Genomic DNA, 52,796 nt, shown 5'->3' with positions numbered 1-52,796 from the left:
GAGACAGAAAGGCGCGGGGCGGGCTGCCGCCGCGATCGGACTATTCGTGCCGGTGAAGGCCCCGCCCTGGGTGTGCTGGTCGCTGGCAAGCCTTGTCGTCATACACATCTCAAGCGCTTCCGCGATGGCCGCCGACAAGGACTACGCCGGCTGCATCGGTAAGAACATCGATCCGGACAAGCGCATCGTAGCCTGCACGCCGATCATCGAGGACAAGGCGGAGTTCTACCAAAACCGCAGGATCGCCTATTTCAAGCGCGGTATCGCATGGGATGACAAGCACGATTACGACCGCTCCATCGCGGACTACGACGAAGCGATCACCCTCGACCCGAAGCAGGCCTCGACCTATTACAATCGCGGCACGGCCTGGTTCAACAAGGGCGATGACGAGCACGCCATAGCCGACTTCAACAAGGCGATCAGCCTCGATCCGGGTTTCGCCGATGCCTTTTACAGGCGGGGTCTGTCCCTGTTCCGCAAAGGCAAGGATGACGCCGCCATTGTTGACTTTGACCAGGCGATAGCGGTCGATCCAAAATTCGCCAAGGCTTACACGGCCAGAGGCTATAGCTGGGCGCGCAAGGCCGACGATGTGCGTGCCATGGCCGACTTCAACCAGGCACTCAGCCTGGACCCGCAAAACAGCGAGGCCTATTTTGCCCGCGGTACTGTCTGGGCCGACAAGAACGACCATGACCAGGCAATCGCCGACTACGACCAGGCAATCAGCCTCGATCCGAAAAGCGGCGCTTACTACAATCGAGCCTTGGCCAAGACGATTGAAGGAGACCTCGCCGGTGCAGCCGCCGATTGCCGAAAAGCCATCGAGCTCGATCCGAAGAAGGCCGGTGCTTGCAGCACGAAAGTAACGGGAGCCGAGTCGCCGGTTGCACCCCAGGCGGCCAAACCGGCGATACAGTTCGTCGTCCCCAAGGAAGATAACTCCGAGCGCATTGCCTGGAACCTCAAACAGGGGTTGGAAGAACAGATTCGCGGAAACGTCGACAGCGCCATAGGCCGGTTCAGCTCTGCGATCGACCTCGATCCCTACAATGCCGAAGCGTTTTACGACCGGGCACTAGCTGAAGCATCCCAGGGAAACTACGACGTAGCCGCCGCCGACTGTCGGCGCGCGATCGAGCTCGATCCAAAGCGCGCCGGCACCTGCCGCGAGAACGCGCCTGGCCAAGACCTATCTGCCGCCAAGGATACGACGAGGGATCCCGCGGCCGCAAAGACCCTGATCGAGCGCGCTGGGATGCGGTTGTCGAAATATGGCGTCGACGGCGCCCTGCTCGATTTCGACAAGGCCATCAGCCTCGATCCGGACAATGCCGACGCCTATCTCGGCCGCAGCCGTGCCAAGACGCTCAAGGGAGACAGCGCCGGAGCAGGAGCGGATTGCCGGCGCGCCATAGCGCTCGATCCGACGCGGGCAGCAAGCTGCGGCGACCGGGTTTCCGGCGACGAGAGCAAACCGGCACCGTTGCCAGACACACAACAACCGGAGCCGCGAGCCGTCGTTCCGAATGTGACGGCCACGCAAGACACGCTGGCCGCGAAGGCCTTGGAGGCGACCGACCCACAGGCCCTGGAGGCGATCCTTGGCGGCGACGCCTTCCTGGACATGGGCAAGTACGATCAGGCGATCGGCGCCTACAACCAGGCGATCTCGCTCGATCCCAACAACCGGTTCGCCTATTTCGGCCGCGGCAAGGCCTGGGCCGCCAAACGCGCCTACGGGCAGGCGATCGCCGACTACGACAAGGCCATCGAACTCGCCCCCAATTTTGCCGCGGCTCATTTTCGCCGGGGCCTCGCCAAGGTCACGTCAGGTGATGCAGAGGGCGCGCTTGCTGATTGCAGCCGGGCTGCAGCACTCGATCCAAAGGCGCGCGACGCCTATTTCTGCAAGGGCATGGCCTGGCATGCAAAGGGCGACCCGGGAAGCGCGATCGCCGCCTATTCGGTGGCGATCGAAATCGATCCGAAGGACGACGCCAGCTACTATGGGCGCGGCATGGCGCGTGCCGATGGGAAAGACTACGACGGTGCCATCGCCGACTTCGACCAGGCGATCAAGCTCGATCCGGACAATGCGGACTACCTCGTCAGCCGAAAGGCGACGGTGGCGGCGAAAGGACAGAGCGACACGGCGGCGGCCCCGGTCGGCACCGAACCTGCGGCCCGGCAGGAGGCCAGCAATAATACCCGGTCTAACGGCGGGCTTTCCACCGCCAAAATCGCGGAGCTCATTCAGGCGACCGACCCGCGTGTCCTGGCCATGGTTCAGAACGGTGACAGCCTGTCGGACGCGGGCCAATACGATCAGGCAATCGGCGCGTACGACAAGGCGATCGCGCTCGACCCCGACAGTCCCCTCGCCTATTTTGGTCGGGCCAATGCCTGGACCGCCAAGCGAGCCTATGATCGGGCGATCGCCGACTATGATCGGGTGATCCGGATCCTACCGGATCTGGTCTCGGTCCATATTCGCCGAGGCATGGCCAAGGCCACGTCTGGTGATGCCGAAGGTGCCCTCGTCGATTGCGGCCAGGCCGCCGAGTTCGATCAGAAGGTGGTGGATGCATATTTCTGCATGGGCATGGCCTGGCACGTGAAGGGCGATGCCGGGCGAGCGATCACAGCCTATTCGGCGGCAATCGAAATCGATCCGAAGGATGCCCCCAGCTACTACGGGCGAGGCATAGAGCGGGCTGACAGCAAAGACTACGACGCTGCCATTGCCGACTTCGACCAGGCGATCAAGCTGCATCCGGGCAATCCGGACTACGCGGTGGCCCGCAAGGCGGCGGTGGCTGCGTCAAAGAAAGGCGGTGTTGCACCTGAGGCCGTCGGTTCGGATCCCAAGAACCTCAAGGCCTTCATGGATCGCGGCGATGCGTTCTACAGGAAGCGCAAATACGGTCGCGCGATTGCCGAGTATAGCCGCGCGATCGCGCTTGATCCAAGGAAGGCCGCCGCCTATGTCGGGCGAGGAATGTCGCGCGCCGAGAAGGGTGATTATGATGGAGCCATCGACGACTACAGCAAGGTGATCGAACTCTATCCGGCCTATTTCGACGCTTACCTCGGCCGCGGCATTGCCTGGAGCAAGAAGGACCAATTGGATCGCGCCATCGCCGACTACAATCGCGCGGCCGAAATCGAGCCAGGCTACGCACCTGTCTATTTCGGGCGCGGCAGCGCCTGGTTCGCCAAGGGCGACTACGATCGGGCCATTGCCGACTACGACCAGGCGCTCAAGCTCGATCCAAAGCTGGCCATCGCTCGTAAGGGTCGCAAGCAGGCAGTGGCGGCGAAAGCGAACGCCTCAAAAACATCAAACGAAGCTGCTGGCCAGGCTAGTGACGAGGCGATCAAGCCAAGTAGCATTTCGCCAGCCGCGCAAGCGCTCAGCAAGGGCTGGACGCTGCACGAGAGGGATGACTATGACGGCGCCATAGCGCTTTACGACAAGGCGATTGCGCTCTTTCCGGCGTACCACGACGCCTATCTGGCCCGGGCGATGGCCTGGGAATCCAAGGGCGAATACGCTCATGCCGTCAACGATTACAGCCAGGCAATCACGCTCAATCCGAATTTTGCCGACACCTACTATGACCGTGGTCAGAACCGCAGTTTCCAAAAAGATTACGACGGGGCGCTTGCTGACTACGGAAAAGCCATCAGTCTCAATACCAAGGACGCAAGGGTCTTTGCCGATCGGGGCCTCATATTGATGGGCAGGCATGAGGACGTTGCAGCGTTACGTGATTTCGAAGAGGCCCTCAGCCTCGATCGCAAGAACCCCCTTGCCTATTTGGGTCGAGGCGTGGTTCGGATCAGCAAGGCGGATTATGACGGAGCCATCGCCGATTTGAGCCAAACGATAAGGCTCAAACCGGATTTCGCCACCGCCTACAAAGTGCGGAGCAGGGCGTGGGACGCCAAGGGCAACCACAAGCGCGCAGAGGCCGACCGCAAGAAAGCGATGAGCCTCGGGGCGAAATAGAGACAAGGCTCGGGAGCGCTGCCAAATGACGCGTTGGAAAGGTTTGGGCGTGGCGGCGGTCGCCGCTTTGTCTTTCGTTGCGGTAAAGGTGTTGCCCTGGGCGCTCGGCTTTGCCGGCGGCAAATATCTCTACCAGACGGTGGCGGGCTCGCCCGATCCGCAGACACTGACTGCTGCTCAGGTGAACGAACAGATTCAGAGCCAGGGAAGCCAGATATTCCTCACGATCAAGCAGGAGTTTCCAGACGACTATGACACCGTCGTGGAAAAGATCACGGCCGTGGCCAGACTTGGAAACGTGGAGCAAGTGCGAAACGCGAGCAGGATGGCGGTTACCGGCCTCAGGCAAAGATACGCGTCTCTGCTGTCGTCGGCTCCAGACAGCAAAGCCGCCGAGGCGCTGCGTGCACAATTGGCCATGCTCAACCATGTCATGTCGCGGGAAACCGCAGCCACCTGCAACAACTACCTTCGCCAGGGGCCGGGCGCGCTCAGCACGCCGGATCAGGATTTCCTGGCCGACATGGACAAGATCGGGGCCACCCTGTTTCGCGCCTTCGGCGCAGCGAAGAATGGGGGGCTGCCGGCCGCTGCCGCCAGCGACGAAGATTGGTCGCTGCTGGCCGACGCTTTCATCAACGCCGGCGGCACCCCCGCCGAGATGAATGCCATTGCCAATGTCAACCCGGTATTCGAAGGTCTCTGCCCGGCCGTGGTGAAACTCTACACAGCCGCTCTGTCGCTGCAGGGTGAACCCGGGCGGCACATCAAAACCACTCTGCTCTATGAGATCGCGAGGAATTAGCTGGAATCTGCCAATGTGTGCGCGTTTGACGGGAAGCTGCCACGCCACGCGAGTCCTTCGAAGTTTCGAGAGTCAGATAGCTCCTACCCCAGAGTTGAGTTGCTGAAATACTCCGCGAAATCAGGGCGTTGCGTCAGAACTTTGCCATCGGCATCGCGCAGAATGCCCGCAGCGAAGAGATAGTCGCCAATCGCGTGCATCTTGGCTGGATCCATCGTGCCGATGGCGCCATTGTCTCCGCGCAAATAGTGGCCATCGATCAGCGCCCTTAGCGAGGCTTCGATAAGCGCCGGATTTGTCAATGTGTCCTTGTTGGCGGCGATCAGAAGTGCGGCAGCCGCATCGGGATGGTCGACGGCGAACTGGCAGCCGCGCCGCGTCGCCTGCACGAAGGCGGCCGCAGGTTGGGGGTTTGCCTGGAGATAGGCCTCGCTCGAGGAGATCAGGGTCGTGTGCTCATCAGGCACGCCATAGTCGGCGTAGACGAAGCTGCGCTGCTTGATGCCTTTCAACCCGGCTTCGACACCTTCCCAGGTCGAGACCTCCAGCGTGAAATCGACCGAACCGTTGGCCAGCGCTTCATAGGCTGAAGTGCCGAGTGTCACCGTCTCGAAATTGCCCTTGCCGCCATCGTGGCGGATGATGGTGCCAATCAGGGCGTTTTCCCAGGCGCTGCCGAAGCCGCCATAGGTCAGGCCGTCAAGGTTCCTCGGGCTTTTGATCTCGCTGCGTGCCGCGTTGAACACCAGCCGGCCGGTTTCGGATTGCACGACGGCATAGACGCCCTTCAGGTCGGCGCCGGCGGTTTTTTGGGTGAACAGGCTGATGGTGCCGTTGATGCCGAAATCGGCGACGCGGTTGGCGACCAGCGTGCCGGCGCCGGTATCGCTGTAGGGCAGGATGTCGACCTCGAGCCCGGCTTCGGAATAGAACCCTTTGTCGCGGGCGACGAACAGCCCGATGTGGTTGGTGTTGACCGTCCAGTCGAGGGCGACGGTGACCTTTTGCGCCGCCGATTGTGCCTGGGCACGGCCCGCTCCGGCCACCAGCGGAAGACCGGAGGCAAGGGTGAGCAACAAGGCCTGCCGGCGCGTCAAGTCAGTCATGGTCGTGTCCTTTGGATGAGTGCGGGTTGGGCTCGGGGTTGAGCAGTATGTCGAGGATCTCGGCCTCGATTGCGCTTGTCTGCAACGCGTCAGTGCCGCCAAGGCTGCGCGGGCGTGACAGCGGCACCTTGATTTCACGGACGATGCAGGCCGGGCGCGCCGACAGCACATAGATGCGGTCGGACAGGAAGACGGCTTCGCGCACATCATGGGTGATCAACAGTGCCGTCCAGCGATGGTGCCGCCACATCTGCTCGAGCCAGCGCTGCATGGCGGTGCGGGTCAGTGCATCGAGCGCGCCGAACGGTTCGTCGAGCAAAAGCATGTCGTGCTCCTGCACCACGGTACGCAGCAGGGCCGCGCGCTGGCGCATGCCGCCCGAAAGCTGCGCCGGAAAATGCCGTTCGAAGCCGGCAAGCCCGAACTCGGCAAACAGCGGCGCAACGCGCGCCCGCGCCGCCTTGCGCCTGATGCCTTGCACTTCGAGCCCAAGCGTCGTGTTGTCGAGGATGCGTCGCCACGGCATCAGCGCGTCACGCTGCGGCATAAAGGCGAAATGCCTGCCGTGGTCGTCGAGCGGCGTGCCGTCGAAGAACATCTCGCCCTCGCCGTGCTGCGCGCCGGTCAGAAGCTGGAACAGCGTCGACTTGCCGGCGCCCGACGGCCCGAGGATGGAGACGAATTCACCGGCGCTGACGCTGAGCGAAATGTCGGCGAGCACGTCGAGCCGGCCAAATGCCTTGCGCACATGCCGCAGTTCGAGCCGGCTCATCGCCACGGCCCCGTCCCGGCGGGGTGCTGGCCGGCGGCCCGTTCCCAGGGCATGGCAAGGCGCTGCAGGAGCACCGTCAGCCCAAACAGAGTGAGCGTGAGCGCGGCGCTGACACCGACGGCGGCCAGCACCAGATCGGGGCGGAAGTTGTTCTTGGCGTTGAGCATGTAGATGCCCAGCCCCTTCGCGGCACCGGCATATTCAGCGAAGATGGCGCCGACCACGGCATAGGTAATGGAGATCCTCAGGCCCGCGAAGAAATAGGGCAGCGCCGAGGGCAGCCGCGCCAACACGAAGACGCGCCAGCGCCCTGCCCCCATGGCGCGCAGCATCTGCCCGATCTCGGGCTCCGTCGCCTCGTAACCCTGCACCAGCGCCACCAGCATCGGAAAGAAGGTGACCAGCGCCACCAGCATGATCTTGGGCATCAACCCGAAGCCGAACCACAGCACCACCAGCGGCGCGATCGCCACCAGTGGCAAGGTCTGGCTAACGATGAAGACGGGAAACAGCGCACGCCGCAGCGGCCGGAAGAAGTCGACCAGCATCGACAGCGCAAAGGCCGCGCTGAGCGAAAAGGCAAAGCCGATCAGCGTGGCGCGGATGGTGGGAATGGCGTTGTCGACCAGCGCCTCGCGATTGAGCATCGCCTGCTCGAACACGCGCGACGGCGCCGGCAGTGTCGTCGGCTTGATGCCGGAATAGGTGGCATAGAGCTCCCATGCCAGCAGCATCAACCCCACCGAAATCATGGCCGGTGCTGCCTTGACAAGAAGGCTCGCGATCGGACGCGAAGCGGCTGATGATGAGGCCACGGGCATAACCTTTGACGGGGTCGCGAACGCGGCCGCTCAGCCGGCCGACGGGCTGTTCGCCGAGACCGTGACGTCGAGGGTTACGTGGCCGGCGCCTGGCCCGAAGCGGCAGAAGGCTTCGTCCAGCGCCGAAAAGATCGCGCCGGCATCCCCGCGCAATTTCGTGCAGAAATGCTTCGAGCGCTCATAGACACCGGACTGCTTGAGAAAATCGATGCAGCCGTAAATCTCGTCCATGTGGTCGTCGGTGCCCATCACATAGAGCGAGAACTGCGCTGCCGCCGGCTGGCCGGTCAAAGCCGCGCCACGCACCGCGGCGATTGCCGCATCCTTGCGCGGGCCGAGGGGGCCGACAGGCCCACCAAGTGCATCGGAACGGCAGATCGGATCATCCGGCTCGCCAGGGCAGCCGCGCGAGATGGTGGCTGACAACACGCAATGTTTGCCGCTGCGTGCCGCCGCCACGAACAGGTCTCGCATCGCCGGAAATAGCACTTCGGGCGGCCCGACCAGCAAGGTCGAGATGTCGTCGGTCTCGATCCTGAGCCGATCGCGGTAGGGGTCGAGCCCATCCAGCGCGCCAAAGATGACGCCGACGAAATCGTCGGCCATGGGGTATAGGGAAATCTGTGCGCCTGAAAACATCGCCCGCCTCGCTCCGCTGGTATTACCCAGATCAGCTTCTAGGGTCTGTGGGCTTGCCGCCCCCGTCTCAGCCCCGACCGTACGGAGCACCCCTGTGGATGCGCGGGTTAAAGCACCATTCGAGCTGAAGCGAAAGTGGTTTTTTGGCGCGCTCTTCCAAAGCATTGCGCCAGGCCCGCGAAACCGGACCGTCGAGCGACAAACTCTCAACCATCAGGCGGCGTTTGGCGCCAGGTATGCGCATGGCGCAGGAAATCGACGAAGGTGCGTACCGCCGGTGATGTATGACGCTGCTTCTGGTAGCAGAGAAACCAGCCGGGAAAGGTCGCGCACCAATTATCCAGGAGCGACACCAACTTGCCGGCATCGATCAGCGGACGCACGAGGTCTTCCGCCCAAAAGGCGATGCCGACGCCCTGCACGGCGGCGGCAATCGCCATGTCGCGGCTGGAGACGACAAGCGGACCGCTGACCGCGACCGAGAACCATTGGCCATCCCGGGCGAATTCCCATGAGTAGGGCCCAGCACTCCCCGGCCGGCGCCAATTGATGCAGCGGTGCTGGAGCAGATCCGCAGGTGCCGACGGCGATCCGTAGCGGGCGAGGTAGTCCGGCGAGGCCACTGCGAGTTGGCGCTGCGTGCCGCCAAGCGCCACCGCGACCATGTCGGCTTCGAGAAATTCGCCAAGCCTGGCGCTGACATCATAGCCGGCCTCGACGATATCGACGGAGGCATCGTCGATCGTCACGTCGAGCACGATGTCCGGCCATGCCTCATGAAAACGGCCAAGCACCGGCTCCAGATAGGTGGCGGCGGCAACGCTGGGCATATGGACGCGCAAGACGCCGGCCGGCGTGTCTCGCAAGGCGGTCGCATCGCTGACCGCCGCCTCCATCTCGGCCATCGCCGGCGCAAAGCGCGCATGCAGGCGCGCTCCGGCTTCGGTCAAAGAAAGGCTGCGTGTCGTCCGGTTGAGCAAGCGCAGGCCAAGCCGCGTTTCGAGCTGACGGATCGTCTGGCTGAGCGTCGATGCTGAAATCCGCAGATCTTCAGCGGCACGGGCGAAGCTGCCATGCGCCACTACAGCGGCAAAGGCTTTCAGCTCTGCATATTCGCTACCTCGCATTACGCCATATTCTCCAATGAGTATGATGGCATTCTATCGCATTTTCGGTAGGAGTCTGCTGTCTAGCTTGAGGACATGCTTCGAACGGCTGTGATCATCGGCATCGAGCACACCTGAATCTCCCTCTGAGCAGGAGCAACGAACATGCAGAAACTCAACGGAAAAATCGCCTTGGTGACCGGCGCCTCCTCGGGCATTGGCGCGGCAACCGCGCTGGCGCTGGCGGAGCAAGGTGCTGTCGTCGCCATTGCGGCGCGACGTCGGCAGCGCCTCGATGACCTGGCCGCACGCATCCGCGACAACGGCGGCGAGGCCTTGGCAATCGAGGTCGACATCACCGATGAAGCGCAGGCCACAGCCATGGTCCGGCGCGTGCTGGAAAGCCATGGCCGGCTGGACATGCTGTTCAATGTTGCCGGTGTCGGCGTCGCCGCACCCTTCCAGAACACCACCACCCGCGAATACCGGGAGATGGTCGACATCAACATTCTGGGTCTGCTCTACACGATCAATGCGGCGCTGCCGACAATGAAACGGCAGGGATCAGGCCACATCGTCATCGTTTCGTCGGGCACCGGCCGCTACATCCATCCATCTGTGGTCTATTCCGGTACCAAACATGCGGCCAGCGCCATGGCGGAATCACTGCGCCGCGAAATCAGCAAGGACGGCATCCGCGTCACGGTGATCGAGCCGGGCGCGGTCAGGACCGAGTTCACCGCCAATATGCGCGACGATGTTCGGCTGGCTGTCGAGCAAAGGTTGGGCGACATGGAGCAACTGGAGAGCGAGGACATCGCCGCCGCCATGCTCTACGCGGTCTCGCAGCCACCAAGGGTAAACGTCAATATCCTGACCGTCTATCCGACACAGCAGGCTTGATAACCCGCCGCAGCCCGTTCCCCGCCGCAATAGATTGCTCCGTGGCGTATGAGCGTGGCGCCAGTCCGACAGTTATAAGATTTTCGCAATTGTCTTATAACTCGCTTGAAATCCGGAGCAAAAGCGCGCAGCTATAAGAGAACCGCAAATTTCTTATAACCTAGAGACAATGTCGAACGCACGATGAAATCGATCGACATCGCTTATCGCACCTTGTTCGCTGAACTCGTGCAACGAAGCCTGGACGCGTCGTTCCACACCGACTTCTCGACGGCGGGCAATTTCGTGCGAGTCCCCGTAAAAGGCCGCGACTACTGGTATTTTGAGGAGACTCGGCCGAAGACAACAAGACGATATGTCGGCCCGGCCGACGATCCCGAGATCGCAAAACGCGTTGCCGCCTTCAGGGAAATCAAAAGCGACCTGAAGAGCCGTCGCAAGCTTGTATCGACGCTTGTCCGCGAGGCTGGGTTAATGGAGCCGGAGAAATTCACCGGTGATATCGTTGAAGCCCTTGGCAAGGCCGGGTTTTTCCGCCTGCGAGGCGTACTGGTCGGCACCGTCGCGTTCCAGACCTACGCCGGATATCTGGGCGTAAGGCTGCCGGGGGTGGCGCTACAAACAGGCGATGCCGACTTTGCTCAATTTCACTCGGTTTCCGTCGAAGTGAACGACAGTCTGCCGCCGATCATGGATGTACTGCGCGATATCGATCCTTCGTTTCGCGAAATTCCGCACCGAACAGATGCCAGTCGCACGACGCAGTTCGAAAACGCTTCCCGGTATAAGGTCGAATTCCTGACCCCAAACCGAGGCAGCGACGACTACGCCGACCACGCGAGCGCGATGCCGTCTCTGGGCGGCGCATCGGCGCAGCCTTTGCGATTCCTGGATTTTCTGATCCGCGAACCCGTACGAACCGTCTTGCTGCATCGATCCGGAGTCCCGGTGCTGGTCCCCTCACCCGAGCGATATGCTGTCCACAAACTGATTGTTGCCTCCCTGCGCCAAAAGAATGCAAACGGTGCCGCAAAGCGGGAAAAGGACGTTCTTCAGGCAAGCTTGCTTGTCGAGGCGATGAAAACTGCCCGCAGGCAAGACGACCTCGCCGCGGTGTTTGCCGAAGCATGGAACCGTGGCACCAGCTGGCGTGATGCGATCCAACGGGGTCTTCGTATGCTCGATCCCGATCGGCAAGACATGGTCGAAACAATCGTTCGAAGGGCACTTTCGGACATTGGTGAAAAGCTGGACGGCTTCACCAACGCGGCAAGCTGACTGAAAAGGCGTTTGGAATGCAACGATGCCACTCGACGACCTCGTCGAGCGGCATGCCTGGCAGAACCGGAGCTGTAAACCTTACGAAACCGCCTTCTCGCGAACCGGCAGCTTCCAGCCCGGCCTAACGAAGTGGCAGGTGTAACCGTTGGGGTATTTTGCCAGGTAGTCCTGATGTTCAGGCTCGGCTTCCCAGAAGGGGCCAACCGGTGCGACCTCGGTGACGACCTTGCCCGGCCACAAGCCAGATGCGTCGACATCGGCGATGGTGTCTTCGGCGATGAGCTTCTGTTCATCGCTCGTGTAATAGATCGCCGAGCGATAGCTCATTCCGACATCGTTGCCCTGCCGGTTACGGGTCGTCGGATCGTGGATCTGGAAAAAGCGCTCCAGCAGCGTGCGATAGCTGATGATGGCCGGATCGAAATTGATCTCGATGGCCTCGGCATGGGTGCCATGGTTGCGGTAGGTGGCATTGGGCACATCGCCACCGCTGTAGCCGACACGGGTGGAGATGACTCCGGGATAGCGCCGTATCAAATCCTGCATGCCCCAGAAACAGCCGCCGGCAAGCACTGCGCGTTCGGTCGAAGTCGCCATATCACGTCTCCTCAAAAAGCAATTCCAGGAAAAATGCGTAGCGGTTTTCCGTCTGGAATTGCGCAAAAAGCAAGTTGGATCTCCCCATAAATGGGCGTTGTCTCTTGCTTCGTCCAGCGGACCGGCCGATCTGCTTCAGTTGCCGGGTTGGGCGAGGCTGTCGATCACACTCGGCAGCTGCGGCGCGCCGGGCGGAACGGCGGCAAAGCTGATCGCCATCGGCGGCGCCTTGAGCGACCAGTCGAAGAGAACGGTTTTGACCGGCAGTTTGCCTAGCCACGCCTGCAGATAGGGTGGCACGTCGCGCCCGGGCCAGACCAGGAGTATGCCGTGATCGCGCAGCCGCTGCTTGGTGATCCAGGGGGCGTACTGCATGTTCAGCTCGGTGAAGATCGACGGCTTGTCATAAGCATTGAGGCCCGCCAGCGGCGCAACAATGCTATGGCCGCCGACGATGTCGAGCCGACCGGGCGTCGCCGCGTGCCAGACGGCTTCTGCCTCATCCGAGATCTTCTGCGCCGGCCAGCAGACGGCGTCCATGCGCCCGCGCAAATTGCATTTCGTCCAGCGGATGCCCGCATAGGCACCAGATATGCTGACGATGCAGATGAGCGCGCAGATTACCAGCTTTCGCATCTCGACGGCGCCAAGACGGTGGCCCAGCAAGGCGAGCGCCACAACGCCCGCAAGATTGTACATCGGCGCGCCCCAGGCCTCGCCTGTGCCGGTGAACAGGGACGCCACCATGATGAGGATGGCCGGGCCAAGTCCCATCCACAAGAGATAGACGAGCGTACCGCGCCCGACCGGCTCTTGCGGCGGGGGCGAGCGCCGCAGCAGCCCTGATATCGCCAGCACCAGAAAAAAGCCGCCGAGTCCGGCCGTCTGGACGCCGACATAATAAAAGCGGGAGCGATGCGCCATCACCCACTGATCGCGCCAGGCGGCGTAGGTCAGCGGCAGGAAATCGACGCGGTAGAGCTCGACGGCCAGCGGCGCCGCGACAGCGACGAAAACCGCAAGCCCAAGCCACGGCCAAGGCGTGGCGAGCCGGCTGCGTGCCCGCGTATCGGACAGCAGCCAGATCGCGCCAAACAGCAACAGCAGGCCGGTCGAGAACTTGGCGTAGAGCCCGACGCCCGACACCAGTCCGAGCGCCAGCCACCAGACCGGCCCACCGCCGCGGCCCGCACGCCACAACAGCCAGCAGATAGCGGCCCAGAAGGGCATCTGCGCGAAGTCATGATTGAACTGCGGGGTCGGCCAGCCGAAGAAATAGAGCGACGGCATCAACAGCACGGCGGCCAGCGCACGCCTCTGCCCGAGCATGTCGCGGGCCAGCAGATAGACCAGGACGAACGTCGCCGAGATCGTCAACTGCGCCACGAGATATTGCGGCCAGCGGAACGATCCGGTCAGGAGATGGCTGGTCTCGAGCAGCCATGCCGGAAGTTGCGGATGCTTGTAGGTCAACAGCACCCATTCGCGTCCCCACATGAAGCCTTCGACGACATCGTTGGGCGGTGAGACGTTGATTAGCGCCGGTGCCACCGTCCAGCACAGGATCTGCATCAGGCACAAAAGCGCAAGCAAATGCCAGGGATGACGGATCAGACTGGACAAAACCGATGGGGAATCGACGCCGGCGGCGGGCAATCCCGCCGGCACCAAGTGATCCATGGATCCATCTATCCCCGCCATGCGGCGCTTAAATCACATAGTCCGGTTTGACGAACAGCCCCAAAAATCGAAGCTTACGAAAAAGTATAGCTGTGTGCCATTGCAGCACCAAGATCGGGCAGGAGCATCGGCGCTCCTCTCTCTAGGCAGGACAGCGTTGCACGTCTGACCCTGTCTGAAAAAATCCGGGTCCCGATGCGCCACCACCATGCCGTCATCCACTACCGTGCGCTCGACTTCTGGATGGCGCGTGCGGCCGTCCTCGTCATCATCTGCCTGCAGCTTCTGGTCATCAACAACCTCTCCTTCGGGCCGCGCTGGCTGGCGCCGGCGCTGGAAGCCGCCCTGCTGCTGCCCTTGTCGGTGGCCACGGCCTGGACACAGGTCGCCACAAGAAAGGCGGTCGAGGATCACGAATGGCATGCGATCGGCCAGTTTCGCATCATGATCCGCAGAACGGCCCTGACCATGACCGCCATCATCAGCGTCATGAACTGCGGCTCGCTGGCCTTGCTGGTGCGAGCCTTGCTGGAGGGCCATGCCGGCAACAGCGGCACGACGCTGTTGGTCGACGCGCTCAACATCTGGGTGACCAACGTCATCGTCTTTGCCCTGTGGTTCTGGAGCACCGACCGGGGCGGGCCGCCGACCTGCGGCCTGGTCAAGCTCGCGCAGGCTGATTTCCTGTTTGCGCAGATGACGCTGAACGACCGTGAGCTTCGCGACTGGCTGCCCGGCTTCGTCGACTATTTCTTCCTCGCCTTCACCAACGCGACAGCTTTTTCGCCCACCGATACCTTGCCGCTTTCACAACGCGCCAAGCTGTTGATGATGGCCGAGGCCATGATCTCGCTGCTGACCATAGCGTTGGTCGCGGCACGCGCCGTCAACATCCTGGCCTGATCGGGCCGGAACGCAAAAAAGCCCGCCACCTTGCGGCAGCGGGCAGGCTATGGAGAATTGGGACCAATCCGGCAGGGCGGTTGGTTGCGGCTGGCGAGTTCACTCGTCCGGCGCAGGCTTGAACCTGCGAACGACAAACTCGAACAGGATGTCCGATATCCACATGGCGCAGACGCCGATCAGGAACGCCGCTGCAAGCGTGGTGGTGTCGTCGGCGGGGTCGGGCATCGGCAGGCCGGCGATCCTGACATAGGACACCACCGGCAGCGTCAGATAGGCCGCGGCAAGCGCGCCGCAGATCGGTGAGGCCACCATTTCGCGCAGCTTGTAGCGATGCCGCGACAGCGCCCGCAGGACGCCACCGGCAAGGCCGGCGGCGACGACCGGTCCCTTGATGCCGAGCAGGTCGAAAAGATCGTGCATCACGGCCTCCATCCACAAAGCGCCTGGCCCCTTTCATTGTGCGCCAGGATCGCCGCCACCGACGCGCCGGAAAGGGTCGCTACCTCTGCCGTTGCCGGCCGGATGGGACGCTCGACCGCGCAGAATGACCCACCAGCGCTTGCGCAGCCGGTCAGCAGGAGCGAAAGCGCTATGATCTTGACCATTTCGCCAGCCTCCCCCTGTTGTCGTCCGGCGTCCGGCCGGCAACGGCGTCGTCGATCTTCTGGGCTTGGCTGCGCGCCGCGGCGTCGGTGGCATCCTGCCTGGCCTTCTGACTGGCCTTGCCCTTGGCGTAGGCCGTCCAGAGAGCGGCGAGCGCGGCACCCATTGCAAGCATACGGCCAGAACTGGCCAAGCAGGGCGAGCACTCCCATCTCATTTCTCCTCGACCGGCGGCGGCGCGACCATGCCGCGCGGCCCGTCACGCACCGCGTTGATGATGATCTTGGCAAGCGCAATGGCGCCGCTGATCTGAAGCGCGGTGAGATCGGTGACACCGAACATCGTCCAGTCGAAGCCGACCAGGGCGCCACCGCAGATGATCGCGATCAGCGTGTTGAGCAGATTGTGCAGCGCGTTGGTGTTGAGGAATTTCATCAAAAGAGGCTCCCGAAAAAATCGCCGACGTGCTGCCGGAAGGCCGCGAGCGTTCCGGCGATGAGGATGAGGATGCCGGCTGCGGCAGCTGTCTTGACGGCCGGCGGCACGGGCTGGGCCGCCGGCGCCCCGCCAGCGGGCTTTTCGACGCCGGGCGACGACGCGGCCGGCACAGGCGCCGGCGCGGTCACAGGTGCCGCCGACATCAGCAAGGCCTGAGCCCGCACCGACGTGACGCGATCGGACCAGCCGCGCCCGAATGTTGCCCATGTCGGCAGCCGCTTGAGAAACGCCAGCCGCGCGTCGCAAAGCCCGTCGATGGTGACGCCGACCGGCTTTGCCCTGGCCGCGGCAAGGGTGGCCGGCCCGATCCGGCCATCCTGGGCGACGCCCAGGGCCGCCTGCAGGGTTTTCGCCGCCCTGCCCGGCCCGCTGTTCACGGCGAAATCGAACACGGCATGGTCGACCCCGTCGGGCAATTCGGCGCCGAGCACCGCATCCCAGTAGTAGCGGCGAAAGACGGCGGCGACCTGCTGGTCGCTGATCTTGCGCAGGTCAGCCTTGGTGGCATTCGCCTTCACATATCGGCGAAAGTTGGCGAGCGTCACGCCCTTCATCGTGGCGCCCCCGGGGTCGGCCGGATTGTCCGACCACCCGCCTTCCGATTTCAAGACGAGCGCAAGCGCCCGCGCGAAGTTGCGGTCCATGGCAGTTCCTTTCCGCCCTCTCCGGGCAGGTTGCTGAGTCTGGGAATTTGGCTATAGTCGTCCTGCGACAGGGGATCTGACTTGCTGAACAACAATGCGCGAATATTCGCGCTCGACGGGCTGCGCGGCATCGCCGCGCTGTCAGTCTTCCTTCAGCATTTCGCGACCGATGCACCCTGGCATCCCATCACCTTTGCCTGGTGCGGCATCGTCGGCGTTCAACTGTTTTTCGTGCTGTCCGGGTTTCTGATGGGCAGGAAGTATTCGACTGCCCCGATTTCAGGCTCGGCGGTGATCGACTTCTGGGTCAAACGCGCGGCGCGCGTCCTTCCACTGTTTTTGATCTGCGTGACGGCAGCCTATGCCTGGCTTTTGCTGACAGGTCGCGACCAGCCTTTTTACGGGTTGAAGTGGGATGGATGGTGGCACCACTACGTCTTCTGGGCCGGCCAATCCGTGTTCTGGACGATCCCGAGAGAGATCCAGTTCTATCTCGTGTTCCCCCTGATCTGGTGGATGTGCCAGCGCATGGGCAATGCTGCCAACTTCCTGCTGCTCGTGGCAGCGGCGATGCTCCAGGGGGTCGTCATGAGCACGCCTGTTCTCATACAGGCCGCCCCTCTGTTTCTCGTCGGCGTCGTCGCAGGGCGCATCGAGCTCGAGCCGGACAAGTCGTACGATGCCCCGGTCGTTGCGCTTCTGGTCCTCTACGTCTTGTCGTGGTCAGGGATGATCGATGTCCTGGAATTGCCAAGATCCCTGTTCGGCAACACGCTGTACCTTGTCTATCTGCCTTCTCTCATCCTGCTTTCGACAGCCTCCCCGCTTGCCCAGCGCCTGTTGGGGCGCGGCGTGCTGAAGTGGTATGGCGACATCTCCTATTCCGTCTATCTGCTCCATCTGCCCATCTATGTCGCGCTCAAGATGTGGACGCCAATTTCGCTTTTGCCGAAACCCATCTGGTTCGGGCTGACATTGATCGTTGTGACGATCGCCAGCTACTATTCATTCCGCTATGTCGAGACGCCGCTGCGCAGACGCATATCGCGCCTGGCGCCCAAGCCACCGGCGCCTCAGCAACCGCTTGCCAATGGCGGTGTTCGATCAGGCCAGCCGGCACCGGAGGCACCCTTGGGGGCGCCGGCGCTCACATAGCGGCGGACGTTGGCGAACATCACACTGGATGGCACAGCTCGGAAATACCACTCTGAACCCGAAACGCTCGCTGAGTGGCCCCAGTCACTCGGCCGGCCAGATTGTCGAAACCCTGACGCGCTTTCCAATCAAGGCATTGCCGACCCTGTCCAGCAGCCACCGCCCGACACGACAAACCGGCCCCAGTCCATGGACTGGCTGCCGGCCCTTTCTCCAACGGCGTAGGTGATGACGCCCGAAATCACGAAGAAGATGTCGACGCCGCCAGGCCCGAAATTGGAGATGTAAGGCGTTGTCCAGTGCCCCCGCATCGTCACGAAGGGTGAAGCACATGACTGACCAGGACCATCAATGACGCCACGGCACGCAGGCCCTGGACGTTCCGATAGTGCATTGCCCCGACGTCTCCATCCTCTAACGGCGGTTGCCGGGCAAGTCCGGCATCGCACCGCCGCCCGATGCGATGACAGGCGGCGTCGGCTTCACGGGGCGGTACTCAACGCTCTGCGGAAGGCGAATTGGGCGCAAGTATTCCCGGTTTCTGACGAAAAACTTCAAACAGCTTGCTGGATTGCCTCAGTCCTGGCCGCTGTGACAGTTAACGGTGCAGCACTCGGCTTTTTTGGCTCCACGCCTGCCAGCCGCGCTACCCACGCGGATTTGTTGATGGGCCGCTCGATCAGATAGAAGCTGGCGAAGCCAACCGTCAGGGCTATTGGAACCGAGAAAACCCACAACAGCCTTTGATCATGCATCCCCGCATAGCCCGGACTTACGAACACGGCAACCATCACCGCGTACAGCAGTTGGTGCCACAAATAGAGCGAATAGGACGCATCCCCCAAACGAACCAAAGGCTTCGGGAACGTCCAAGCCTTCCTGATTTCCAAAGCAACGCAGCCGTAAACAATGAAGGCGCTGGGTAGGCCGATGCACGAGACGCGCCACATAGGCGGCAGACCCCATCCGCCATTATGTTTCAGAACAGTCGCACCAACAGCAAAGCCAACAACCCCAAGGACCAGAGAGGGCAACGCATAGCCGGCGATTTTCCTCTCAGCCATCAGGGCCACAGCGATGCCAAAGGAGAACTCCAAGACGATCGGTATCAGATACGTTGGAAACCCCTGAATATCGGCGACCCACACATAAAAAACGACCGCGAACCAAAGTGCCAAGACAACCAGAATGCGGCGCGGAAACACCAGGATCGCCAGCGCGCACACGCTGTAGAAAATCATCTCGTATTGCAGTGTCCAAGCCGCCAGGATTCGATTGTTAGGCGAATTGATGAGCAGCGCCAACTCCCACCATGGTTTCTGTGGCAGCGCGCGCGAGCCAAGATCAACCGTTGTCATCAGGAGCGAGGCAACGCCGAATGCGACCCAATAGACGGGGTAGATGCGAAACACGCGCTTGACTGCGAACTCTCGGAAAGAGCGCCACCGTCCGGCGATCTCCGCTTTCTTGCCCAGCCTGTCGGCGGCCAAAAAGACCACGAAGCCCGAAATCACAAAGAACAGATCGACGCCACCCGGCCCGACAGCGCCCGGAATTGGTTCCAGCCAATGGCCGTAGAAATGAACCCACACCACCATTAGAGCCGCGACGGCCCGAAGACCCTGGATGTTTTTATAGAGCATCGCGGATGGATACCAGCGAAGGGTTGACGCGGCAACAGCCGCGTCAGTTAACGCCCAACACCTTATAAAGCGTCGATCTCAACCGAACATTGGTGCGTGGAAACCGCGCCTGTAGCAGAATTCATCACTCGCACTGACAGACTGTCACCGGCCACGACTGGTATCAGGTTAAGTGTATCAGCGGACGTTATTGCTGCTGCGGTGGTTACGCATGTGAGTAGCGTAGCGACGCCGTTATTGAATAGCGTGTAAGTGTAGGTCTGCGAAGCACCCGGCACGGCAGATGCTATTGCCCGAAGATTGCGCACTACTCCGGCATACGGCACAGTGATTGCCGGGAAGATATGAGTGGCCGAAGAGTATGCGCCCAGATACATCGTCGCATTGGCGGCAACCGTAGCACCTGCCGAAGTGAGGGCCAGCATAGTTTTGACGGTTGGCGTACGCCTGCGCGTTGACAACCCGTAGGACGCCCTTGCGCAGGCATGAGCGATCTTGGTGCGGGCGCTGCGGCTTTCATGAATGTTGTCGAACACGTTGGGATCCACGCGGTTCTGATCACCGCTCCAGTTGAGATATCGAGCGATATTAGGCCCGCAAATCTTGCCGGCATCGACAAGCGCCACCGGCTTGCCAGCGTCCCGGTACGTCGCGACAACGCGGCGGATCGTCTCGCGATAGATGGGCACGTTGCTACCGCTGCCAGAGTTCTGGCCGAAACCGCCGTAGGTCTGTGCGGCCGATCTCTGGTAGAACTGCGGGGTAAGCAGAACAATAGCATTAGCTCCGGCTGCTAGCGCCCGATCGAGCAACAGGGCGAAGTCCGACGCAAACGCCGAAACGGTCGTTGAAGCCTGCGCATCGTTGGTGCCCAGGCCAATGAACACGTCAGTATAGCCTGACATGGGTTCGGCATTTATGCGCACGAGTTGCTGATTTAGGATTTCGCCAGCAACCGCAATGTTCTTGGAAAACTCCCATTGCGTGCCCATCGATCCCTGCATGATCCGCGCGATGTCGCGCGGCCAGCCGATCATGATATCGTCCATCTTGCTGTCGCCGACGAACAGCGCGCGGATTGGCCGAGGCGCAAGCCGCGTCGGGTTGCGGGTCTTGACCACGTTCTGAAAATTGGCGACCTCGGCGCCGGCCGCTGGCCGAAGAGCGCCAGGCCCTATGAGCAAGGCCGGTGAAGCCAACTCACCATCGGCGATGATGACGCCATTCAACCCGACCTGGTAGCGCGTGGGCGTGATCAAATCGACCGTGATCGACGCCTTTGTAAGCTGGTAGGCCGGTTCCACATCGGCCGGGCCGCCGTCGCCGAAATGCTGGACCGTGACTTCGGTAAACGTGTTCAGTGCTGTGAGCTTCTTGTGCGTCATCAAGCCGGCGACCGACGCGTAAATCGTGTGATAGCCGCCACGGTAATACAGAACGACATAGCCAACGTCGGTCGCGTTGTATCCGCAAGTCCACGAATACTGGCACCCCACTTCCGGCACAAAGCCGGCAAAGATCAGCGTGTTCGTCGGAGCGGTCGACCAGTCGATGTTGATCAGGTTTGCCGCTTTCGAGACGCCTGTCGACGAGGCGATCAACGTATTCCCATTTGGCCACGAAAAGCGGTTCATCGCGGCTGTAGTCATGTCAATGACCGTCGGTTCCTCGTGGGCCACGTTGCCATCCGTAAGCCAGTCGAACTTGTCGACCGGCTCGGCATGAAACCTGAAGGTGCTGTGAAGGGTGGCGCAGAGGAACGTAAGTGCCCCGGTCCCAACCACCGTTACGGCGGGGTCGCCGTTGGCTTTCTGCGTTTGCGTTCGGTCATTGTAAACGCCAGGTCCGGTGAAGGTAGGATTGCTGGATGCATCGATCAGCAAGCCGGTGAAATCGCTCGTCGTGGCGAAGTAGAAAACGCCCATAGCTTTGGTGAGCATGACCAGAGTGTCGACGCTACCCAGCGTTACCTTCGCCAATGCCCATGCGGCGTCATTGTCCGTTACGCCATCATCGATAAAGCCGAATTCCGTTGAATAGCGCTCCGTTCCAATATGCCCGAGCGACCACAGCGAAAAGGTGATGGCGCTGGTTCCTATCACCGGCTCGAATGCCAGGAATGAATAGACGAAATCGGCCTGCGAACCTTGTGGACCCGGACAGTGGTCCCCTTCTGCATAGTCCGCGACGTGCGCGCGTCAGCTGCGCGGTACCATACGCCTTCGCTGGCCGTGTAGATGCCATTGGTTGATTGGTCCGATTGGTGGGTCACCAGCACCCGGTCGCCGACCTCGGTCAGCACGCCGTCGATGGTCTTCAGACCCGACAAGATAATGTTGCCCGTGGTTGCCAGGCGCACGGGTTCGCGTTCGCCGGTCAACAGGCGAACGGCGGCAGTTGCAGGTCGGGCCATAGGGCTTTCTCCATGAAAAAAGCCCCGCGAAAGCGAGGCTGTGAACGTTTCGGATTGTGTGGCGGGTTTAAATGCGGCCTGGCCCTGCTTTGAAATGGCCTGGCCCGGAATTACGGTGACAGCGCACTTCTTGCCAAGTGCGTTCGGCCCGTCATTGTGTGCAGGTTAACCGGGAAGGCGAGGCAGCCGCCGAAAAGAAAATTGTCGGGCGCCGATGCAATTAGCATGCGCTTTATTAGTTCCGGAAAATTTTAACGAATCGTTGACCGCGCTGTCCCAGAATAGGACGGCGCGGTCAACCCCAACCGGACTGCGCCGGCGGCTCCGGCACACAGCGCCCCCCGCACTGTCGGAGCCGCTACTTACACTCCCTAATATACCAGCGATGGTTGAATCAACTGTTACCGCACGTGCTTTCCACGGCCCTTTCCCGATCGTTAAACTTTGATGGAACGCCGTGATTGGCTTCCACAACGATCCCAGATGCCCTTGAACCGGACTCGGAGGAATTACGGTGACACTGCGCGCTGCGCCGGTATATCGGCCGGCCGGTGGGCGGCGAGGCATGCCTGGATCGGATTGCCGGGCAAACCGGAAGCCCGCGAAATCCGGAAAACGAGTCAGGTGGCGAAAAGAAACCGTGCACAGTCACCGTATTTGCGCCAACGAATATGGTCTGGTCCCATCTCATCCAAAGAGGTAGCTTGCAACGCGGTGGCGGACCCGCAATCAGCTTTGGCAAGACGCCCGGCGGCACACGGCGGCAAGCACCGGCGCCGAAAGCCACAACCCGTACGGAATTAAACCTACCTAAAGCGCAAAAGCCGAGGACGTAGCGCAACGCAGTGCCCTTCTGCAGGCGCGAGCGGTGCGACTACGGTGACGGTGCACTTCCATGTTCGTCTGGCTGCCACAGCGGGTAGGTTGAACGTAGAGGGAGCGAGGAAGGCGGCGAAAAGTGGTGCAGTATCACCTGCAATTCTGCGCAATTGCCGGCTCAGCCCATCCCGCGATGTTCGCACAACTGTCTCTGTCTCTGTCGCTTGCGCGAGGCCGGACCCTGACGCACCTGCCGACGAGCCACCACACATCACTCTTGAAGCAGCGGCAGAACCTTTTCGTCCAGGAATTTGAGACGCCTACCCAACATTTCCGCGTTGGCGGGATTCGCCGGAACATTGACAGGAATCAGCTTCGCAACGGACTTCCCCTTCCGGGCGGCTTCAACCCATTCTTCCATGGCGCCAATGTATCCATCCAGCGCCTCATACGGAGTTCTGACGTCGTCGCCTGGCATGTAAGCTGGAGGCACATCACCCACGATCACCCATATCCATGCGGGTACATCTGGCCTTCCAGGCGAAATCTCGAAGAGAAAAATGTATACTATGCCCTCGGCACCATATCCAAAATACTCCGTCTTGATATTTTTTCCCCAGTCATAAAACTGAATATATTCACGGGCTTCGCCAAGGGCGGCGTCAAAATTATCGTCCGCGTCCGGATCGTCCGCCGCAAGCGGCAAACGACTGACCTTGCTGAGATCTGGGGCGATTGCATTCATACTCCGTCTCCACCAATTAAGTTCTTCTTGCGCCATCGCCTCTTAGCCCAGCGCGCAAAATCTCCAGCATCTTGATGATGCCTTATATGGTCGTCCCGGGAACGAGGCTTCACATTCAATACGTGATCTCCCCCTCCATCGGCCAGCGGTACCTCATGGGAAACGTCCATATTTCGACCGGTCTTAGGGTCTTTGGGCCAAGCCTGACCGTGTAGCTCCTCCCATTCTTTGCGAAGAGCTCTGTTCGTCGTGATGCGCTTGGTCGGGACGAGTTTTAGGTCGTCCTCGTCAGTGATTCTTACAGGCGGGATCTCAGCACTTTGCGATCGTCCCAACGCTTCGACGTCTACAGTTTCGGTTGCGTCTTCAGCAGGTCCGCCTCTTGCAAATTCAGATGGTGGCGAGCCGGTGAGCCGTGCCAGAACCTGCCTGCCGATCGCACCGAGCCCTTCGGCAAGGACAATGCCGCCAGCGCCCCAAAGCGCTCCGGTGCCCATTTCTCCTAGGATGTCCCGGCTATTGAGGGCGGCGTCGACGCCGCCAAACACCACGCCGTCGGCCGCTGCGGTGGCGCTTCGTGTGAATAGGCCGCGCAATCCCCTCAGACCTTCGGCTGCGAGTTTTCCGGTGAACGTAATGCCTGCCTTTTGCAGGCCGAGGCCGGAGGCGAAGGCGCCAAGCAGTTCCACTGGTATTGCCGCAGGACCGGCACGATCCGCAGCATCCTCGGTTTCAGCCTGCTCCGCGGCCAGCAGCTCGTCGTAGCTCTTGCTGGAGAAAAGCGAGTTCATGCCGGCGGAGAGCCTGTCCGCCTGACTGAATGTCGTGCTGTTCGCAAACAGCCTGGCATCGTCATTCAACGCGGCAAACGGCTTTTGCCACCGTGGCCCGGCGTTGAACCGCACACGGGCTGGATGATACGCCATCACTGTCAGATCGGCCTCGAGAGCTCTTTCCTGGGCTTCCTGCTCTGCGAGCGTGATCTTCGGATTGTTGGCTGTATTCTCGCGCAATTGAGCCAAACTGGACGCAAACACCTGTCCGGCCAGCGCGAAGCGCGCTTTCGGGTCGCGCACGGCTTTAAGAATGTCGCTGAGCTCAATGATCCGTTGCCGCACCGGCACACTGTCATCGACAAATCTCCCGCCGAGATTGTCCGCAAGGGCCCGCGGAACGGCCAGGATCCTGTCGAAGCCCAATTGCTGCTGCGCAGCGAGGGCCCAAGTCACGGCAGCCTGGAAATCCTCAGGCGTCGAGACCTTGCTCCAGTCCGGGGCCAGCCCCGGGAACATCTGGCTGACATAGTCGACAGGGTCGTCGCGCCTGGCGCCCAGCACCAATTGCGCCGCGCCAGCCTTAATCTCATATTGCTCGCGCTGCTCCGGCGAGCCATCAGGGCCTGGCTCAAAATCCCGAAGCTCAGCGTGGATCGCCTGGTTTGGCGCACGGCGCATTTTGAAGAATGCATCGGCGACGCCGGTCGTTAGATTGAAGATTTGGAAACGGGCCGCGCCCTCGCCTGCGCCGTAGATGTTGACGAAATCCTGTGCGGTTGGTTTCTCCTCGGGATATTGACCCGTGCTGGCGATGACCGCCGGCGCATTCTGCTCTGCGAGTTGCACCTTGGCGCGGGCATCGACCAACTGCGCGGCGGTCGCCGTGTTGGCCTGATCGAGTAGCGCGGCAACATCGCCTGGCGCCAAATAGGTAATGGCGTCGAGCGATACGACGGCTGTCTGGCCATCCGGCGGTGTCGAGTTGGTTGCGCCAACGGCCTCGGCGCTGTCGTCCTTGGTCCGGCCTCCAGCCTGCGCCGTGCCTAGCATCTCGGCAGCGCGTTTCGGATCCTGCGAGATCATCGCTTGGACCAACGCCTTGGCCGTGTTGCTGCGCCAGACCACTTCCGCCGCTTGCCGGGCGAGCGGGTTGCCGATCTTGGCGATCAGGTCAAGCCCGCTCTGCCGGATCGCTTCGAAACTTCCGATGTCGTTCGGATTGCCTTTTGCGATCGCGCTGGTCGAGATGTTGTCGACCTCGGTCAACTCGGCCAGCTCATAATCATCACGCCGCGCTCGCTGCCTTGCGGCCATGCGCAGCGAGCCGGGCGTGCGCATCGCCTCCTTCTGGCTGGCGAAAGCGGCGCGCTGGCTTTCGGGCATGGTCTGCAAGGCCTCGTCGAACAGCGTGTCGAACAGGCCGGTTTTGGCCACCCGGCCGGTGCGCGGATCGACCTGGCCGTACATGGCGTCATGCAGGCCTGCGCCGTCGGCCGGCGCATTCGCCGTCACCTCGTCTTCCGCCTGCGCGATGCGGCCGTTGAAGCGGCGGCGCGCGATCTCGGCGTCGAACGCGTCCTGCCGCTCTTTCATTTGCCGGTAGCGCTCGGCGACAGCGGAAAGCTCGTCGCCAAAACCCTGCATCGCCCGGCCGGCCGGCGAGCCGTTCGGGTATTGCACCGCATTGCCGGTCTCGAGCCGGCGCTGGGCTATTTGGAGAGGAATGGTCGCCATTTAGATGTTCCCTGCCCACGGAGCCCTGAGGGTCGAACCGCCGAGGATCACCGACCGCGTCGGCACCGCGCTCGTTGCCGTGCCTGAGGTCGGGCTCTTCGTCGGGTCGTAGATTTTGGAAAGGCCGCCAACGAGGGCATTGCCGGCGTTGAAGATCGACGCCGCCACCGCCTGCCGGCCGGAAAAGCGCGAGATGGCCGCCTGCGTGCCGAGATTGTTCTGGCGCAGCTGCGAGCTGTACTGGATCGCCTTGAGGTCGAGCTGGCCCTGCCCGGCGTTGGCCGCCAGCACCTCGGCCGGCGAGCCGGCAATGCCGACGCCGGAAGCGCCGGCCTCGGCGCGCGCCTGCGCCTGCAGGAGATCCTGCTTGTGGCGCTCCCGGCCCTGTTCGAAGGCGGCACTTTGCGCGTCGGCCCGCGCCTGTTGCTCGTAGGCCCTGGCTTGGGCGTCGGCCATCTGCTTCGACTGCCGGCCCTCGGCCAGCGCGCCGCCGACCGAAAGAGCGGTGCCGAGAAGAGCGAGTGTGCACATGGTTCAGCCTCGTTCGCCGAAGGGTTTGGTTGCGGGAAGGAATTGGCTTTTGGCGCCCCCGGGACGCCTCACTTCGGGGGACTTGCCTTCGACGCGCTTGACTGGCGCGCCGAGCGCCGGGCGCGGGTCGAGCGCGCCGCCGGGGCTGAGGAAGGACAGCAAGAGCCGGTCGGCCTGCAGCGCCGGCCGGCTGAGCCGAGCGGGCACGGCGGCACGCGGCCCGGCCATCGCAGCGCGGCGGGTGGTGGTCAGGTTCACCTTCAAATCGGCGACGCCGGCGGCGTCGAACAGGCCGTTGGCGGTGGCGATCGCGCGAGCCAGCGCATCGGCCTCGAACAGTTGCTGGCGCAGCTCTTCGACCAGCCGGCGGACGCAGCGCCAGCGCTCGCCGAGCAGAGCCGCCCTCGCCTTGATCTCGTCGCCAAGTGCTGCGATGTCGGCGCGGGCTTCGCTCTGCGCGACCTCCGCGCGGCGCTTGCCGGCGGCGTCGATGGTCTTTTCCAAGAGCGCGATTGCCGCGTTGCAGTCGTCGAGCGCGGCACGCGCGGCGGCAAGGTCGCCATCGCCGAACACCGCGCGGTCCTCGGCTTGCGCCAGCTCGGCTCTGCGGGCAAGCGCGTCGGTTAGGTCGGTGTCGAGCAAGGCGATGACGGCAGCGAATTCCGCAGCCGTCCGCGCCCTGCCGAGTTGCTCGGCATGGGGGGATGTCATGGGTGGGGTCCTTTTGGGAGGAGGAGTGAGGGGCGATCTGCGAAGCGGAAAAGATCAACGCCGGCGGGACAGCACCCCCCTCTGGCCTGCCGGCCATCTCCCCCCACAAGGAGGGAGATTGGCAGTTCAGGCGTTGCCGCTACGCCTACAACGTTGGCGATTGGCGAAGGCAGGGGTGCCGGCCAGAGGGGGGTGGGCGGGAATGCAACCTTCGGCTTGCGCCTCGCCGCTAAGGCTCCGCGTCGAACACCGGCGTAAAAGCGCGGATGGTGCAGGGCGTCGGGTTGACGTGGCGGATCCTCACCCTTCCCTGCCCTTCCCAGCTGTCGTCGATCGGCACCTCGACATTGCCGGTGAACAGCGTTGCCCCGCCATCCGGCGCGACGATCGAGGGCATGCGCACGGGCTCCCAGCGGCCGCGCATGAGCGACTGCACTTCGAGCCCCGTGGTGTCGGTCTCGAGCAGCGACAGGATCACTTTCGCCACCTTCTTGCGGCGGCCGATGATCGAGCCGTCGCGGCCGCCGACATCGAGCTCCAGCGTGTCGGCGCCCGCAGCATAGGGCAGGCCGAGCTGCCATTTGGCGGATGCGGCCGACCCGGGCGGCAAGCTCACGGTGCCACCGCTGCTGACGGTCAGGCCGCGATAGACCTCTGCGCCGGCCAGCACGTCGACGGACTGGCCGGCCAGGTGCAGCGCGCCGCCCACCGTCGTCACTGCCGCCCCGGAGTAGGTGAGGCCGCAATCGACCTCGAAGGCGTCTGCTATCGCGCCATACTCGAAGGGCGCGGTCTTGATCTCGATGAAGCGCCTGGTGGCGCCGCCGATGGTACGCTTGACGACCAGCCAGAGATCGTCATTGCCGTTCTGGCCGGGCGTCACCACGGCACTTTCGACAACCGCCCGGCCCAATCCGCCGAAGTCGCCGCCCAGGCGATGCCTGTGCATGCCCCGGACTTCCTGCGATGGCTGATGCGTATAGCCGCCAAGCTCGCCATTGCCGAGCGGGAACCACAGCAGGGGATCGGGGTCGGTCTGGAAGGCCAGTTCGACCACGCCAAGCTTCGGGATATGCTCGGAGATCTGGCCGACATCATCGGAGGTGAAACGGCTCTGCGCGGTCTGCGTCAGCTCGGCGATCGATTTGCGCGAGCGGGTGACATAGAGGAACGACTGGCCGGCATCGACCGGGCGGATGCGGGCGCAGCCGAAGGTGCGCGAACGCCGGTTCTTGAACGAGGTCGGCGTCAGCGCCTCGTCGATGCCCGAGCCCGACAGGGCCCGCACGCCGCCCGACGTGCCGATCAGCAACGCGCCGTCGGACTCGGCGATCCAGACGATATCGTTGGCCTGGCCGCCACCGGCCTGCACGAACTCCAGCGCGTCGTCATCCTTCTCGCCGAGCGCGAAATTGTCGAAATCGCCGGTGGCCGAGGCATAGACCGAGAATTTCCGGCTGAAGGCCAGGCGCTCCTCGTAGAGCGAGCCCGACTGGACATACTTGCCGGGAACGAACGTGCCGAGCCGCCAGCGGGTGATCGGGCCGAGGTCAGGCAGTGCAAAGCCATAAAGCTGGATGGTGACCACGGTGGTGCTGTTGCGGGCGATGATCTTGGCCCAGCGCCAGCGCCCGTCCGAGCCGAACAGGCGGACGGCGCGGCCGACATCGCTGGCCTGGAACCCGGCGCCGCCATTGATGCCGACGGCCGAGGAAGCCGTCAGGTTGAACGGCGTCTGGCTGGCGGCGGCGCGATTGAAGGTCAGTTCGGCGAAGTCGACATCGGTGGCGCCGTCGATCGCCTTCCAGGTGAAGCGATGGTATTCAAATCCGGTCTTGTTGACGAACTCGTAGAAGCGGGTTTCACCGGCATTCCAGGCGATCTCGCTGGTTCGGGTGTCGAGCGCCACCCATGTCGTGCCGTTGTTCGACCCTTCGAGCACCCAGTTCGTCGGCGTCCTGTCCTGGGTGCCGCCCGAGCGTGCGGTCAGCGTGTAGTTTTCGACGATGACCTGCGCGCCGCCGGCCGTGCGGTAGGTGACGGAACCGGTATCACCGACAGTGCCGACGTGGCTGACGCTGTCCTTGTCGAACACTTTCCACGCGTCCACGGACCCGCCAAAGCCCGACACCGTGCCGCTTGGCGCGGCGTTGGATGTCATCGGCGGCGTCAGCGAACCGTAGTCGGACGGGACCAGCGCCGTCGCCGTGGCATTGATCGGGTCATAGGGACCGTCGAGGAACTGGTAGTCGCTCAGGGCCCATGCCGTCTGCGCGGTGCGCGTCAGCACCTTGGTCGGGTAGGTCTCATGGGTGATCCACATCTGGTCCGCGGATTGCACGAACTGGAGGTTGAACAGGTCGGCCTCGAGATACGGCGTCACCACCTCGACCGTGCCGACGCGGGCGCCATAGGCGTAGACGCGGATGTAGAGGTCGCCGAATTCGAGCGCGTAGGCCTGGTTGGCCGAGAAGATGAAGGGGATCAGCCGCGTCTTCTTCGTCGAAATCTTTACCTCGCCGGCAAAATAGGTGCCGCCGCGCTTGCGGATGCCGCCATGCGGCAGCGTGACGAAGTTCTCGCATTTGGCCAGTGCCGCCCGATAGAAATCGAGCGAGGCGCGTGCGTGCAGGCGCGGCGAAATCTCGCCACGGGTGAAGACGTCCTGGACCGGATAGAGCGCCGTCATCAGCGCGAGATCCTGCTGTCGCCGGGCGCAACCCTGTTGTCGCCGCGTTGGTTTGCCCACGACGCGGTATAGGACCGGCCGCCGCGCTGGATGGCGCTGGCGTTGAGCGCGGCGTCCAGCGCCCGGTCATAGGCCGAGCGGGCAATGTCGATCATGCCCGACTTGTGGGTCAGCGGATGCGCGACCTTGATGGCGAGTGCGGCCACCAGCACTTAGGTGAACAGCGCGTCCCAGTCGTTCGGATCGGTGAGGGTTGGCGACATAGCGGATCAGCAGCGGCCCCGGCTGGTCGCTGTAGATCAGGTCGGCCTCCTGCCGCCACGAGATCGGCACGCCATCCGGTTCGCCATTGCGGGTCGGCGGCAGCGGCCGCAGGCAGTCGGCCGGCAACTCGTAGGCGAAATTCAAGCTGCACGCGTCGCCGCCGGTGTCCGAGCCCGCGACCGTGGCGCGCAGGATCGCGAACACCCAGGCATATTTGGTCAGCTCCGCCTCCCGCGTCAGGTCGAAATGCAGGTTGATGAGGCGCGCTGCCTTGACGTCCTGGTCGAGACTGTCGATCGGCGCCTCGTCGAGCACGGCAAGCGCCATGTTGGCGATATCGAGCGGGGTGATGGCCATGGGGTCAGGCCTCCGTGAGAAGGGTTGATCGGGACAGTTCGGGCATGAAAAAAGCCGCTGCGAAGCGGCTTGGGATTTTGTGTCGATGCGAGTTTGGAGCTGGCGGGCTATAGCCTGTCAGATTAGCTACTTGTGCCAAATCATGGTGGAGAACAACGCCAAGACGACGAGAGCACACCATACCAGCTGCAAGCCGAACAAGGGCAAACACCACCAGGCGAAACGATCGCCCCGGTCGGCCTGTCGCTTGAGAGCGCCATACTTTGCCCAACTCGAGATTGAATAGAGCATCGAGTACAGGGAATTGCCCCTTGGAGGGTCAGCCTCGATTTCCTCTCCGAGAAGATGGCCTCCGTACAATTGAAACGGCGCGGACAGGACAAGGCCTATGATGATGGCAGGAAGGAACCAGTTCAAATTAATATTCTCGCACCGCAGTAGACCGCCATTCTAGCTGCCCTCGGCAAGGAAACAGTTACGTCACCACTTGCAATTCGACTATTCGTGCAGGGAGCGGGAGCTCGTCGCCCCCGCCCCTCGCCCTGGCCTGATCAGGCCTCGGTGGGGAGTTACGGTGACAGTGCACTTCGTCCGGCTGTCATTGTGTGTAGGTCAACCGGGAAGGCGGAGCAGGCGACGAAAACAAGATAGTGCACTGTCACCGTATTTGACCGTAGTTCGTAATTCCCAGTCAAGTTGACGGGATACATTGCATTGCCTAAAGACGCAGGATGGTCTGAGGGCGGGACGGTGACGCATCGGTCTGCAAAACCGACGTAGTGGGTTCAATTCCCACTCAGACCTCCATCATCACCGCGAAGCAAGCTTGAGCGGCGGATGGGCCAGTTCCGCCTTCTGATCTGGCTAGGGCTTCGGCCGCTCCAGCGCATCAACGAGGCATTGCCCGCGTTTCAGCGGCCCGATCCTCTGCCGGCACGGGTGCCGGCTGGTTTGTCGCGCCGCAGGTCATCCGGGGCGGGGCTGGCGTCGAGTTTCGGAAAGGGAGCGGGAGCCTTCGCCCCCGCCCCTCTTGATCAGGCCTCGGTCGTCTTCAGCGCGATGAACGTCATGGCCTTGACGCTCGACGCGGTGCGGTCCCAGTTGGCCGCCAGCGCGAGTTCCGCATCGGTGGCGAATTCGCCGGCCGAGGCGGCGTCGAGGAAGCGGGTGCCGGGAACATGCGGCACGAAGTGGCGGCGGCCGACCATTTCGGTGACGCCGCCGCCATGGCCCTGGCGTGGCTTGCGGTCGAACTCCAGCGGCCCGCCTTCGGTGTTGACCGGCAGCTCGTTCCACAGGATCGCCTTGTCCTTGAACATGAACGCGGTGTAGACGCCCGCCATTACGGGAATGTCGTCGTCGACGACGGCGCGCAACCCCATGTAATAGGGGATCAGCGGCCCGCCCTGCTGCTAGGACGGCACATAGTCGATGAGGTCGGCGAGCTTCAGCGCCTTCATCTGCTTGGAGTGCATCCAGATCGTCTTGAACTTGTCGGCGCGGTCGCCCATCAGATAGGCGGCCTCGATGATGTCGGTGTCGACGATGGAGGCGCCGGTGGTGCGCCCCAGATCGCCGCCATCATTGGCGATGTTGTCGGCGACGACGCCTTTCAGGATGCCGAGCAAGGTCAGCTTGTTGGCGCGCTGCCAGTACTCGGTCTGCCGCTTGACGATCAGCTTCTGCGGATCGTCACCCGCCAGGATCGAGGTCAGGTCCGGAACGCCCCACGCCTGGGCACGGACATTGCGGGCGGCGACCTCGCGACGCGAGCCGATCTTCTTCATCTCGATCGAATCGGCCGGATCGTCATTGACCGGCTCGGACGGGTCGTTGCCGAGATCCTTCCAGCCGGGCATGTCGACCGAGCGGCCACCCATCGACAGTTTCGAGGCGATGGCCGGGTCGGAAAACAGGATTCCGGCCTGGTAGATTTCGAGCGACTGGACATGTTCCTCGAACGCATATTGCGCATAGACGGACGGCACGATCGCGTCCGCGATACGGGTGTAGGCATCTGCCATTTTTCTCTTCCTTTTGCGTTGGTTAGCGGTGATCTCTCAAAGTCAGCGAGGATTATTCGGCATCCACCGATCCGGGTCCTCACCGGCTTCGCGGGCCAGCCTCCGGGCACGGGCGGGGTCGCTTTTGACGAGGGCTGAAATCGCCGAAATGTTGCGTTCGCCGGCGGCGTTGCGCTTGAACGGATTGGCTGCGCTGAAAGCAGCACCGCCGTCGATCGTGTCTTCCGTGAACATCGCCTCGCCGATGGCGTGGAACGCCTTGGCGATCTGCGGATCGGTCAGCGCCCCGTCAGGCAGAAGGATACCCTTCGCCTTGTAGGCGTCGACGAGGCCGAGCTTCTTCATCGCCCGGTTGGCGACCTCGAGCTTCCGGCGAAAGCCGTCGCTGTCGGTCGGTCCCCAGTCCCTGACAAGGTCGTCATGCGTGGCCTCGACCGAGCGGGCGAGCGCGATCTCCTGTGCTTTTGCCTGCTCGGCCATGTAGCCGACGAACTTGTCGTGATAGGCCTGCGCGGTGTTCGGCGAGGCCCCGGCTTCGACCGCCCAGGCCTTGGACGCCTGGGCGAGCTCGTCCGAATAGGCGAAATTTTCCGGCAACCCTTCCGGGCGCCGGTACTCGACCTTTTCGGACGAGGTGACCGGACGCAACGCCTCCGGCAGCCGGGCATGAAACCGGTCCCAGTCTTCCCGTGATGCGTCGGGCTGGGGCATACGCAGGCTCTCACCCTGCTGCCGCTCCAGCTCCGCATAGGATGTGAAAACCCGATCGAGGCTTTCAGGCTTGGTCCAGCCCTTGGTTTCAGCGAGCTTGCGGTTGCCTTCGGAAAGACCGTCAAACCAACTTTGGCCGACAGGCGCGGCGGACCCGTTGTCCGCACCAGCCGGTGATCGTACCGGGTTGCCCGCCGGCCGCGCACGCGCCGCCACGGACCCGGCGTCTGCCAGATCTGTCATGTGATGTTCCTTTGTGAGGGGTTAGAAAAGAGCCGGCGGCAAAGCTGCCAATCTCCCTCCACGAGAGGGGAGATCGGCGGTCATCGCCGCTTACGTCAATCGCCCATGTTTGGCTCAGGGCGTGTCGAGATTCCGGTCAGGCCGAGCCGAAAATGGTGGGCTTCGAGAACCAGAGCGGAGCGTACGTTTGGGTACGTAAGCACCGGAAGCGCAGAAGACCGCCGTTTGTAGGCCGGCCTCGCCGGAATATCGGCGTGCCCTAGGCGTTATCGCCCCAGTTCTCCCACAGCACCGTAATCGTGCCGGTCACCGCGATCGTCCCGTCGGCGTCGATATCGGTGCCGGTGGGCAAGGCGAGGTTGAGATAGAGATCGACCGGCGTGGCGGTGCCATCCAGCGTCGCGGCGGCGGCGATGTCGGCGGTCGAGGCGGTGGAGAGTGCCGCGCCGGCGCCGTCGAGCGTGCGAGCGGTGGCGGCGAGCACATTGACCATGGTCGAGGCCAATGTCGCGCTCGATGCCGGCGCCGAGCCGAGCGACCAGGTGAGGGCCGCATTGTCGTTGACGGTCGCCGCGCGGGGGCTGAGCACAGCGAACTGCAACCTTGCCGTGCCACCCTTGATCCGCACCTTGCCGTCGGTGAAGTCGAAGATCTTCTGGCTGGCATAGGCCAGCGCGTCGGTGACCGCCACGGGCATGGCACTGAACGAAAACACGGTGCGGAAGGCGCCGCCCTGCCCTGTGGTGACGGCCTTCAGGCCGGCTTTCGGCGGGGCAAGGCCGGCCTCGCGGGCAGCGGCGCCGACAAGAGTGCGGGGAAGACCTCGGGTCATTGGTATGTCTCCATTGTTGAGATTTTGGCAGGCCGGACTAACTGGACCAGAAGGCCAGGCCGAACCGGCAAAGGCTGAATCATTCTGACAAGGATCGGCGCTACCGCCTTGTTCGCATGAGGTGTTTTTCGGGCCCCGGTCCATCAACGCCCGAGAAACCCTGTCTTATATCGTGAGGCCTGGTGCCCCCGTTCCGCCGCAATGCGGCGGCACGTGGCGAGCCATAGGGATTTCAGGCATTCAAGGGAGACTTCATATGAACTTTCACAAAGCCATTGCCGCCGTGCTGATGACCGCAGCACTTGCCGGCTGCGCACAGACCGAAGGCCAGCAGAGAGCCGGAACCGGCGCGCTGATCGGCGGCGCCGGCGGCGCCCTCGTCGGCCAGGCCATTGGCGGCAACACCAAGAGCACGGTCATCGGCGCGGCCAGCGGCGCCCTGCTCGGCGCGGTCGTCGGCTCAGCCACCACCCCGCAGCCGCAGCGCCGCGGCGAACAGATGTGCCGCTACCAGGACCGCGACGGCCGCATCTACACCGCGCCCTGCGACGACCGGTATTATAACGGCGACTATTGAGGCACCGGCGCGCTGGTCTTCCCTTCTCCCCTTGAGGGAGAAGGTGGCCGCGCAGCGGTCGAATGAGGGGTGTACCAGAAAACACCAACGTTTCACTCCGTCCAGCACCCCTCATCCGTCTCGGCGCTGCGCGCCGATCCACTTTCTCCCACAAGGGGAGAAGGGAATTACCTCTCCTCCGCCCGCGCCGCTTTCTCCAGCGCCAGCAGTTGCGCCTCGTCCAGCGTCAGAAATTCCATGATGTGCTGCACCACCTCGGCGCGTGCATTGCTGAGCGCGCTGTGCAGTTCGAAGCCGTTGGGCGTGCGGGTCCGCGCCATCCACTCGCCATAGGAAGGGCGCCTGTAGTAGCCGACCGTCGCCGCGAGGTCGGCCAGCACCATTTCGCCGTCCGCGCCGGAAAACACCCTGAGATACGCCTTGGTCAGCGCCTCGCGTGCCTTGGTTGGGCCGCCGACCTGCGCGGAATGGGCGAAGCGTTGGTGGCTCATGCGCCGCCACCCGCCGCGTCCGGACCAGTCGCCGCTCCCGATGTTCCCTGCACACCTTTGCCAGCCGGCCCGGCCTGACCCTGCAGCAGCATGCCTTGCAGCCCGTCGAGCAGGCCGCTGTCGCGCGCCTGCACGGCCGCTGGCACGGCATCCTTGGCCACCTTGCCGGCGGTGGCGATCGCCGCCATGCCGGCCTGGGCCTGGCTTGCCTTGGCGCGGGCATCGCGCAGGCCGTCGACCTCCTCCTTGCGGCGGAAAATACGCTGCGGGCTGCGGCCGGCGCCCTGCACGATCTTGATCGCCTCGTCGCTGTCGATGTTGTCCATCACGCCGGGATCGAACTGTGCCATCTGCATGGCCGTCGTCACCACCTGGATGGTGTCGCGCGCCTCGGCCGAGCGGCGCAGCACGTCGAGGGGGCCGGTGAAGGTCGGCCGCACCGCCTTGCCGGCGAGGCTCGCCGGCGGCAGGAAGCGGCTGTCCTCGTCATAGAGCCCCTTGTCCTCCAAAATGCCGAGCTCGCGGTCGAGATTGGTGGCAAAGCCGGCCTGGATGATCGAGCCGGAGGGGCCGAGCAGCGCGCCTTTTTCTTCCTGGCGGATCAGCGCTTCGGTGGCGGTCATCTGCGGGTTCTGCACCAGCGTCTGGAACAGATTGACGAACATCATGTCGCGGATCTCGTCGGCGCGGCTCTGCGCGTAGTTGAAGGCATAGGTCGGGTTCTGCCCGGTCGAGATCGGCGCGATCAGCGGCCTGCCATTGTCGTCGATCAGGCCGGGATAGTTCTCGCCGGGATTGAGCACCGGCACATAGTCGAGCCTGGCTTTCGAGGCGGTGGCCGGATCGGTGATCTGCTGCAGCGCGCGCAAGCCGGAACGGCGCACGGCGTTTTCCTCGCGCACGGTCGTCAGCGCCTCGATGGTCGGCGAGACGCCGTACGGATCGCCCTCATAGCGGCGCCAGTTGAAGGTCGACACCGGGAAGGTGCGGAAGCCGCTTTCCCGCACGATCTCCTCCTCGTCCGCGATGACGTGGTAGGAGGCAAACGCCGTGTCGAGATACTGGGTGTGGCCGCCGAGCCTATACATCTTGCGCTCGTCGCGCGGCTGGATGCACTGGACCAGCGAAATCTTCGTCTCGCATTTGGCCGGATCGTCGACCAGCATCTTGATGCGCACCGGCAGCTTTTCATAGCCGAGCAGCTGTGCGGCCTGCCGCGCGGTGCGCTCGTAGCGACGGTGAAAGATGTCGACCTGGCCCCAGCGGTTGCGGCTGAGATAGCCCTCGACCACGGGGATCGAGGCATAGCGGATCAGCGTCGAACCAAACCCTTCCTCGGCATAGAGATAGGCCGGGCCATAGCGCACGACATTGCGCAGGCAGGCCTGTGTCGCCGGCACGAAGTTCGAATTGGCGGAGTAGCGCAGCGAAAACAGGAAATCGCGCAGGGATTCCGCCCACTCCTTTTCCTCGTCGGTCTCCTCGTCGTTCATTTCGGCGGTCGACAGGCCGTGCCATTTTTCCGACTGCGGAATGATCAGGCTTTCCAGCCCTGCAGCGAGCCGGTTGGCGCCCGAGTTGATGGTGTTGGCGTAGACCCGCGCGCCCCGCCGCTCCTGCCGCTCGGCCTGCGAACCCGCCCCGCCGCCGCCGCGGCCGCCCCAGATGTCGGGCGCGTCGGGATCGCAGAACTCCGCCACCTGCTCCCACACCGCCTCATACTGGCTGCGCTCGCTCTCGAGCTCGGACTGGCGGGACAGGATATCGCGGGCACGGGAATCGGTCATGGGATGTCTCACTTGTTTGGCGCTGCGGGGCTGCCGATTGATTGGAAATGCAGAGGGGGGTGTGAAGGATCGCCAGCCTCTCAATCGCCCCTGTCATCTTTTGCCCACCTGGCGGTGCTACGAGCTTCTCGCGGCGGGTTTTGGAGGAGGTCGATGTGACGACGACAAGCCTTGCCGGCACCCTGAAGAACCGCGGCAAACAGGTGGCCAAACGCCTGCTTGGCTATGATTCGCGCAACTGGCTGCGCATCCGCCAGATCGAGGCGTTCACCGTCTTCCTCGAAGCCGGAAACCGCAAAGCCGCCGACGTGATCGAGATCTCGCCCGGCTGGAACCGCACCTGGCGGGCGATGTGCCCCAACTACCGCTGCGTCGATTTCCCCGCCTTCGACATCTGCAAGGACCGCACCGACGAGCAATATTCCATCGTCATCGCCGACCAGGTGCTGGAACATGTGCAGCGGCCGCAGGCGGCGGTGCAGAACATCCACGCCATGACGCGGTCCGGCGGCTGGGCGATGGTGGCGACACCCTTCCTGTTCCGGGTCCACGCCAGGCCGCACGACTACAACCGGTGGACACCGGCCGGCCTCAAGCAATTGATGGTCGAGGGCGGCTTTTCCGAAGCCAACGTCAAGGTCCACGGCTGGGGCAACAAGGCCTGCGCCAGGGCCCACATCGGCGGCCCCGTCCGCGCCTACGGCCTGTGGCGCGATCTCAGCAACGACGAGGAATACCCGCTGATGGTCTGGGCGTTCGCGAAGAAGGGGTGAGTGGTGGAGCTGGAACACCCCCCTCTGTCCTGCCGGACATCTCCCCCTCAAGGGGGGAGATTGGATGTCACCTCGGCTTTCGCCAATTTCCAACATTGGAGAAGAAGGCGTCGAGGCTGACGCTGCCAATCTCCCCCCTTGAGGGGGAGATGGCCGGCAGGCCAGAGGGGGGCGCGAAGGAATGCGGCCTCTGTGATGAACCCTTTACCCCCGCCGCTTCACCAGCCGTGCATGCCTTCGCCAATACCACCACGCCAGCACGCGCTTGCGAAAACTGCGTTTCATCGCGGTCATGGTCTAAAGCCCCAGAAGCACGCGGCGCTGGCCGGTGAGGCTTGCCGGCGCGAGGTCGGTCTTGATGGTGCTGAGCGTGCCCTGACGCTGTTCGAGCTCAGCCCTGAGCGCCGCCTCGCGCGCCTGCACGTCCTTGTCCTCGGCCGTCGGTGTCGGCGGCAGCGGCTTCAGTTCCGGTGGTTTTTGAAACAGGCACATGGTTCCAGCCTTCCCTTGTCCAGTCGTAGAGGAAAAAATCTTCGCCATTCCTGCCATAGCCCGGCAGCAGGCAGCGTTGCGTGGCGCCGAGCCGGCCAAGCCAGCGCAGCGCCAGTTCATTGGCAGCCAGCGCCCGCGCCTCGACCCGCCAGGCGCCCCGCGCAGCCACCTGAGGCCCGAGCACGCTGTGAAAGAACACGGTGATCCCAGGCACGCAGCGCCTCATGCGGCGCGTGCCCCAGCTCCAGGCGATCCACAGCCCGCCGCGCTGTTCGGAAGCACCAAAGCCGGCCTCCGGATTGCCGTCGAGCTCGGCGACATAGGCAAACCCCTGCAGCGCCGTCAGCGCCAGCAGCGCCGGCGACCAGTGGTCGAGCTGGCAGTCGATCTCGGCGCGGTCTTCGGGCCGGAGGTTGGCGGCGATGTAGGAGAGATCGCGCAAGGTTGCGGGGATGATGCGGACGGTCATGAACTGGCCAGAGCGATGGGGTGCGCATCCCGCTTTCGGGCGGAGTCTCGAAGGCCCGCGCACTTGACCGGCCCCGTCGCCAGTGACCTACTTCGGACATCGAACACGCAGGCTACCGACGACTGGAGGAGACGGGCGAATGGACATTCGAGCGACACTGACGGAGTTATGCGAGGCCTTCAACGCGCACGATCTCGATCGCATCATGGCGTTCTTTGCCGACGATTGCGTCCTGGAGATGCCGAGGGGGAGCAAGCCCTGGGGAACGCGTTGCGAGGGCAAACGCAATGTACGAGACGCGCTGGCGACACGCTTCGAAGGCTTGCCCGATGTCCACTACGGCAACGGCCAACATTTTGCCGATGCGGCCGCCGATACCGGCATCTCGAAATGGACCCTCACCGGCACCACCCGCGAGGGTATGAGAAAGGAAGTCCAGGGTTGCGACTTCTACACGTTTCGCGACGGCAAGGTGACCCGCAAGGATTCTTACTGGAAGATCGTGGAGTAACCCACGGGATCAATTCGAGACATCGCAGCTATTCGAAGCGGCGGGAATGATACGGACGGCATAGCGGCCGAAGCCTCGCCACTTCGTCATCCCAGGGCGAAGCAGGAGCGAAGCGACGTCGCGGAGACCCTGGGATCCATGCCGTGACCTCGGCCAACGCATGCAGCGGCGCAGAATTTCTGTGCCGTCGCGACGCTTGGAAGTCGCGGCATGGATCCTCGGGTCAAGCCCGAGGATGACGAAGCACGTGGCACTTCGCCCTCACCGAAAAGCCCCCAGCGGATCACTCTGCCCCGCCGGTCGTCTCGCCGCCCTGAATTCCGCCGGATCGACCACAGCCTCCCGCAGCATCATCACGCCATAACGGGTCGCCGCCATCAGATCGTCGCGCAGTTTTACAACCTGGCCGTCCCTGCGATGATAAAGCCGAAATTCCTCGAACCAGGGCGCAAGCGTCGAAAACACCTTGAAGCGGCCGGATTGCATGCGGTCGAGCATCTCCATCAGCCCGGCCTCGACCGAGACGGAACCGTCGGGGAATTGCGCGTGGCGGGTCAGCATGTTCAGCCCGTGTGCTGAATACTGCCGGGCAAGCGCCACGCCCGCCCCTTCCAGCGTCTCGCGGCGGCCGTCGCGCGGCCACGCCCAGGGCAGCCATTCGCCCCATGGTTTCAGGGTCAGCGTCTGCATCGCTGGAGTCTGCTGAGAAGCGCGGCAGGCTTTCGCGACATAGACGACGTCGGCCTCCGTATCCCAGGCAAGCTCGACCGCGGCCGATGGATGGTCCCAGCCGAAATCGAGCGCCCCGATGCGCGGCCAGTAGCGCGGCAACCGGAACGGCGCGCAGGCGATCAGTTCCTCGGCCACCGGAAAGATGCGGCCGGAGCCCAGCACCGGAATGCCCCGCGCGCGGGCCTCGCGCTCATGTGCCGGATAGGCGGCAACGATCGCCGCGCGCTCTTGGCGGGTGTAGTGCTCGGCATCGTCGATGGTCATGAAGGTGACGTGGCGGGTCATGGCATGCCCTCGGAAAGCTTGGGTTCCTCGCCCCCATTCTTGATGGGGGAGGTGGCGCGGCGAAGCCGCGCCGGAGAGGGGGAGTGGCGCCGGCCGTTTGAATTAGAGGAACCTCATCACAGGTAGAGCCCTACGAAGATCCTCAAGTTCCGGCGCTTGAAGGAAATCCGAGCAACGGGTGATGTGAGGGGTTGGACCCGAGCGGGTCAATTCCTGCGGCTCTAGTCCTTTATGATTTCCACCCCGTCAAGCGGGATGTACCAGCCGCAGGCGGCAAAGAGAGCCTTGGTTTGCGCGTTGGTGAATTTATCCGGTCGGGGGTCGGCACCCCAGACCTCGCAGTGATAGGGGTTACCTAGTACGGGTTCATAGCCGACGCGCAGACCAACTCCTCTGGCGTGCAGGGCCAAGATCGCAACAGCTCCAGTGTAAACCGGGGTTCGAACAAACTCGACCGGATCTTTCTGGTCTTCTTGGATACTCCGCTCGTGATCGACGGACATGCCTCCGCCGGTCGGCTTCATCAGCTTTGATGACAGCCGGCGACATTTTCTGTTGTCGTCATCGACGACATGGTGGATCGGGTTTACTCGGCGAATTAGGGTATCGTTTGGCTCGATGTCCTGATGATCATGCGGGAGGGCGTTGCCATTGGCATCATGCGGCGGCGGTGACAGCATCAGACGCCCGCCCCGCAAGATCTTCGATCCACGCCCTGACAGCTTTGAAATCCACTGTCAGCTCGAGTTCTTCCTCGCCCCCGGTCTCAAGATCTCGCTTCAAACAGTCGACCTGGTTGACACCAAGTATGTCGAGCTCAATGTCGAGCCCGTTGCTGTGCCACTCGATCTGCAGAGAGCCGTCCGATCCGGGGACAAGGCTGGGGCTTGGCACACCCTCCACGTAGACATGCTGCAGAAGCTGAACGGCAAAATGCGCAATGCGGAAGTCGACTGACTTTCCGTCGTAGCCGTCCCATCCCTCGGGTAGTTTGACCAGATCGTTGAGCTTTGCTGCCACAACCTTCGTCCATTGCGTTTCGATATCTCTCACGATCAGGCGGTCGATTGCCGACAAGCGCTCGGCGCCAGCGCCTCGCGGGAAGCCTGACGCTCCCGAGAATACAGAAGCAGAAGAAACCATCATTGACTGCGCGCCCATATCTTGTGTGCTTCGTCCGTAGTTATATCACAAAACCTTTTGACAATCCGTTGCCGACCGGCGGCAAGAAAATCTGATATGCTTTTCGTGTTGATGTCAGTCGGCGCCCCCCGATAGATGAGCGACAACCTCATCGCCCGCCTGACCTCCCGAGAACTTGAAAGCCCCAACTCGTACCTAAGTCGCGCAACTGGCTTTTTGCCATCCTCCGAGAGCACTACCTCACTAAATGTGGCGTTGAGCTGTTCGACATTCAACACGCTCGGCTTCACAATGGTCAGCCAGTCTGCAATCGCCGTCTTCTCGACAAGAGGTATGACATTGATGTAGGCGACCTCGGCTTGCTTGATAATCATCGGCGCGCCGTGAGCCTGGAACACGCCCCGGAGCCCTTCCAGATGTTTGGCGAAATGTTCGGCAATGGCCTCATAGCGAGGATATTTGTTCTGATGGCGCTTCCGCCAGTTCATGTAGAACCGGTCGTCTTGAAACTGCAGAAGATGGCTGTCGTCATCGGCGATGAACCAGTAGCGCTTGCTCGGCTCACTCTCAGAGATCGAGAACTGGAATGCGGGCATAGAAACCGTCTCGGCGCCTCCGAAAACCTCGAAAGCCGGATCAAGCCGGGGGGCTTCTTGAAAGTGAGGAAATTCAGCTCGAAAGGTATTCCAAACCTCCCAGGCAAAAAGATCGTTGTATTCGGGGTGTCGCGCAAATTGCACGCCCACCACGACCTCATCCAGAGGTGGATTGCCAAAGTCAGGGAGGCCCGCTGGCCGTGTCATGGCTCTATGGCCAGCGCGAATGGCAAAACGAAGCACCTCCCCGATCTGACCGGACACTGCCTTAAAGTAACGCCGAAGACAAGCTGTGCCCTACATTGATCCTGTGCAGTAATTATGGCATCCCCGGTTCGGGCTGATCTGGAACCGGTTTGCCGATCGATCTCAGCTAGGAATAAAGCAAAATCAACGGGTTGTCTCACCATCTGCCTGACAATCTACACCGCTCCCACGACATGATGGATGACCCAGCCCCGTATGCCGCGCTTCGCAATTCGCGCATCGCCCCGCGCCTTCGCATAGAAGCTGGCCCGCGCGTTCAGCTTGGGAAGCCGTCATGGGAAGGGAAGTCAGTGCTTCCCCATCCCCTCCACCTCTGCCGCGGACAAAAACAACAGCACCACATCCGACATGCCGAGCAGCGGCGTGAAGGTGACGATGGTGATGCCGCCTGTCGCATTGGTGCGGGTCAGGCCTTCGGAATAGATGTCGAGCGGCGGTTCCTCGTCGAACCAGACGCCGTGCAGCGTCTCGCCCTGCCATTTCTCGCGGCCCTTCTCGAAGCTCTTGAACGACAGCACCGATTCATCGGCCTGCACGTCGCCGCCGCCGCCCCAGCGCACCACGACGCTGTCGAGCGCGCCCGGTGCGCCGCGCCCCATGATGGTCTGCACAAGTGCGTCAGCCGGGATCATGCCGGTGCCCCAGGCCGCCTGCTGCTGCGGCGGGCCGACCAGCACGCGCTGCGGGTTATCGCGCGTGCCCTCGCCGGTCACGCCAGCCGCCCACAGCCGAACCGCGCCGTCAAAGACCTTGCCTTGCCACCACGAGGGGTAGCGGCCGGTCAGGTGCATGGCCCATTCGGCGCCGCCGGCCCTGGTCTTGCCAAGCTGGTTGCCGGCCATGAACAGCCGTTCGCGGTTCTGCGCACCCGCGGCATGGAACTCCGCTTGCCGGGTATAGGGCCGGTAGGCGGCAAGCTGGTTAGTGCGGCGCCTGCGGTCCAGTTCCGACAGCAGCGCCAGATATTCCGTCTTCGCCGCCGAGCTCCTCGAGGAACGGCTTGAGGGCGGCTTCGAGGCCGCGGATACGGCTGCGGATCTCGTCATCGCTTAAGCCGTCCAGTTGGTTGATCGAAACATGTAAATCCTTGGGCAGCACCGAAAGCACGATCTTCAGATACTGGTCGGGCTTGTCGGCACGCACCTCGGCGATGACGCTGGCGCCATGGGTGCGGAAATCGGCGCGCACGGCTGCCAGGAAATCATCGCCCAGCGTCTTTTTCGCGCGCTTCGGCCGGCGCTTTGCGGTGGGCTTGGTGGCGGGCGTCGCGGTCCGGCTCTTTGGCCCCCGGCGAGCCGGCGGCTTGTCAGCCATGCTCACCCCCTGTGGTCTCTGCAGTGGTCGTCCTGGATTTCGCCACCTTGGATTTTGATCGGGCGGATTTTTTCGTCGTGGATTTCGCCACTTTGGATTTCGACCGCGAGATGCGCTTGTGCGGCCTGCTGGCCGTTCGCACCGGTTTTGCCGGGCAGGCCTCCGCGTCTGTCACGCTGGGCGGTGTTGCCGCTTCGGATCTCGCCGCGCCGGATCGGCCGGCAAGGCGCAGCCGCTTCCTCAGCCGTGCCGTCGCTGTCGCCCGGTCGCTGCTACCCAACGATCCCAAGCCAAACCCGAAGCCGCCGGCCGCATCGACCGGACCGCCGCGCACCATGCCGATCTGCACGCCGGGCGCGACCTGCTCGATAAGGCCGAGACGGGCTTGCGGCGCCGCCCCCTCGAACTCGCCGATGGCGCTGACGACCTCGCGGCCGTCATCGTCGGTGATGATGGTGGCATAGCGGACCATGGGAGTTCTCGTGGGTTGCGGATGGGACGTCAGGGCAAAGGATGGCGTCCCTTCACGCCCCCCTTTGTCCTGCCAACACGTCTGATCGCGCTTAAACAAAAAACCCGCCTCGGCGGCGGGTCGTTGGCGCAAATCAGCACCATGGACAAATATGTAGCATAGCTGCCCTCACCTCGTCAACGACTTTCTGAGAAAAAATTCCTATTCCGTTTTTCGACGCCACGCCGAACAAGGTCCCGCGCATCGCCGAAGGGCCAGCCGGAAAACAAAAAACCCGCCTGCGCGGCGGGTCTGAGGTCGTCGGCGCAAATCAGCACCATATCCAAATTAATAGCACGAATGCCCTCACCGGACAAGCCGATCGGCATGCGAGTGGGCGGCAAGGGCCGGACTTTTCGTGCCGGCTTTTCATAGGCCGACATCTGTGAGACCGTTAGCTGAAGCTCATGGAATGATTCGCGTCGTACGGCCTTGTGGGAGAGGGCGATGGACAGACCAACCATGGCATCCGTCTTCAGGGTGCGGCATGCGCCGGCCACGGTTTCGGGTGTGCGAAGCACCGGTCAGGGACAGGCGGACCCGATTATCCGCGTGCGCTCGCTCGGCGAAGCGATCCGCTTTGTCGCCCACGCCTACCCCCAATACGACATCAGCGCTGTCGCCATCGCCTCGGCTGATCCCTCGATCCCCAGCCTCGGGGGTCTGGAAGTGAAAGCGCTGTGGCGCGAATATGGCGAGCGCCTGACGCAGGAATAGGCATTTCCAGGCAGCCAGCTCCGTGATCTTTTGCGACCTCGCCTACGCCCTGCCCTCACCGCCGGAGCGGAAACGCCGCTCGTGCGTTTTCGATCATAGCCACGGGAGCAATCGCCATGAACGTCGCCAATCTGCAACTCGAAGGCCTGCTGATGGCCGTCGCATCGATCAACCACCTCCTTGTTCAAAAGGGGGTGCTGACGGCGGAGGAAATAGACATGGCCCTGCGCAAGGCCGAGGCCGGCGAAATCAGCCAGGAGCGGTCCGAAGGCATGTCCGCGTCAAGCCGCGACGCCGTCAGCTTTCCGATACGGCTGCTGGAACTCGCCAATCAATGCCAGCCTGAGGCGGACATGCCCTCCTTTTCCAAGCTCGCCCGCATGGTCGGCCAGATCAAGGAGCCCTACAACGACCAGATGTGAGGCACGATAGCCGACCCCCTCCCGGTTGGCGAGGAGATTGGCGCGTCGCATGACGTAGATCATGTTAAGCGGGCCCCGATCCCGAGCGAGGTCGAACTTCCGGGCGAGCCAAACCTTTGGCCCAATATTATCCGTCGGCGCGATTGATCTAACGTCTTGCCGATGTCACCAAGTTTTGCTTGGTTGCGGCTTGTAGATTTGGGGGGACATATGAGATTTGAATCGCGCCTTGGCGCCTTGCTTCTTGGCGCCGTCATGCTGGCCGGCTGCACAACACTCAGCGAGGGCGAGTTCAACAACGCCCAGGCCGTCCTCAGCGGCAGCCCGGCGATCAAGGCCAAAGTCATCAAGGAGTGCATTTCGGACCAGGCTAAACTGCCGCTGGCCGAGAGAAAGACCGTCGCCGAAGTCGTCAACGTCAGCCTGGAGCGCCAGCCGGCAACGACCTGCAATCGCCTTTGGAATGCCGTCGCCAGAGGACGCATAACCTATGCCGACTACCGCAATCTCGCGTCGTCATCGGCCGACAGCAGCAAGGTGATCAAAATCCTGCAAGGCCGGTAGCCGGCCTTCGGCCCGGCCATCCCGAATTGCGCTCAGCTGAGTTCTTGGGCGAGTCCGATGAGAAGCCCTTCAGGCCCGCGGATGTAGCAGAGCCGATACACGTCTTTATACTCGACCACTTCGCCTACAAGCTGCGCGCCGCGATTGCGGAGCCTTTCAAGCGTATCGTCGATGTCGTCCACGGTGAACATGACACGGAGGTAGCCTAGAGCGTTAACCGGGGCGTTGCGGTGATCCGCAACGGCAGGCGGCGTGAGGAAGCGGGATAGCTCGAGCCGGCCATGGCCGTCCGGTGTGCGCATCATGGCAATCTCGACGCGCTGATCGCCCAGTCCAGTGACACGTCCGGCCCATTCTCCTTCGATCGTGGCCTGCCCTTCGAGCTCGAGGCCGAGCTCGCGAAAGAAATCAATCGTCTGACCGAGGTCATCGACGACGATCCCTACATTGTCCATCCGTTTGAGCGCCATGCGTCCATCTCCAAGGTTTCGTTTAGGCCGTGAACTCATAAAACTGCTTGCCAGGTGAGCAAGTGGTTGATCCGGGGCTAGCGACGGGCTCCTGCGCCTACGCCCGGCCCGGCCATCCCGGATTCAGCGAGAGCACCCTGCCCGGGCCATGCACCGCCGCGAACAGCAGTCCGGCCATGAACGAAAAATGGTCGATGAAGAAGCCGAACTCGGCCTGGTTGCCGGCCCAGTGGCTGGGTCCGTGGAAGGAAAAGCCGAGGAACAGCACATAGGCGGCGGCGACCAGGGCCGCCGGCGTGAAGAAGGCGCCGGTCAGCAAGCACAGCACGAGCGCGGCTTCCAGCAGCGCCGCGCACCAGGCCAGGAACAGCGGAAACGGAAAGCCGGCGGCGGCGATATAGCCGGCGGTGTCGCCCATACCCATGAACTTGAAGGTCACGGCCATCAGAAAGACGCCGGCGAAGATCAGGCGGGCGATGAGAAGTGCCGCGGTCTGCCACGGTGCCTGAATGCTTTGCGCCTGAATGGTTTGCGACTGAGTGGTTTGCGACTGAATGATTTGCGACGACATGGTCTTTTCTCCAGGATTGCAATGGGCTCCGGCCCAAGGACGCGCGACCGGCGCCAAATCCGACACGTCAGGCAGATTTTTCTCGGGAATCCCTGATGCAGGCGCCCTGCCCCGGGGCCAAGACGCCTCTAACCCGTTGAATCGACTGGTGCAGCGAAACCGATTTCACTTTACCGGCTGATGATACGATGGCGCCCCACTCAAACGGGGAATCAGGACATGGCCAAGGCATTGACCATCGCTGCGCCGCAACATCCGAGCACCGCCTATGAGCAGGAATGCAGGGAGATGCTTGTCCCGCAAATCGAGGCGCTGCTCGACAAGATCGAGGCCGCCGGGTGGGAGCGCCGGCAGGCGGCGTCGGCACTCATGTATCTCGCCGCCAAGCGCCTGATGCCACAGTAGCGAGGCCGGGGCGACACGGCGATATTGTCGTGGCCGTGGAACTCGCGACGGCCGATCCGTGTTATGTCCTGTTGATCGTGGAATCGGGCGCCGACGGCTGCGCGTTTCCACGGCAACAGAAAGCGAGGCCTGAAATGGCTGACGACAAGTCGAAGACGAAGCAGGACCGCAAGCTGGTTTCGAGCGAGGAGCCTTACGAGGTCGCTGCCTTTGCCCGGAAATACGGCATTCCGCCAAGCGAGGCGCAAACCATCATCAAGCGCTATGGGCCGTCGCGCAAGAAGCTCGATGCCCATATGGCGGCTCGCGGCTAGGTCCGATGGGATCGGGATGGGGCTTTGTCCTGGACGAACATTCCGGGACGAGCTTCTGTCCCGCCCGGCCCGCAGCAGACTGACAAGATGGAGGGTCGCATCATGTCCGACACCATACGCAGGACCGGCAGCTGCCTGTGCGGCGGCGTGCAGTTCGAGGTCCACGGCGCGCCGCAGAGAATCGGTCTGTGCCACTGCAAGGACTGCCGCAAAGCCAGCGGCTCGGTCTATTCGGCCTATGCCATCTGGCCGCGCGAGGCCTTCGAGACGACAGGCATCGTCAGCACCTATGGCACGCGCACCTTTTGCCCGACCTGCGGCGGCCGCGTCGCTTGGGTCGGCGACGACGAGGTTGAGGTGATGATCGGCAGCCTCGATGTCGCGCCGACCGATGATCTCGTACCCGAATACGAATTGTGGACCACCAGGCGCGAGACCTGGCTGCATGCCTTGCCCGACACCGAGCAGTTCGAGCATGACCGGCCAACGGCGAACGCCGCCGAATTGCCGCCGCCAAGGCCGTTGTCGGACGCCGTCGCAGGCGACTGAAATTTCATCTCGAAGGCAGGGAACCCTGCCCTGTTGCCGACGTTAACCGGCGCCTCGTTTCGTGCATGTCGTCCCAAAATTGCTGCGTACTTTTGGGCGAACGCACCAGTCAAGGAGACGATCGTTGAACGACAAGATGTTTCCCCATCCGATCAGACTGAAATTTACCCATGGGCGCGAGCGCGTGGTGCGCAGTGCCTGGGAAAGCCTGGAATGCCTCGGCGACTGGCCGGCGGGCCAAGGCCGGCGCTACCGGGCGGCATTGCGCAGCTGCCGCGATGCACTGGATGGCTGGACGCCGCCGGAAAAGGCGATGCGGGCGATGGTCGACGCCGCGCGCGAAGCAAAACTCCTCCATTAGCGGGTAAACAGGAATGGCCGAGCCGATGCTGTCGACACCGATGCGGATCAGGCCGCATGGCTCGGACACGATCCGCGACATCACCACGCTGAAGGATGCCAGCGAAATCCTGATCGACTGGCCGCAGACCGAGCGCGGCCCGTTCTATCAGGCCGCGCGCGAGCAGGTCGAGGCGGCGCTGGAAAACAAGGCGGGTGCCGCCCAGGCGCAGGAAGCTTTCGTTGCCCTATGCAACCATGCCGGCGTGCTGGTTCGCTGATCCTTTCGGCTGCCGTGCCTACTGCGCCGGCGGCTGGGCCGGCACTTCGCCCGGCTTGATGATCGGTGTCTTGCCTTCATCAGGGGCCGGCGTGGCCATCCCCTGATCGCCGGTGGCAGGCGGTTTCAGCACCCCGCCGCAGTCATTGAGCGTGTCCGTCAGATTGTCGCTGCCAGGCTGCTGTTTTGCGCCTTGTTCGGTCTGGACCCGGCATTTGTCGGTCTGCGACCCAGGGTCCTGCTGCTGGCCCGTTTGCGCCGCTGCCGACATCGCCAGCATCAGGCTGAATGGCACGATGGCGAGGTTTCTCATCTCGGCCTCCTTCTTCCCGGCCGCTCGCGGCGACCCTTCCCTTCACGGGGACAACGCCTGTAGATGGAAAAGGTTGGCCGCCGGCGAAGCCGGTTGAGTTCAAGCCGATGCAGCGCCCAAAGGTTAGGTGAACCGACCGGGCCGGACCCTCACAGGTCGAAGGACGACTCCGCGGCAGCCATTTCGGCGCCGAGCTGCGGAACGACGATCGATTCCACCGGCGCCGTCAGCGACCAGCTGACACGGCCCGGGTTGCGCTCCAGGACGGCCGAGCCGTTCAGCGATTGCGGCGCGACCCGCTGCAGGACGACCGTGCCAAAGCCCTTGCGCGCGGCTTCGTCCCGCCGGTCGCCTTCAGGCACCGGCATCGTCTCGTCCCAGACGAGATGGATTTCCCGCTTGCCCGAAGCACCGGCGGCGATCTGCCAGGTGATCTCGAGCCTCCCGGCATCGACCGCCAGCGCGCCATATTTGGAAGAGTTGGTGCCAAGCTCGTGAAATGCCATGCCGAGATTTTGCACGGCGTTCGGCTGCAAGGTCAGCAGCGGTCCCGACAGCGATACCTGTCCCTCGTGGCCGAACGGCTTGAGCTGCTCCTGGATGAGGTCGAAGAGGCTGGCGCCCGCCCATTCGGAGTTCACCAGCAGATCGTGCGACCGCGACAGCGCCATGATGCGGGAGCGGATGAGCTCTTCGAACTCGCGCGGATCGGTCGAGCGCTTGCTTGTCTCCCTGACCATCGAGAGGATCACCGCGAACTGGTTCTTGACGCGATGGTTCACCTCCCGCAACAACAGCCTGATCCGGCGCTCGCTCTCCTTGGTCGCGGTGATGTCGCGGGCGATCTTCGAGGCGCCGATGATCTCGCCCGTTGCGTTTCTGATCGGCGAGACGGTCAGCGATACGGCAATGAACCCGCCATCCTTGCGTCGCCGGATCGTCTCGTAGCTGGCCACGAGTTGGCCATTGCGAACCCGGCTGATGATGTCGACCTCTTCATCCCTGAGGTGATCGGGGATGAGCATCAGCACCGATTGGCCGACAGCCTCCTCAACGGTGTAACCGAACATGCGCTGCGCCGCCCCGTTCCAGCTGGTGATGATGCTGTTCAGATCCTTGCTGATGATGGCGTCGAAGGATGAATCGACGATCGCCGCCAGCCGCGCGTCGGCGGGAGGGTCGATCGGACCATCGATGCTTGCCAATTCTGTCATTGCCCACCTTCCCCCGTCACGTCACCTCACGGCGTGACAGCATTCCACCCCATGCCCAGCAATGCTTGGTGGCGCGTTTGGTTGCAATCGACGGACGACATTCATTGGCCGGCGGCGACAGCCACCGAAGGGCCCGCAGCCAAGCTTCGCAATCAGTTCTGTTCGGGGGCGACGTCGTCCGGGGCGTCAAGCGGGGTATCGGCCGCAGCATCCCGTTGCGGACAATCCTCATAGCGGTGGTCGCGGCCGCCGCAGAAGGAACAACACATGGCTTCGCGATCCTCGTCTCCGGGTGGCCATTGCGGGGTCTCGTAGGGTTTCCTGCCGTCCATCCCCAGCAATGCGCGACGCGGCATTTGGTTGCGCCGCAAAAAACGGCCAACTGGCTGTTGCGGAACCGCTGGAAGGGATGCGAGTTTCGGGTGACACGTTTGCTTGGTACGTGAACGCTGAGGTACGCCATGCTCATCCGCCGAATTGCTTTGACGACAGCAGCGATCCTGCTTGCCGCAACCAGCCTCGCCGAGGCCCGGCCCGACACCCGCACGATGGGTTGCCAGGAGCTTCAGCAGCTGATCCAGAGCCGTCGCGCCGTGGTGCTGACCACCGGCCCCAACACGTATGACCGCTATGTCAGGCAATTCGGCATCGAATGCGACTGGCCGGAGGTGCCTACGTCGGCCTATGTCCCAACCGGTGACGGCAGCTGCCCGGTCTACCGCTGCGACCAGGCGATCGGCGATCTCCCGGAATGACGGCAACGGCCTGCCGCCAATTGCCGATCGCCAGTTACGCGATTACAAGAGTGTCGCGCTGTTGCGGAACCGCTGGCCGGGGTGCGGGTTTCGGATGACACGTTTGCTTGGTACGTGAACCGCTGAGGTAACCGCCATGCCCATCCACCGAACTGCTTTTACGACAGCAGCGATGCTGCTTGCCGCGACCGGCCTCACCGAGGCCCGGCCCGACACCCGCACAATGAGCTGCCAGCAGCTCCAACAACTGATCCAGAGCCGCCGCGCCGTGGTGCTGACCACCGGTCCCAACACCTATGACCGCTATGTCCGGCAATTCGGCAACGAATGCGACTGGCCCGACGTGCCGATGTCGGCCTACGTCCCGACCCGTGACGGCCGCTGCCCGGTCAATAAGTGCGACGAGCCGGTTGGCCGTGTCCCTTGACGGTGGCAGCTTGCCGACAATTGCCGATCGCCAGTTACCCGATCACAAGAGGATCGCGTTGATCCCGGCGCGCGAACCGGCTAGGGGTATCGGCGCAGGTTGCATTCTCCCGCTTCGTCTAATGGTAGGACAGCGCCCTTTGAAGGCGTGAATCGTGGTTCGAGCCCATGAGCGGGAACCAATAATTTCAATGGTTTAACTGCACCACTTCAAATTCTGTCGAATATCGATCGAATAAACGCCCGCGAATTTGGGCGAACAGCAACCGTTGATTTCCAAGGCGTTCCTGCGACTATCGGCAGGTCCATGCGACATGGGAGGGGCTTTGAGGATGATCTACGAAAGGTCTGCGCATATTGAGCGCCTCAAAAAGAGACGTTGGCAGGCTCTTGGCGTTCTTCTGGTAGGTCTTCCCTTGGAAAAGGATTGGGTAATTCGATACCGCAAACGTGTGCCGGCGGGAAAGTCAATCGATCTAAGCCGACGCTGGCAGCGGTTTACCAGCAATGTTGACCGGCTCGCTGCATAATAAGCATGGTCGCTTGCCTCCTGATGGCCGGCATGGGCGGCTATTTGCTGCTGTCGTAGGCTCTCGGGCTTGTGACGGGCGGCCCGGTGCTAGCTGGAGAATGTCAGAATGACTTGGGTGGCACGTACAGGCAGATCGTAATGTCAGGGTTGCCAGATGGTATCTCACGATGCCGGCCTGCCGTTACTTTTTGGGCATGACACCAATGAAAATGCATATCGTGTGACTGACGCACCCTGCCGTCCGCGTAAGGCAGCAATTCGCCTGACGGCACCTTGAAGCCCTGGCTTGTTTCTCGGACGGCATCGTCTGCCATCGGCTCGCAATGCTGGTCGTGGCAGCACTGTTTTTCGTACCAGTCATCATGTGCCGATGCCAAAGGAGTTCCGAAAGCGCAGGCCGCGGCGATGGTAGCGCCCAACCCGAATGTGCCGCCGCACCCGCTCAATGGCCAGATCATGAATTACATTAGGCTTATCTGATATGACGGCGCAAGCGCAGCGCTTGGGCGCCTTCCTGCTGTTCCGCTAGCGCTTCGATTTGGCGATGCCCCCCGCCCAGGGCGAGGCTGGGGAAGTGAAATTGCCACCGGCATATATTAGGAGCACATTATAGACGGGCCTGGGGATTCACCCGTCTCTCCGGTCCAAGGGCCCAGCGTCTCGGAGTTCCCAAAACCAAAAGGTTGTGGGCCCCGCATTTGGTGCAATCAGTCATGTGGAGGCAGCGAATATGCGAACTCTTTGTGCGGCCTTTGCTCTGTGCATCGTGCCATCCGGCCTACTGGCGGCCGACGAAGTTTCAGTCGAACGCGGTTTGTATATTTCGATCATCGGCGGCTGCCATTTCTGCCACACGGAAGGATACCGTGAAGCCGATGGGAAAATCGATCCGGCCAAGGCGCTCAAAGGCTCCTCCATTGGCTGGCAGGGTCCCTGGGGCACGACCTACGC

The 52,796-nt window shown here is 62.7% G+C and carries 60 protein-coding genes, 2 tRNA genes, 1 pseudogene and 1 riboswitch (1 of these 64 running past the window's edge); of the genes and pseudogenes, 22 read left to right on the top strand and 41 right to left on the bottom strand.

Annotated elements, in window-relative coordinates:
• Both AC1DZU_RS17170 and AC1DZU_RS17165 read left to right on the top strand, forming a co-directional pair.
• On the top strand, positions 1-4,018 hold the 3' portion of the coding sequence (locus tag AC1DZU_RS17170; protein WP_477286617.1) for a tetratricopeptide repeat protein. It extends 5 nt beyond the left edge of the window; the window shows 4,018 of its 4,023 coding nt (coding positions 6-4,023); the start codon falls outside the window, past its left edge; the stop codon is at positions 4,016-4,018.
• Between the two features lie 49 nt (positions 4,019-4,067).
• Positions 4,068-4,823: a hypothetical protein gene (locus AC1DZU_RS17165; protein WP_477286615.1), complete on the top strand. Its 756-nt coding sequence runs from the start codon at positions 4,068-4,070 to the stop codon at positions 4,821-4,823.
• A gap of 83 nt (positions 4,824-4,906) precedes the next feature.
• On the opposite strand, the gene AC1DZU_RS17160 is transcribed toward AC1DZU_RS17165, so the two are convergent.
• The 5 genes from AC1DZU_RS17160 to AC1DZU_RS17140 form a co-directional block, all read right to left on the bottom strand.
• The gene (locus AC1DZU_RS17160) at positions 4,907-5,929 is read right to left on the bottom strand and encodes an ABC transporter substrate-binding protein (protein WP_477286613.1); all 1,023 of its coding nucleotides are present in this window, start codon (positions 5,927-5,929) and stop codon (positions 4,907-4,909) included.
• Positions 5,922-6,701, bottom strand: coding sequence for an ABC transporter ATP-binding protein (locus AC1DZU_RS17155; RefSeq protein WP_477286611.1), 780 nt, complete (start codon positions 6,699-6,701; stop codon positions 5,922-5,924). Before AC1DZU_RS17155 ends, AC1DZU_RS17160 begins: the two co-directional genes overlap by 8 nt.
• The gene (locus AC1DZU_RS17150) at positions 6,698-7,522 is read right to left on the bottom strand and encodes an ABC transporter permease (RefSeq protein ID WP_477286609.1); all 825 of its coding nucleotides are present in this window, start codon (positions 7,520-7,522) and stop codon (positions 6,698-6,700) included. The genes AC1DZU_RS17155 and AC1DZU_RS17150 overlap by 4 nt, the downstream gene beginning before the upstream one ends.
• A 30-nt stretch (positions 7,523-7,552) precedes the next feature.
• Positions 7,553-8,161 carry a YkoF family thiamine/hydroxymethylpyrimidine-binding protein gene (locus AC1DZU_RS17145; protein WP_477286607.1) on the bottom strand — a complete coding sequence of 203 codons (609 nt, stop codon included), beginning with the start codon at positions 8,159-8,161 and terminating at the stop codon, positions 7,553-7,555.
• A riboswitch (TPP riboswitch) is annotated at positions 8,152-8,265 on the bottom strand. (Overlaps the previous gene by 10 nt.)
• Before the next feature lie 102 nt (positions 8,266-8,367).
• Positions 8,368-9,288 (bottom strand): LysR family transcriptional regulator, encoded by a 921-nt coding sequence (locus AC1DZU_RS17140; RefSeq protein WP_477286605.1) that lies wholly within the window; start codon positions 9,286-9,288, stop codon positions 8,368-8,370.
• A 144-nt stretch (positions 9,289-9,432) separates the two neighbouring features.
• Here AC1DZU_RS17140 and AC1DZU_RS17135 point away from each other — a divergent pair, with 144 nt between their 5' ends.
• Both AC1DZU_RS17135 and AC1DZU_RS17130 read left to right on the top strand, forming a co-directional pair.
• A complete protein-coding gene (locus tag AC1DZU_RS17135) occupies positions 9,433-10,170 on the top strand; it encodes an SDR family oxidoreductase (RefSeq protein ID WP_477286603.1) in 738 nt (245 codons plus the stop codon).
• 183 nt (positions 10,171-10,353) lie between these two features.
• Complete coding sequence (locus AC1DZU_RS17130; protein ID WP_477286601.1) at positions 10,354-11,448, top strand: nucleotidyltransferase family protein; 1,095 nt, start codon at positions 10,354-10,356, stop codon at positions 11,446-11,448.
• Positions 11,449-11,529: 81 nt separating this feature from the next.
• On the opposite strand, the gene msrA is transcribed toward AC1DZU_RS17130, so the two are convergent.
• Positions 11,530-12,048 (bottom strand): peptide-methionine (S)-S-oxide reductase MsrA, encoded by a 519-nt coding sequence (gene msrA / locus AC1DZU_RS17125; RefSeq protein ID WP_095091407.1) that lies wholly within the window; start codon positions 12,046-12,048, stop codon positions 11,530-11,532.
• Between the two features lie 135 nt (positions 12,049-12,183).
• Positions 12,184-13,728, bottom strand: a complete 1,545-nt coding sequence (locus AC1DZU_RS17120; RefSeq protein WP_477286599.1) for a glycosyltransferase family 39 protein — start codon at positions 13,726-13,728, stop codon at positions 12,184-12,186.
• Between the two features lie 195 nt (positions 13,729-13,923).
• Here AC1DZU_RS17120 and AC1DZU_RS17115 point away from each other — a divergent pair, with 195 nt between their 5' ends.
• Positions 13,924-14,631 carry a hypothetical protein gene (locus AC1DZU_RS17115; RefSeq protein ID WP_477286597.1) on the top strand — a complete coding sequence of 236 codons (708 nt, stop codon included), beginning with the start codon at positions 13,924-13,926 and terminating at the stop codon, positions 14,629-14,631.
• A 99-nt stretch (positions 14,632-14,730) separates the two neighbouring features.
• Here AC1DZU_RS17115 and AC1DZU_RS17110 read toward each other — a convergent pair whose 3' ends face one another.
• The 4 genes from AC1DZU_RS17110 to AC1DZU_RS17095 all read right to left on the bottom strand — a co-directional run bounded on the left by AC1DZU_RS17110 (position 14,731) and on the right by AC1DZU_RS17095 (position 16,379).
• Complete coding sequence (locus tag AC1DZU_RS17110; protein WP_477286595.1) at positions 14,731-15,054, bottom strand: hypothetical protein; 324 nt, start codon at positions 15,052-15,054, stop codon at positions 14,731-14,733.
• Positions 15,055-15,223: 169 nt separating this feature from the next.
• A complete protein-coding gene (locus AC1DZU_RS17105) occupies positions 15,224-15,430 on the bottom strand; it encodes a hypothetical protein (RefSeq protein WP_477286593.1) in 207 nt (68 codons plus the stop codon).
• 20 nt (positions 15,431-15,450) lie between these two features.
• A complete protein-coding gene (locus AC1DZU_RS17100) occupies positions 15,451-15,672 on the bottom strand; it encodes a hypothetical protein (RefSeq protein ID WP_477286591.1) in 222 nt (73 codons plus the stop codon).
• On the bottom strand, positions 15,672-16,379 hold the full coding sequence (locus AC1DZU_RS17095; RefSeq protein ID WP_477286589.1) for a glycoside hydrolase family 108 protein: 708 nt from the start codon (positions 16,377-16,379) through the stop codon (positions 15,672-15,674). Before AC1DZU_RS17095 ends, AC1DZU_RS17100 begins: the two co-directional genes overlap by 1 nt.
• An 81-nt stretch (positions 16,380-16,460) precedes the next feature.
• On the opposite strand from AC1DZU_RS17095, the gene AC1DZU_RS17090 reads away from it, so the two are divergent.
• A complete protein-coding gene (locus AC1DZU_RS17090) occupies positions 16,461-17,534 on the top strand; it encodes an acyltransferase family protein (RefSeq protein ID WP_477286587.1) in 1,074 nt (357 codons plus the stop codon).
• A 554-nt stretch (positions 17,535-18,088) separates the two neighbouring features.
• Here AC1DZU_RS17090 and AC1DZU_RS17085 read toward each other — a convergent pair.
• From AC1DZU_RS17085 to AC1DZU_RS17040, 10 genes are all read right to left on the bottom strand, one after another.
• Positions 18,089-19,177: an acyltransferase family protein gene (locus tag AC1DZU_RS17085; RefSeq protein WP_477286585.1), complete on the bottom strand. Its 1,089-nt coding sequence runs from the start codon at positions 19,175-19,177 to the stop codon at positions 18,089-18,091.
• A 62-nt stretch (positions 19,178-19,239) separates the two neighbouring features.
• Complete coding sequence (locus tag AC1DZU_RS17080; protein WP_477286583.1) at positions 19,240-21,279, bottom strand: SGNH/GDSL hydrolase family protein; 2,040 nt, start codon at positions 21,277-21,279, stop codon at positions 19,240-19,242.
• Positions 21,276-21,590: a hypothetical protein gene (locus AC1DZU_RS17075; protein WP_477286581.1), complete on the bottom strand. Its 315-nt coding sequence runs from the start codon at positions 21,588-21,590 to the stop codon at positions 21,276-21,278. Before AC1DZU_RS17075 ends, AC1DZU_RS17080 begins: the two co-directional genes overlap by 4 nt.
• 1,090 nt (positions 21,591-22,680) lie before the next feature.
• Entirely contained in the window at positions 22,681-23,154 is a 474-nt protein-coding gene (locus AC1DZU_RS17070; protein ID WP_477286579.1) for a hypothetical protein, read from the bottom strand.
• Positions 23,151-25,322, bottom strand: coding sequence for a hypothetical protein (locus AC1DZU_RS17065; RefSeq protein WP_477286577.1), 2,172 nt, complete (start codon positions 25,320-25,322; stop codon positions 23,151-23,153). The genes AC1DZU_RS17070 and AC1DZU_RS17065 overlap by 4 nt, the downstream gene beginning before the upstream one ends.
• A gap of 342 nt (positions 25,323-25,664) precedes the next feature.
• Entirely contained in the window at positions 25,665-26,195 is a 531-nt protein-coding gene (locus tag AC1DZU_RS17060; RefSeq protein WP_477286575.1) for a hypothetical protein, read from the bottom strand.
• Between the two features lie 3 nt (positions 26,196-26,198).
• Entirely contained in the window at positions 26,199-26,906 is a 708-nt protein-coding gene (locus AC1DZU_RS17055) for a hypothetical protein (RefSeq protein WP_477286573.1), read from the bottom strand.
• Positions 26,907-27,135: 229 nt separating this feature from the next.
• On the bottom strand, positions 27,136-29,595 hold the full coding sequence (locus AC1DZU_RS17050; RefSeq protein WP_477286571.1) for a phage tail protein: 2,460 nt from the start codon (positions 29,593-29,595) through the stop codon (positions 27,136-27,138).
• Positions 29,595-29,750, bottom strand: a complete 156-nt coding sequence (locus tag AC1DZU_RS17045) for a hypothetical protein (RefSeq protein WP_477286569.1) — start codon at positions 29,748-29,750, stop codon at positions 29,595-29,597. Before AC1DZU_RS17045 ends, AC1DZU_RS17050 begins: the two co-directional genes overlap by 1 nt.
• Positions 29,722-30,216, bottom strand: a complete 495-nt coding sequence (locus AC1DZU_RS17040) for a phage connector family protein (protein ID WP_477286567.1) — start codon at positions 30,214-30,216, stop codon at positions 29,722-29,724. The genes AC1DZU_RS17045 and AC1DZU_RS17040 overlap by 29 nt, the downstream gene beginning before the upstream one ends.
• A 733-nt stretch (positions 30,217-30,949) precedes the next feature.
• Here AC1DZU_RS17040 and AC1DZU_RS17035 point away from each other — a divergent pair.
• Positions 30,950-31,023 (top strand) — tRNA-Cys (locus tag AC1DZU_RS17035).
• A gap of 227 nt (positions 31,024-31,250) precedes the next feature.
• On the opposite strand, the gene AC1DZU_RS17030 is transcribed toward AC1DZU_RS17035, so the two are convergent.
• The 4 genes from AC1DZU_RS17030 to AC1DZU_RS17015 form a co-directional block, all read right to left on the bottom strand.
• Positions 31,251-31,598 carry a hypothetical protein gene (locus tag AC1DZU_RS17030; RefSeq protein WP_477286566.1) on the bottom strand — a complete coding sequence of 116 codons (348 nt, stop codon included), beginning with the start codon at positions 31,596-31,598 and terminating at the stop codon, positions 31,251-31,253.
• Between the two features lie 30 nt (positions 31,599-31,628).
• Positions 31,629-32,240: a hypothetical protein gene (locus AC1DZU_RS17025; RefSeq protein WP_477286564.1), complete on the bottom strand. Its 612-nt coding sequence runs from the start codon at positions 32,238-32,240 to the stop codon at positions 31,629-31,631.
• A gap of 42 nt (positions 32,241-32,282) precedes the next feature.
• Entirely contained in the window at positions 32,283-33,194 is a 912-nt protein-coding gene (locus tag AC1DZU_RS17020) for a hypothetical protein (protein ID WP_477286562.1), read from the bottom strand.
• Between the two features lie 259 nt (positions 33,195-33,453).
• Positions 33,454-34,026, bottom strand: coding sequence for a hypothetical protein (locus AC1DZU_RS17015; RefSeq protein ID WP_477286560.1), 573 nt, complete (start codon positions 34,024-34,026; stop codon positions 33,454-33,456).
• 256 nt (positions 34,027-34,282) lie between these two features.
• Here AC1DZU_RS17015 and AC1DZU_RS17010 point away from each other — a divergent pair, with 256 nt between their 5' ends.
• Entirely contained in the window at positions 34,283-34,603 is a 321-nt protein-coding gene (locus AC1DZU_RS17010) for a YMGG-like glycine zipper-containing protein (protein ID WP_095091384.1), read from the top strand.
• 167 nt (positions 34,604-34,770) lie between these two features.
• Here AC1DZU_RS17010 and AC1DZU_RS17005 read toward each other — a convergent pair whose 3' ends face one another.
• Together AC1DZU_RS17005 and AC1DZU_RS17000 are read right to left on the bottom strand one after the other, a co-directional pair.
• Positions 34,771-35,094 carry a Bbp19 family protein gene (locus AC1DZU_RS17005; RefSeq protein ID WP_477286558.1) on the bottom strand — a complete coding sequence of 108 codons (324 nt, stop codon included), beginning with the start codon at positions 35,092-35,094 and terminating at the stop codon, positions 34,771-34,773.
• Positions 35,091-36,881, bottom strand: a complete 1,791-nt coding sequence (locus AC1DZU_RS17000) for a portal protein (protein ID WP_477286556.1) — start codon at positions 36,879-36,881, stop codon at positions 35,091-35,093. Before AC1DZU_RS17000 ends, AC1DZU_RS17005 begins: the two co-directional genes overlap by 4 nt.
• A 155-nt stretch (positions 36,882-37,036) precedes the next feature.
• On the opposite strand from AC1DZU_RS17000, the gene AC1DZU_RS16995 reads away from it, so the two are divergent.
• Positions 37,037-37,654, top strand: coding sequence for a class I SAM-dependent methyltransferase (locus AC1DZU_RS16995; RefSeq protein WP_477286554.1), 618 nt, complete (start codon positions 37,037-37,039; stop codon positions 37,652-37,654).
• Positions 37,655-37,951: 297 nt separating this feature from the next.
• Here the strand turns inward: AC1DZU_RS16995 and AC1DZU_RS16990 are convergent, their stop codons facing one another.
• Both AC1DZU_RS16990 and AC1DZU_RS16985 read right to left on the bottom strand, forming a co-directional pair.
• Positions 37,952-38,077: a hypothetical protein gene (locus AC1DZU_RS16990; RefSeq protein ID WP_379103800.1), complete on the bottom strand. Its 126-nt coding sequence runs from the start codon at positions 38,075-38,077 to the stop codon at positions 37,952-37,954.
• A complete protein-coding gene (locus AC1DZU_RS16985) occupies positions 38,046-38,615 on the bottom strand; it encodes a hypothetical protein (protein ID WP_477286552.1) in 570 nt (189 codons plus the stop codon). Before AC1DZU_RS16985 ends, AC1DZU_RS16990 begins: the two co-directional genes overlap by 32 nt.
• A 139-nt stretch (positions 38,616-38,754) precedes the next feature.
• Between AC1DZU_RS16985 and AC1DZU_RS16980 the strand changes: the two genes are divergently transcribed.
• Complete coding sequence (locus tag AC1DZU_RS16980) at positions 38,755-39,126, top strand: nuclear transport factor 2 family protein (protein ID WP_477286550.1); 372 nt, start codon at positions 38,755-38,757, stop codon at positions 39,124-39,126.
• Positions 39,127-39,387: 261 nt separating this feature from the next.
• On the opposite strand, the gene AC1DZU_RS16975 is transcribed toward AC1DZU_RS16980, so the two are convergent.
• The 8 genes from AC1DZU_RS16975 to AC1DZU_RS16940 form a co-directional block, all read right to left on the bottom strand.
• Positions 39,388-40,143 carry a phage terminase large subunit family protein gene (locus AC1DZU_RS16975; RefSeq protein WP_477286548.1) on the bottom strand — a complete coding sequence of 252 codons (756 nt, stop codon included), beginning with the start codon at positions 40,141-40,143 and terminating at the stop codon, positions 39,388-39,390.
• A gap of 221 nt (positions 40,144-40,364) precedes the next feature.
• On the bottom strand, positions 40,365-40,823 hold the full coding sequence (locus tag AC1DZU_RS16970) for a hypothetical protein (RefSeq protein WP_477286546.1): 459 nt from the start codon (positions 40,821-40,823) through the stop codon (positions 40,365-40,367).
• Complete coding sequence (locus AC1DZU_RS16965; RefSeq protein ID WP_477286544.1) at positions 40,801-41,289, bottom strand: hypothetical protein; 489 nt, start codon at positions 41,287-41,289, stop codon at positions 40,801-40,803. The genes AC1DZU_RS16970 and AC1DZU_RS16965 overlap by 23 nt, the downstream gene beginning before the upstream one ends.
• Positions 41,286-42,146, bottom strand: coding sequence for a TIGR04255 family protein (locus tag AC1DZU_RS16960; protein WP_477286542.1), 861 nt, complete (start codon positions 42,144-42,146; stop codon positions 41,286-41,288). Before AC1DZU_RS16960 ends, AC1DZU_RS16965 begins: the two co-directional genes overlap by 4 nt.
• A 290-nt stretch (positions 42,147-42,436) precedes the next feature.
• Positions 42,437-43,093 carry a terminase large subunit domain-containing protein gene (locus AC1DZU_RS16955; RefSeq protein WP_477287046.1) on the bottom strand — a complete coding sequence of 219 codons (657 nt, stop codon included), beginning with the start codon at positions 43,091-43,093 and terminating at the stop codon, positions 42,437-42,439.
• On the bottom strand, positions 43,071-43,463 hold the full coding sequence (locus tag AC1DZU_RS16950; RefSeq protein ID WP_477286540.1) for a hypothetical protein: 393 nt from the start codon (positions 43,461-43,463) through the stop codon (positions 43,071-43,073). The genes AC1DZU_RS16955 and AC1DZU_RS16950 overlap by 23 nt, the downstream gene beginning before the upstream one ends.
• Positions 43,456-43,935 carry a hypothetical protein gene (locus AC1DZU_RS16945; RefSeq protein ID WP_477286538.1) on the bottom strand — a complete coding sequence of 160 codons (480 nt, stop codon included), beginning with the start codon at positions 43,933-43,935 and terminating at the stop codon, positions 43,456-43,458. Before AC1DZU_RS16945 ends, AC1DZU_RS16950 begins: the two co-directional genes overlap by 8 nt.
• Positions 43,936-44,111: 176 nt before the next feature.
• On the bottom strand, positions 44,112-44,438 hold the full coding sequence (locus AC1DZU_RS16940) for a hypothetical protein (protein ID WP_477286536.1): 327 nt from the start codon (positions 44,436-44,438) through the stop codon (positions 44,112-44,114).
• On the opposite strand from AC1DZU_RS16940, the gene AC1DZU_RS16935 reads away from it, so the two are divergent.
• From AC1DZU_RS16935 to AC1DZU_RS16925, 3 genes are all read left to right on the top strand, one after another.
• Positions 44,422-44,691, top strand: a complete 270-nt coding sequence (locus tag AC1DZU_RS16935) for a hypothetical protein (protein WP_477286534.1) — start codon at positions 44,422-44,424, stop codon at positions 44,689-44,691. The genes AC1DZU_RS16940 and AC1DZU_RS16935 overlap by 17 nt on opposite strands.
• Before the next feature lie 116 nt (positions 44,692-44,807).
• The gene (locus tag AC1DZU_RS16930) at positions 44,808-45,113 is read left to right on the top strand and encodes a hypothetical protein (RefSeq protein ID WP_477286532.1); all 306 of its coding nucleotides are present in this window, start codon (positions 44,808-44,810) and stop codon (positions 45,111-45,113) included.
• A 210-nt stretch (positions 45,114-45,323) separates the two neighbouring features.
• Positions 45,324-45,677, top strand: a complete 354-nt coding sequence (locus AC1DZU_RS16925) for a hypothetical protein (protein ID WP_477286530.1) — start codon at positions 45,324-45,326, stop codon at positions 45,675-45,677.
• Positions 45,678-45,709: 32 nt separating this feature from the next.
• On the opposite strand, the gene AC1DZU_RS16920 is transcribed toward AC1DZU_RS16925, so the two are convergent.
• Positions 45,710-46,147, bottom strand: a complete 438-nt coding sequence (locus tag AC1DZU_RS16920) for a VOC family protein (RefSeq protein ID WP_477286528.1) — start codon at positions 46,145-46,147, stop codon at positions 45,710-45,712.
• Between the two features lie 97 nt (positions 46,148-46,244).
• Complete coding sequence (locus tag AC1DZU_RS16915; RefSeq protein WP_477286526.1) at positions 46,245-46,718, bottom strand: DoxX family protein; 474 nt, start codon at positions 46,716-46,718, stop codon at positions 46,245-46,247.
• 219 nt (positions 46,719-46,937) lie between these two features.
• Here AC1DZU_RS16915 and AC1DZU_RS16910 point away from each other — a divergent pair, with 219 nt between their 5' ends.
• The 5 genes from AC1DZU_RS16910 (at position 46,938) to AC1DZU_RS16890 (ending at position 48,606) form a co-directional block, all read left to right on the top strand.
• Positions 46,938-47,123, top strand: a complete 186-nt coding sequence (locus AC1DZU_RS16910) for a hypothetical protein (protein WP_477286524.1) — start codon at positions 46,938-46,940, stop codon at positions 47,121-47,123.
• Positions 47,124-47,257: 134 nt separating this feature from the next.
• On the top strand, positions 47,258-47,437 hold the full coding sequence (locus AC1DZU_RS16905) for a DUF3606 domain-containing protein (protein WP_024501602.1): 180 nt from the start codon (positions 47,258-47,260) through the stop codon (positions 47,435-47,437).
• 102 nt (positions 47,438-47,539) lie between these two features.
• Entirely contained in the window at positions 47,540-47,986 is a 447-nt protein-coding gene (locus AC1DZU_RS16900) for a GFA family protein (protein WP_477286522.1), read from the top strand.
• Positions 47,987-48,110: 124 nt separating this feature from the next.
• A complete protein-coding gene (locus tag AC1DZU_RS16895; protein ID WP_477286520.1) occupies positions 48,111-48,347 on the top strand; it encodes a DUF982 domain-containing protein in 237 nt (78 codons plus the stop codon).
• 13 nt (positions 48,348-48,360) lie between these two features.
• Entirely contained in the window at positions 48,361-48,606 is a 246-nt protein-coding gene (locus AC1DZU_RS16890; protein WP_477286518.1) for a DUF982 domain-containing protein, read from the top strand.
• An 18-nt stretch (positions 48,607-48,624) separates the two neighbouring features.
• Here AC1DZU_RS16890 and AC1DZU_RS16885 read toward each other — a convergent pair whose 3' ends face one another.
• Both AC1DZU_RS16885 and AC1DZU_RS16880 read right to left on the bottom strand, forming a co-directional pair.
• Positions 48,625-48,918, bottom strand: coding sequence for a hypothetical protein (locus AC1DZU_RS16885; protein ID WP_477286516.1), 294 nt, complete (start codon positions 48,916-48,918; stop codon positions 48,625-48,627).
• Between the two features lie 149 nt (positions 48,919-49,067).
• Positions 49,068-50,132 (bottom strand): sensor histidine kinase, encoded by a 1,065-nt coding sequence (locus AC1DZU_RS16880; protein WP_477286514.1) that lies wholly within the window; start codon positions 50,130-50,132, stop codon positions 49,068-49,070.
• A gap of 461 nt (positions 50,133-50,593) precedes the next feature.
• Here AC1DZU_RS16880 and AC1DZU_RS16875 point away from each other — a divergent pair, with 461 nt between their 5' ends.
• From AC1DZU_RS16875 to AC1DZU_RS16860, 4 genes and pseudogenes are all read left to right on the top strand, one after another.
• On the top strand, positions 50,594-50,887 hold the full coding sequence (locus AC1DZU_RS16875) for a hypothetical protein (RefSeq protein WP_477286512.1): 294 nt from the start codon (positions 50,594-50,596) through the stop codon (positions 50,885-50,887).
• A gap of 136 nt (positions 50,888-51,023) precedes the next feature.
• On the top strand, positions 51,024-51,314 hold the full coding sequence (locus tag AC1DZU_RS16870; RefSeq protein ID WP_477286510.1) for a hypothetical protein: 291 nt from the start codon (positions 51,024-51,026) through the stop codon (positions 51,312-51,314).
• Between the two features lie 107 nt (positions 51,315-51,421).
• Positions 51,422-51,495, top strand: a tRNA-Gln gene (locus AC1DZU_RS16865).
• A 1,065-nt stretch (positions 51,496-52,560) separates the two neighbouring features.
• A pseudogene (locus AC1DZU_RS16860) lies at positions 52,561-52,796 on the top strand (hypothetical protein); the annotation flags it as partial.

Source organism: Mesorhizobium sp. P2_A12 (genome assembly GCF_056405075.1).
Note: the sequence above shows the minus strand (reverse complement) of the source record. Positions and strands in the feature narration are given on the sequence as shown.

What these genes read in the sequence shown, in the direction of transcription:
- AC1DZU_RS17110 (WP_477286595.1), bottom strand. Translation starts at nt 15,054, where the DNA reads ATGCACGATCTTTTCGACCTGCTCGGCATCAAGGGACCGGTCGTCGCC.
- AC1DZU_RS17150 (WP_477286609.1), bottom strand. Translation starts at nt 7,522, where the DNA reads ATGCCCGTGGCCTCATCATCAGCCGCTTCGCGTCCGATCGCGAGCCTT.
- AC1DZU_RS16940 (WP_477286536.1), bottom strand. Translation starts at nt 44,438, where the DNA reads ATGGTTGGTCTGTCCATCGCCCTCTCCCACAAGGCCGTACGACGCGAA.
- AC1DZU_RS17030 (WP_477286566.1), bottom strand. Translation starts at nt 31,598, where the DNA reads ATGGGGTTGCGCGCCGTCGTCGACGACGACATTCCCGTAATGGCGGGC.
- AC1DZU_RS17085 (WP_477286585.1), bottom strand. Translation starts at nt 19,177, where the DNA reads ATGCTCTATAAAAACATCCAGGGTCTTCGGGCCGTCGCGGCTCTAATG.
- AC1DZU_RS16920 (WP_477286528.1), bottom strand. Translation starts at nt 46,147, where the DNA reads ATGGCGCTCAAACGGATGGACAATGTAGGGATCGTCGTCGATGACCTC.
- AC1DZU_RS16900 (WP_477286522.1), top strand. Translation starts at nt 47,540, where the DNA reads ATGTCCGACACCATACGCAGGACCGGCAGCTGCCTGTGCGGCGGCGTG.
- AC1DZU_RS16970 (WP_477286546.1), bottom strand. Translation starts at nt 40,823, where the DNA reads ATGCTGTCACCGCCGCCGCATGATGCCAATGGCAACGCCCTCCCGCAT.
- AC1DZU_RS16935 (WP_477286534.1), top strand. Translation starts at nt 44,422, where the DNA reads ATGGACAGACCAACCATGGCATCCGTCTTCAGGGTGCGGCATGCGCCG.
- AC1DZU_RS17120 (WP_477286599.1), bottom strand. Translation starts at nt 13,728, where the DNA reads ATGGATCACTTGGTGCCGGCGGGATTGCCCGCCGCCGGCGTCGATTCC.
- AC1DZU_RS17005 (WP_477286558.1), bottom strand. Translation starts at nt 35,094, where the DNA reads ATGAGCCACCAACGCTTCGCCCATTCCGCGCAGGTCGGCGGCCCAACC.
- AC1DZU_RS17130 (WP_477286601.1), top strand. Translation starts at nt 10,354, where the DNA reads ATGAAATCGATCGACATCGCTTATCGCACCTTGTTCGCTGAACTCGTG.
- AC1DZU_RS17025 (WP_477286564.1), bottom strand. Translation starts at nt 32,240, where the DNA reads ATGGCAGATGCCTACACCCGTATCGCGGACGCGATCGTGCCGTCCGTC.
- AC1DZU_RS16925 (WP_477286530.1), top strand. Translation starts at nt 45,324, where the DNA reads ATGAGATTTGAATCGCGCCTTGGCGCCTTGCTTCTTGGCGCCGTCATG.
- AC1DZU_RS17040 (WP_477286567.1), bottom strand. Translation starts at nt 30,216, where the DNA reads ATGGCCATCACCCCGCTCGATATCGCCAACATGGCGCTTGCCGTGCTC.
- AC1DZU_RS17140 (WP_477286605.1), bottom strand. Translation starts at nt 9,288, where the DNA reads ATGCGAGGTAGCGAATATGCAGAGCTGAAAGCCTTTGCCGCTGTAGTG.
- AC1DZU_RS16975 (WP_477286548.1), bottom strand. Translation starts at nt 40,143, where the DNA reads ATGACCCGCCACGTCACCTTCATGACCATCGACGATGCCGAGCACTAC.
- AC1DZU_RS17155 (WP_477286611.1), bottom strand. Translation starts at nt 6,701, where the DNA reads ATGAGCCGGCTCGAACTGCGGCATGTGCGCAAGGCATTTGGCCGGCTC.
- AC1DZU_RS16985 (WP_477286552.1), bottom strand. Translation starts at nt 38,615, where the DNA reads ATGACCGTCCGCATCATCCCCGCAACCTTGCGCGATCTCTCCTACATC.
- AC1DZU_RS16870 (WP_477286510.1), top strand. Translation starts at nt 51,024, where the DNA reads ATGCCCATCCACCGAACTGCTTTTACGACAGCAGCGATGCTGCTTGCC.
- AC1DZU_RS17070 (WP_477286579.1), bottom strand. Translation starts at nt 23,154, where the DNA reads ATGAATGCAATCGCCCCAGATCTCAGCAAGGTCAGTCGTTTGCCGCTT.
- AC1DZU_RS17000 (WP_477286556.1), bottom strand. Translation starts at nt 36,881, where the DNA reads ATGACCGATTCCCGTGCCCGCGATATCCTGTCCCGCCAGTCCGAGCTC.
- AC1DZU_RS17100 (WP_477286591.1), bottom strand. Translation starts at nt 15,672, where the DNA reads ATGAAATTCCTCAACACCAACGCGCTGCACAATCTGCTCAACACGCTG.
- AC1DZU_RS16915 (WP_477286526.1), bottom strand. Translation starts at nt 46,718, where the DNA reads ATGTCGTCGCAAATCATTCAGTCGCAAACCACTCAGTCGCAAACCATT.
- AC1DZU_RS16880 (WP_477286514.1), bottom strand. Translation starts at nt 50,132, where the DNA reads ATGACAGAATTGGCAAGCATCGATGGTCCGATCGACCCTCCCGCCGAC.
- AC1DZU_RS16910 (WP_477286524.1), top strand. Translation starts at nt 46,938, where the DNA reads ATGGCCAAGGCATTGACCATCGCTGCGCCGCAACATCCGAGCACCGCC.
- AC1DZU_RS17010 (WP_095091384.1), top strand. Translation starts at nt 34,283, where the DNA reads ATGAACTTTCACAAAGCCATTGCCGCCGTGCTGATGACCGCAGCACTT.
- msrA (WP_095091407.1), bottom strand. Translation starts at nt 12,048, where the DNA reads ATGGCGACTTCGACCGAACGCGCAGTGCTTGCCGGCGGCTGTTTCTGG.
- AC1DZU_RS16950 (WP_477286540.1), bottom strand. Translation starts at nt 43,463, where the DNA reads ATGGCTGACAAGCCGCCGGCTCGCCGGGGGCCAAAGAGCCGGACCGCG.
- AC1DZU_RS17015 (WP_477286560.1), bottom strand. Translation starts at nt 34,026, where the DNA reads ATGACCCGAGGTCTTCCCCGCACTCTTGTCGGCGCCGCTGCCCGCGAG.
- AC1DZU_RS17135 (WP_477286603.1), top strand. Translation starts at nt 9,433, where the DNA reads ATGCAGAAACTCAACGGAAAAATCGCCTTGGTGACCGGCGCCTCCTCG.
- AC1DZU_RS16930 (WP_477286532.1), top strand. Translation starts at nt 44,808, where the DNA reads ATGAACGTCGCCAATCTGCAACTCGAAGGCCTGCTGATGGCCGTCGCA.
- AC1DZU_RS17045 (WP_477286569.1), bottom strand. Translation starts at nt 29,750, where the DNA reads ATGATCGACATTGCCCGCTCGGCCTATGACCGGGCGCTGGACGCCGCG.
- AC1DZU_RS17055 (WP_477286573.1), bottom strand. Translation starts at nt 26,906, where the DNA reads ATGACATCCCCCCATGCCGAGCAACTCGGCAGGGCGCGGACGGCTGCG.
- AC1DZU_RS16945 (WP_477286538.1), bottom strand. Translation starts at nt 43,935, where the DNA reads ATGGTCCGCTATGCCACCATCATCACCGACGATGACGGCCGCGAGGTC.
- AC1DZU_RS17145 (WP_477286607.1), bottom strand. Translation starts at nt 8,161, where the DNA reads ATGTTTTCAGGCGCACAGATTTCCCTATACCCCATGGCCGACGATTTC.
- AC1DZU_RS17050 (WP_477286571.1), bottom strand. Translation starts at nt 29,595, where the DNA reads ATGACGGCGCTCTATCCGGTCCAGGACGTCTTCACCCGTGGCGAGATT.
- AC1DZU_RS16890 (WP_477286518.1), top strand. Translation starts at nt 48,361, where the DNA reads ATGGCCGAGCCGATGCTGTCGACACCGATGCGGATCAGGCCGCATGGC.
- AC1DZU_RS17075 (WP_477286581.1), bottom strand. Translation starts at nt 21,590, where the DNA reads ATGGCCCGACCTGCAACTGCCGCCGTTCGCCTGTTGACCGGCGAACGC.
- AC1DZU_RS16980 (WP_477286550.1), top strand. Translation starts at nt 38,755, where the DNA reads ATGGACATTCGAGCGACACTGACGGAGTTATGCGAGGCCTTCAACGCG.
- AC1DZU_RS17160 (WP_477286613.1), bottom strand. Translation starts at nt 5,929, where the DNA reads ATGACTGACTTGACGCGCCGGCAGGCCTTGTTGCTCACCCTTGCCTCC.
- AC1DZU_RS16875 (WP_477286512.1), top strand. Translation starts at nt 50,594, where the DNA reads ATGCTCATCCGCCGAATTGCTTTGACGACAGCAGCGATCCTGCTTGCC.
- AC1DZU_RS16885 (WP_477286516.1), bottom strand. Translation starts at nt 48,918, where the DNA reads ATGAGAAACCTCGCCATCGTGCCATTCAGCCTGATGCTGGCGATGTCG.
- AC1DZU_RS17095 (WP_477286589.1), bottom strand. Translation starts at nt 16,379, where the DNA reads ATGGACCGCAACTTCGCGCGGGCGCTTGCGCTCGTCTTGAAATCGGAA.
- AC1DZU_RS16905 (WP_024501602.1), top strand. Translation starts at nt 47,258, where the DNA reads ATGGCTGACGACAAGTCGAAGACGAAGCAGGACCGCAAGCTGGTTTCG.
- AC1DZU_RS16965 (WP_477286544.1), bottom strand. Translation starts at nt 41,289, where the DNA reads ATGATGGTTTCTTCTGCTTCTGTATTCTCGGGAGCGTCAGGCTTCCCG.
- AC1DZU_RS17115 (WP_477286597.1), top strand. Translation starts at nt 13,924, where the DNA reads ATGCGCCACCACCATGCCGTCATCCACTACCGTGCGCTCGACTTCTGG.
- AC1DZU_RS17060 (WP_477286575.1), bottom strand. Translation starts at nt 26,195, where the DNA reads ATGTGCACACTCGCTCTTCTCGGCACCGCTCTTTCGGTCGGCGGCGCG.
- AC1DZU_RS17020 (WP_477286562.1), bottom strand. Translation starts at nt 33,194, where the DNA reads ATGACAGATCTGGCAGACGCCGGGTCCGTGGCGGCGCGTGCGCGGCCG.